Source organism: Aquimarina pacifica, from assembly GCF_000520955.1.
GTDB classification, from domain to species: domain Bacteria; phylum Bacteroidota; class Bacteroidia; order Flavobacteriales; family Flavobacteriaceae; genus Aquimarina; species Aquimarina pacifica.
Genome location: NZ_JACC01000026.1, coordinates 1 through 57,671 on the forward strand (window position 1 = coordinate 1; position 57,671 = coordinate 57,671).

A 57,671-nucleotide genomic window follows, 5' to 3' on the forward strand; every position below is an offset into this window, starting at 1 on the left:
AGAAAAGTCTTACGGAGAAGTAATTTCTTCAAAAACAACAGAGATTACGATAGAAAAAAAAATACCTATTCTATCAAGAGAGCAAATATTAAGTGAAAAGAGGAAACGAAAATTAGGTAGTTTGAGGCTTGGCAAAATTGTAATGAAGAAGGGATTCCCTAATTATGATCTATACCAAACTAACTGTTTAGGGCATCATACTATAATCAGTGAAAACCTAAAAAATGCTTTATTAGAAGAAGGTCTTACTGGATTTGAGTTAAAACCTTTTCCTAAGTTTAGTGTAGAAGAGTAAATATGAATACTAGAAAACTGCTTTTCTGTAAGGTAGTTTTCTTTGTTTTTGTTTAAGATAAAGGATTTTATAAAAAGGTAGGTGGCACAGCTGTTGTTTATTAGCAAATCTGTAGCTTTTGATTCTCTTAATGAGTGTCTAATCCTTAAAAATTACTGAGTATTACTTTTATTTGGGATACTGATATTAAAAATACTATAACCAATACCCACACCAAACCAGACATCACCATTATGATTCCATTTATAGGTAATGTTATTATTGATATAATCGACACCAAAATAGGCCCCAAATTGAACATTTTTATATTGAATCATGGCACCACCCAAAAAGGACAATATTCCTGCATCTAGAGACCCTGTTTCTTCTATGCCATCTGCATTACTGGGATCAAGGCCAATGCTACCCAAGCCAGCGCCACCTTGCAAATTAAATCGAGCATTACCAAAGTTCCAAACCCGAAAATTTAAAGTAGTATTAAGGTTAAACTCTGTGTCAAATCGTAAGTCATTCGGACTTTGTGGTCGTGCTTTAAAAGGTAATGTTAATATACCAATAGATAATCTGTCATTTTCATTAGTCCCGTTTAATTCTCCTATAACAGCATAGTCATTAAAATCAGAATAATCAATCTTATATATTTTATTATTATAGAGTTCACTATTATAAATAAATCCTTTTTTTTCTAGCATACGCTCCCTTTTTTTGGCACGAACAGGAGAAAAAGGAATTGCCTGCAATTCTACCTCTTTGGCAACCGTAGCATCTATACTAACTACTGTAAATAATACATTTGCTTTTAGATAAGACTCATCATTCGTCCCATTTGCTTCGGTAAATTGATGAACTTTTTTAACCTTAATGGGTTTTGTGAATTTTACAATATCTCCTATTTCGGGAGTTTTAGAATATATAGATAAATTAAAAAGTAGGATACTAGCAACCAATAACTTCTTCATAGAATAGAAATGTTTCTTTTGAATGAAGAAAGCTACTACATTAGTAAATAATTTTATTATGGCTTTCCGTAATGACTCATTTTTTGATTATTGAAACTCAATTGGGGCATTTCTAATACTGTTTTAATGAGAAAAAATAAGATTGACTACTTCATTTATCTACACAAAATTTGAAAAAATTGTGTTTTAGATTATTTTGAATTACTTAAATACCACAAGCAGTTTACTTTAAAATAATAGAATCTGCTTTTTTATTTAACGCATTATTAGTAATAATGGTTAAATTAATGTTAAAATTAATAGGATTTTGTTATTTCACGGAGTTCTCAAACTTCAGTACTACATTTTGAAAGTAAGAATCCGAGTACTATAGACGTTTTTTGTGTTTGTATCAATAGTTATTTTTGTGAAGAAAAATAGATGGAAAAAATCGCATAACCCAAATTAAATCTACCAGTTAGATTATTTTTAAAGGTATGCTGTCGTACCGACTCTTCTCCAAAAAAAAAATACCCATGATTTTTTAGAAAGTACTCCTTAACCGTCATGTATCGAAGAAAATAAAAAAGTATATACGATGGTTTTGCAGTAATTAAATTGAGAATTAGTCTCAAAAAAATGTAAGAATTTTACGCATAATGTTTTTCCTACAATTTTACTATTATGCTTTACGGCGCTTTTTTTTGTAATTTAGCCATGCAATGTTGTTTGTTAGATATTAACCCCCCGAAATAATATATATAATGAAATTTCTTAAAACCCCCTTAATCATTGTAACCTTTCTTTTATGTAATGCCATGCATTCTCAAGAAATTGTAGATCATTCTGCTTGGGATCAAATTTTAATTCTTAACGTTAGTGATAATGGTATGGTCGATTATGAAGGAGTTACAACAGATGTCGTAGTCTTCTATCAATATTTTAGATATCTTCAAAATATTGCTCCTCAGGATTTTTGGAGTAAAGAAGAAAAATTGGCTTATTGGCTTAATGTCTATAATGCTACTGCAATGAAAATGATTATCGATGAATTTCCGATAACATCCATCAATCAAGTAGAAAATCCCTGGAAGAAAAAAGTTTTCAAATCCCAAGGTGTACGATATAGTCTTGATGATATAGAACATAGTATTCTACGAAAATTTGGAGATCCAAGAATTCATTTCTTACTTAATTGCGGATCCATTTCTTCTCCGAGATTATGGAACAAAGCCTACACAAGTGCAAATATTAATGAAGCCTTACATGAGCGTACTCGAGAATTTATTAATGATCCACAGAGAAACCAAATCAATTCTAGTATTGTAAAAGTTTCTGAATTATTCAAATGGTATGAGGATGATTTTGTAAGTAATAATATCAGCGTCGTTGACTTTATTAATCAATATTCTAGAGTTAAAATAACCAAAATCCCCAAAAAGGGATACATTACATATGATTGGAGTCTTAATCAAAAGGATAAAGAAACCCATATCACCAGTAATAATTAGTGTAAATACATTGCACACTACATCGATAAAAAGATAGTGTATATTTTCCTTCCATTTTTTTAGTAAAGAAGAATATAGCATCGGTTTGATTTGCTAATATGCAGATGAGGACGACATAAGCTAAATCCAAAAAAAGATGCGAAAAATTATGTCATACTTTCAGAAAATAGGAATGTAGAAAATGATAGAGAAATCAATAACCAATACTTAAATATAACCAAATCTGATCCGTATTTTGTGCATTGAGGGAATCATACGATTTCAGAAACTCTTAAGCCTTACTACCAAATGTGTTTTAATTTCAACCAGATCCGTAAAGCCTCATAAAATTGTCCAGTTGTCATTAAAACAAGGAGTTTTTATAACCAAAATAAACTCAATGCATAGATCGGGTCTACTTGATGCAAATCAAAACTTTTAAAACCAAAAACCTAGTGAATATGATAAACCTAATCAATCCACAAAAAATGATTTGGATACTATGCTTAGTTTCCATTTCTTCTATATCTGCACAAACCATTATTAATGGCTTTTTTCCGAAACCTAAAGAATTTACGATAGCAACGTCTTATTCTTATAAGAGTTATGACACCTTTTATATGGGTACTACTTTGTCAGAAAGTAATCCTATGGATATGGGCGAGATTTCTTCTTCGGTAGCTAGTATTTATGGGGCATATGGTGTAGTTGATTGGTTGTCGACAGTGGTTACCTTACCCTATATTTCTGTTCAAAATGAAAATGGAGTTTTAGATCCCGTATCAGGAACAAATCAGGTAGATGGGGTTCAGGATTTAAGTGTATTTCTGAAAGCTAAGATCATGAAAAAGAAGTTCGACAATAATTCAAAATTATCTATAGGAGGAGCGACTGGACTTACCGTACCTGTTGGGGGATATGAAGCAGGAGGAATACTTTCACTTGGGAATGGAGCCACAGCCTTTGATAATTGTGGGTTTATGCAGTATACTACAGCCTTTAATTTGTTTGTAGAAGTACAAGCAGCATATAGTTTGAGAAATAACGCTGATTTTGATATCCCGAATGCTGCGATGTATAGTGCGAAGCTTGGGTATTATAATAAATGGTTTTATGCGCATGCCAAATTGGGTGTTCAGAATTCATTAGATGGATTTGATATCGGTTCTCAAGAATTTGTGGATGCAGGGGGTCCCGCTGCTTTGCCGAATACCGAAGTAGATTACACGAATTTTTACTTCGATGTGTATGTTCCTGTATATAAAAATGAGTCTAATAGTTTTGGGATTTCCTCTGGGTATGCATCAAATATAGAGGGTAGGAATTATGATAAAGCTTCTGGGGTTTCTGTAGGACTTGTATATAAAATCAAATAAGCCCTAAAAACCCTTGAATAAGGTTTTTTTATTAAAAAGGGAAACAAAATTCAAAAGTGTAAAGAGTATTAGCCAACAATTTGTAATTTAATAAACCAATACTAAAATGACATGTACTTACATAAAAAAAGAGTATTTTCTTATTCTGATTTTAGCCCTGTTTTCTTGTGAACAAGATGAATATATTGCATTAGATGATGATATCAATGCAAGTAAGGAGAATTTTTTAAAAGCACAACCTGATCTTATCGGTTTAGATAAGAATCTTATGGATGACCTCGAGTCTGTCTCTGATGGCATTGGTGCTCCTTACTTTACGTTACCTGAGAGTGATGATTATTCTAATATACCACAAGATCCCTTGAATCAGATTACTCCAGAAAAAGTGGCATTAGGAAAACTCCTTTTTCATGAGACATCAACAGGAGGAAATCCTACTACGGGCTCCAACTTATTTACATATTCTTGTGCTTCTTGTCATCATGCGGCAGCTGGATTTAGTTCTGGCCTCAGACAAGGTATCGGAGAAGGAGGAGTAGGGTTTGGTATTAGCGGAGAAGGAAGATCTTTTGATACCAGTATTGCAGTAGCTGATACAGATATACAACCTATACGTTCACCAACCATATTAAATGTCGCTTATCAGGATGTCATGCTTTGGAATGGGCAGTTCGGAGGAACAGGAACAAATGTAGGAACAGAGGCAAACTGGGAGAATATTCCTGAGAATTTCTTAGGATTTGAAGGAGTAGAGATTCAAGCAATAAAAGGACAAGATGTACATAGATTGCTTATTGATGAAAGCTTTATAACAACTTTTGATTATAAAGATATGTTTGATAGCGCTTTTCCTAATGATCCAGAAACAGAAAGATATACTAAAAGAAATGCAGCATTGGCTATTGCTGCTTATGAAAGAACAGTGTTACCCAGCCAATCACCTTGGCAACGTTGGTTAAAAGGAGAGTATGATATACTTACTAAAGAGGAAAAAAGAGGAGCCATGGTGTTTTTTGGAAAAGGGCGATGTTATGAATGCCATACGGGACCAGCTTTAAATGATAAAAACTTTTATGCTTTTGGGATGGGAGACTTTGATAATTCTAGTGACTCATTTGTATTAGATGCTGCAGGATTTGATGCAGTCAAAAAAGGAAGAGGAGGATTTACCCAAAATGCCGAGGATAATTATAAATTTAAAACACCTACATTATATAATCTTGTGGATAACGGTTTTTATGGTCATGGAGGGACATTTACATCCGTAAAAGAAGTAATTGAATATAAGAATGACGGCACAGTTCAAAGTGCCGAGGTTCCATCGGAGAATTTGGCTCCACAATTTGTAGAAGACCTAAAGCTAACAAAAAATGAAATAGATAATGTAACCTTGTTTATCGAGACTTCGTTACGAGACCCTAATCTAACAAGATATATTCCTGATGTAGTAAATTCCGGAAATTGCTTTCCAAATAACGACCCAATGACCAAAATAGATCTATCATGTGATTAATTTACAGTTAAACCACTTCTTAAAACCACTTCACAATCAAAGCCTCGATAAGCAATAGTTTATCGAGGCTTTTTCATCCTCTGTTTCTGCTAAAGTGTTTTCAAAAAAGGGAATATTATATAAGGTTAACCGTAGTTAAAAAAAGGATATAATGACTTACTTAATAATACCATTTTATTTTTCGATGTATTGACCGTAACTACCAGAAGTAATAGTTACTGAATTTATTGGTTTTTGGGTAAGGACATATACCCAACAAGGTAGTATGGTTTTGCTTGATAAAACAGGGATTACGATTCTCTTATATTCGTTATTCACCTCTGAGTCCGTAATGCCCTCGTAAGTATCTAATTTCTCAAGAACCATTTCTTGATTCGAACCAAGATGATAAATTTCTCCATGAACGGCATACTTACTTTTGGGGTCAAAAATAACTCCCGGATAGTATCCTAAATCAAATAGGTATCCATGAAAACTACCTTTGCCGATATAATCGCATCGCGCACGTAATAGCTGGCTGTGTACATTGTTAAAATTTGACATTAGCGTACCATAGACAAAAAGATGATTTTCGGATAAAGTATTCATTTGAGATATATGATTTTTGTGTCTTTTAAATTTTGTAAGTTGTACATGTATTCAAAATACAATTCTAAAAATAAGAATCCTTTACTAACTATTGAGACGTCGCATAAAAACATATCTTAAGTCACACCCAAAACGATGTATTTTTTTCGGGATTTTACTAGTATGGTATTATTTTTTATTACCTAACCCCTTGTTCAGTGACCCAACAGCCACGGTAATCGAGACTAAAAAAGGAGAATTATTGGGTGCCAAAATTGCTGCCGACGGACAATGGCGTTTTCCTGAAACAGATTCGGTACCGCAGAAGTTTATTCATACTATTATTGCTTTTGAGGACCAGCAATTCTATCGTCATTTTGGTTTCAATCCTTTAGCAATGGCTAAGGCAATGATTCAAAATATAAAAGCCGGTAAAGTGATTCGGGGTGGTAGTACGATTACGCAACAAGTGATTCGGTTAGCTCGAAAGGGACAAAAAAGGACCTATTTTGAGAAGATAAAAGAGTTGTTATTAGCTACGCGACTTGAGTTTGGAGCATCAAAAGAAGAAATATTAAAATTGTATGCTTCTTATGCTCCTTTTGGCGGTAATGTTGTTGGGATTGATATGGCCGCCTGGCGTTACTTTGGTCTTCCGGCATATCAATTATCATGGGCCGAAAGTGCAACACTTGCAGTATTACCCAACGCTCCTTCCTTAATCTATCCAGGGAAAAACCAAACCATTTTATTGAAAAAAAGAAATCGATTGCTTCAAACACTTTTAGAACAACAAACAATAGATTCTTTGACATATCAATTGGCAATTACGGAACCGTTACCTCACAAACCGTACTTCTTGCCGCAAACGAGCCCACATTTATTAGAACGTCTTGCAGAAGAATATCCGGGTCAAAGAATACAAACTACTATTGATCCACACTTACAGAAACAAGTCAATGGTATTGTGAAGCAACATTATGAGAGCTTGAAGCAAAACGAGGTACACAATATGGCGGTTATGGTTATGGATGTGGCCACGCGAGAAGTAAGAAGCTATGTTGGTAATACTCCTACAGATAGGGCACATCAGAAAGATGTTGATATTATTCGGGCAGCACGCAGTACGGGTAGTACATTAAAACCCATATTATATGCAGCAATGATGGACAAAGGTGAGTTATTACCAGAACAATTGGTTTCTGATATCCCCACAGTTATTGCTGGGTATAGTCCTAAGAATTTTGATGAAGGATATAGCGGTGCTGTTCCGGCAAATAGGGCGCTGGCTCGATCCCTTAATATTCCCGCAGTTCGGCTGTTGCAGCAATACGGATTACAGCGGTTTAGGGATGAAATGAATGCATTAAGAATTGATGACATTAGATACGGTGCAGATCATTATGGGCTATCATTAATCGTAGGAGGGGCAGAGGCAAATCTTTGGGATTTATGCAAGACTTATGCGGGTTTTGCTAGTATATTGCGTCATTATGAAGAAACATCAAGCGAGTATTTTTCTGAAGAATTTGTAACACCTATTATGGTTGCGGACCAAAAGGTTGATTTTGGAATAAAGAAACAACAGAAGCCACTTTATGGAGCCGGAAGTATCTGGCTTACATTCGAGGCAATGAAAAAAGTAAATCGTCCTCAAGGAGATGAAGCTTGGGAATTCTACGATTCTTCAAAAGAAATTGCATGGAAAACAGGAACAAGTTTCGGAAATCGTGATGCTTGGGCAATTGGGGTAAGCCAGAAACATGTTGTTGGGGTTTGGATCGGTAATGCCGACGGAGAAGGACGTCCAGAACTTACAGGTCTAAATGCTGCCGCACCAGTGCTTTTTGATGTTTTTAATCTGTTACCAGATTCAAAGTGGTTTCCTGCACCATATGATGATTTAATCGAGGTGAATGTATGTGCCCAAAGTGGTTTTCTAGCAGCAAAAAACTGCCCAGTTAAACCAATGTATGTACCAATGGCTGGGGCAAGAAACACAGCTTGTTTTTATCATATACCCGTTCATTTGGATTCAGAAAAACAATTTAGAGTCAATTCTTCGTGCGAGGCAGTTACAGATATTATTCATGAATCATGGTTTGTTCTTCCGCCACTGCAGGCATATTTTTATAAGACGAATAATGCAAGTTATAGAACCTTACCACCATATCGTTCTGATTGTGTTGTCGAAACACAGAAACAGATGGATTTTATATTTCCGAAGGCAAACAGTAGCGTCTATCTTCCTACGGGATTTGATGGTAAGGTTAATGAGGTGATCCTTAAGATTGCCCATATTCATCCCGATACAAAGGTGTTTTGGTATGTAGATGATGTATATGTCGGAATGACCAAACAGTTTCATGAAATGCCTGTGCTACCCGAACCAGGAAAACATATAATTACTGTTATTGATGAAAAAGGAAATGAACTCAGAAGGAATATTGAAATAAAAGAATAATTCCTGAGCTAATTACAATTTTCCTGTAAATATATCCCCTGGTTTTAGCATAATTGTTTCATTAGTAGATTCTCCATTTAGTTTTAAAGTGCCTTTTCTTAAGCCAATTATTGTAGCTTCTACTTTGCTCGTGTGAATCGATTGTAATGTAAGTTCGCCTGATGAGTTTTTTACATACACATCGATAGCATTAGAAAATTTGATGTGTACGTTTTCTAGTGAAATCTCTTCAACATCAAAAAATACAGATGACGAATTATTGGATAAAGAAACTGCATGGTCTCCTTTACTATCCCAAGGAGAAGCATTCGTTGACCAGCCTTTAATTTTTGGGTTTTCTTTATCTTCATTGATGCGAATAGAATAACCAGGAAAAGGATAAAGTACTGTGATAAAACTAAAGTTTTTGGAGGCATTTTTAGAAACAACAGACCATTCTTTTCCGCGTGCTCCTGAGGAAGAGACCTCGTCGATTTTGCGAAGTTGGTATATGTCAAAACCACTACCGTCTGAAAAAGAAGAGCGCAGTAGATTAGGACCATTTTCATGAGTATAATGACCTTGCCAAACTTGTTTATAAGTATGAAGTTGCTCTCCAGAAAAATTGTCTTTTACAATCCAAAAATCATTTTCGAGATTAATTACTTGTCGAGTATAAGATACACCTATGTTACTAAAGCCATCATGGCTTCCTATAAAAAGGTCCAGGTCTTTGTTTGATTTCCAGGTAATTGTTTCGGGTTTAGGGAATATTTTAAACTTTCCGAAACCACTACCTCCCTTATTACCTTTGTATTTTTTTCCTTGTAATTCATTGTCTACTAGCGCAACATTCTTAACCATAGAATTTTTGAATAATTCTAGATCTTTTAGTGAATATCGGACTTGATAATTTGGTAAAACAACATTCTTGTTTGCCATTGCTTGTATACCCAACATGTCTCCATGTTGATGGTCAGGCTTTTTATCATCTAAGCCAGCAGAAATCATCATCATTTTATCTCTAGATTTCCAACCTTCTCGCATAACATAGTATCCCGTTGTGGGAAAAGCGAGGGAGGTAAAAGTAGGTCTCTTTTTTTTGATATTTTGCAATAGATCTAATTGTCTCTGATTAAGAAACCAATATGTTGTAGCATCTACATAGTTGTTCGCAAAATATCCCGTCACCTCATCTTCAAAAAGCAAATAGCCTAAAGTCAATGCACCTGATATATTATTTTTTTCTGCCCAAGGGAAATCCGTGTCATCAGATAATACAGGTGCAGTAGTATCAGGATATGCAATTTTGGTCAAAGTTGTGAATAGAGATTTTAGTTTATTCGTCCAAAATTCGTCTACGGAGATGTTACTAATTTTGGCTAATTGGTAGACAAAGTAATAATTGTTAATATCACTCATATGATAGTGTACCGTGCGTTCGAACTGAAATCCATCATCATTAATTTCTTTTTCTAGGTGTTCTTTTAGCAATTGCATTGCATGTGTATACCATTGATCTGTATCAACAAAGTCTCTTAAAAGAATAGAAATCATCGCTAGTGCTGATAGTCCCCGGGTTTGGTGATTTCCTGACTTAAACTTTGCATTTGTTTTATGCAAGTGAGCACCATGTTGTAGTAGTGTGGCTATAGTTGTGAGTTGTTCTGTATCAGAATATTCTTTTTGGGATAAAAACATCGCATGAATTCTGAACCAGTTTAATACTCTATAGCCAGATCTAAATGCCTCATAAACACCATTGCCATCCTCAATTTTTTCATAGGCTTGTTGAGTCAAACTTGTATTAAGAGATTGCATTTGGTCTGTGAAATAATTCAGGAAAGTAGTATCACTGTTCTTATAATGGTACTCAAAAGCAACATCTATCATCTTATGTTGCCTTGCCAAATGTCTCAAAGCATAGGCATTAACAGGTTTTCCGTTAAGATAATTAAAAGGAAGTTTCCAAGTAGTGCTCCCTTCGAACTTACCCATATGATCTTTTGCTCTGCTCTCATGAGTTTTTTGTCTGCTAGGATAGGTCTTTGTATAGTTTTCAAATCGTTGATCAAACGTTTTCCAGTTATAAAAATAGCGATCTGCGAATTGATCTCTAAGATAAGAAGCAAGCTCTTTTTGAGAAATAGTATTGGTTGATCCTAGTTCCTTCTTGATATTATCTTTCAGAAAATACACTAACGAGTCAGGTGTAATAACTCGATCTGTTTTGATGGTTTGAGAAAACAAAGTACAAGTGCATAGAGATAGCAGTATAGCAAGCTTTGAATGATTGATCATTAGAGTATTTTTTTTAAAATATAATAGGTTTGTATTGGATTAAATTTATCTGAGTGGAAACCCTTTTGCAGCCCACCAGGGATGCATTTCGATAATTAATCGCCCAGATTTTACCATAGGATCACTATTGGCAAGACTATCAGCTATTTTTTGAGTAGGAGTGTTATAAATTGTAATCCCTCTAATGTCTCCGTCATCACCAAAAGGCCCTGAGATATCAGCATGCCCTTCTTTATACATTTTACCCAGATGTTCGAGATGCAATTTTTGTAAGCTGTCAACTTCTATTTTATTTTCTGAACGGTTAGGACCACGTTTTAAAAAGGCAATAAAATATTGTTGCATAATAACTGTGTCTCCACTTTCCTCATCGACATAGTCAAAAATCTTAAATCCGTCTTGTATCAGCTTATTTTTTATAGATGCAATAGATGGTTTTGTTGGGGCTACTATTGATGTAGATTTTTCTTCTTTTACAATCTCAGGATTCTCAGGTTTTTGTTCTTTGCATGAAGAAAGCAAAACGAAAAAGAGTAAAAAACCGACTGCGAACTTGTGTAAGGTGCTTGTAGTGAGCATGATAAAGTTTTTTTTAAAATAAAATCACCTTCAAATGTACTTGATTTGAAGGTGATTTTTGTAATTCCTTTTCTTATTTATTTCATAATATTACTTGACACTATATACTACTCCAAAACCAAAACCTGATTCCTTGCTAAAATTTCGTCCATCTAATGTTACTCCATAGCTGGCAGAAAGACCTAGACTCTTTTTGTAAACCGGAACATAGAAATTAAAAGATAAGTTTGTAAAATCAACCTCAGTTTCAGGTAAAATTGCCGCTGCACCAGCTTCTGCAAATTCTGGAGTTCCTATGTCTAATCCCGAAGTTGAGTCCTGAATATCAAGTTTGGTATGTGCGTAGAAGTACTTATGAAGATACCCTATTTTGGCACTATAAGCAATTGCATTAGGGATATCAAAATCACTACTATTTCGTACGCTATATCCTAATTGTAACTCAGTAAATATCTTGAAGTTTGTGGTGTATTGAAAGATCGCGGCTCCGTTAAACGTAGTGGCTTGGTTTCCTAATGAAAGTACTCCTGCACCTTCATAATCTCCTACAGGAAATGTAATTCCTGTTGCTCCACCCAATGAGATTTTTGATGAGTTTTCGAATTTTGTCTCAAAGACACGGGCTTTAAAAAAAACTCCTAAATCCTGAATACCATCTACTTGGTCTACTTGCTGTACAGGATCAAGTACTCCGTCCGAACTCTTTACACTGATATAAGGCAATGTTACCGTAGTTGACAACCAATCAGAGATGGCATATTGTGTGTATAAAGATATAATAGATGATGATATATCTCCCAGACCTGCAGGGTTTCCATCAGATAATGTGGATCCCATGTAGAATTTCTCGAAGTTCTTGTACGTATAACTCGTAGCTATAGTAAAGTCACTTTTTTTAGGATAAAAACCATTGACTGGCATTTGTCCTAAGACAGTTAGAAAAGGAAATGCCAATATGGCAATCGTAAGGAATGATTTTTTTGATTTGTGCAACATAACAATTTTTTTTAGTTAAATTAATTAAGTGCGATTAGACGAGGTTTGAATGCCTACCTTACGATTATATTAGTTAAGAACTTCTTTTTTTATTAATCGGGATAAATGCCTTAAAAACATTACTTTTTTACCATAAAGCATAGGGCTTTTTGCTAAGTTGAGAGTTGTAGTATTTTGTTTCTCCTGTGATTTCTTCCCCAAGCCAATTTGGTTTTATGAATTGTTCATCTTCATTGTTTAATTCTATCTCAGCAATGATTAAGCCCTTATTTTCTCCAGAAAATACATCAATTTCTATAATATGATTACCAGAAGGAACTTCATATCTTGTTTTTTCGATCATTCCTTTTTCGCATAATAGCAGTAATTGTTCTGCATCTGAGGAATCAATTTCCTTTTCCCATTCAAAACGAGAGGTGCCAGATGTATTGCTAATTCCTTTTATAGTAATAAAAGCCTGTGCTCCTTTAATTCGTATGCGTACTGTTCTTGAGGGATCAGTGTTAAGGAATCCTTGTGTAATTCTATAACTTGTTCTTGCCTCTTTCTTAAAAGTGTCGGATAATACCAAAAATTTACGTTCTATTTCGATCACAATAGTTTTATTACTTTTTATAGATTAAAGTATTCATAAGAAGAGTGTAAATATATTATAATTTGAATCACCAAATATCTATTATTTTTGTGCTGTGGAAGCGATAGGTGCTCATAGAAAAATAATACATGTTGATATGGATGCTTTTTATGCCTCTGTAGAACAAATGGATGCTCCAGAATTAAGGGGGAAACCTGTTGCTGTGGGTGGAGGAGGAAAGCGCGGTGTAGTAAGTGCAGCAAGCTATGAAGCGCGTGTTTTTGGTGTGCGTTCTGCAATGCCCGGTTTTACAGCTAGAAAATTATGTCCTGAGCTTATTTTTGCAAAACCGCGTTTTGATAGATATAAAGAGATTTCATCTCAAATAAGAAAAATATTTCTTGATTATACTGATTTGGTAGAACCTTTGTCGCTAGATGAAGCGTATCTCGATGTTACAGATAATAAAAAAGGAAATCCAAGTGCCACATTAATAGCAAGTCAAATAAGACAACGTATTTTTGATGAGGTAGGTTTGACAGCATCAGCAGGGATATCGATTAATAAATTTGTAGCCAAAGTAGCAAGTGATTATAATAAACCAAATGGGCAAAAAACGGTAAATCCAGAAGAAGTTTTAGGTTTTCTTGAAGATCTTGATGTAAAAAAGTTTTATGGTGTGGGAAAAGTGACTCGGGCCAAAATGTACCAAATGGGAATATATACAGGTAAAGATCTAAAATCAAAAACAGAAGAATTTCTTATTCAGCATTTTGGGAAATCAGGTAAACATTACTATCAAATTGTAAGAGGAATACATCTAAGTGAAGTAAAACCAAATAGAGAACGAAAGTCTCTTGCTGCAGAAAGAACATTTAGTGAAAATATAGCCTCAGAAGTATATATGCTTGAGCGCCTAGAAAGTATCGCTAATGAATTGCAAAAGAGATTAAAAACAAGTAAAGTTGCAGGCAGGACTGTTACACTAAAAATAAAGTATAGTGATTTTACGCTTCAGACACGTAGTAAGACGTTGCCATATTTTGTAAATGATGCATCCATTTTATTAGAGACATCAAGAGAATTGCTCTATCAGGAGAAAATGAAGAACTCGGTTCGACTTTTGGGGATTTCGTTATCAAACCTAAATACTAAAAGTAAGGAGAAGAAAGCGCTTAAAAAAGAAATCGAAATTATACAGTTACGCTTCGATTTCTGACCTACTATTTTTATTTATTGACGTTTTTTGGGTAAGAATTTCTAAAATTTTGAAGGTGTTTATTCTCATTTACCTATAATTTTGGCAACAAAATACCGTTTTTACGAGTTTATACGTATTTTTAGTACGTATAAGTACGTACTAACAATCGTTTGATAAAGTTTAGAATTAATACTCTAAGTAGTCTAAAACTAAAATATCAATAAAAAAAAGGGGCTTTTTGTTTAAAAAAATATAATTAATTCAATCGGTTTCGCTTCAATGATTAAACAAAGTTAATAGCTTATTTTAAAATCATTATAAATACTGCAATAACAAAGTAAAATGTTGTTAAAAAGGCAAGTGAGCCTTACTTTTGTACCTCAAATTTTTAATTTTTTTAAATAATGGGTGGATTGATACAATCTTCAATAGCTAGAAAGGTTGCTATGGCACTTTCGGGACTTTTTTTAGTCTTTTTCTTATTACAGCACTTTACCATTAATCTTACTTCAGTTTTTAGCGCAGACGTTTTCAATGAGTTGTCTCATTTTATGGGAACAAATCCTCTTGTTCAGTTTGCACTACAGCCAGTTTTAATTTTTGGAGTACTTTTTCATTTTATAATGGGTTTTGTGTTAGAGCTTAAAAATAAAAAGGCAAGAGCAGTTAAATACGCAAAGTATAGTGGAGGAGCAAATTCTTCTTGGATGTCCAGAAATATGATTTATTCTGGATTAGTAATACTTGCATTTTTAGGATTGCATTTTTATGATTTTTGGATTCCGGAAATGGTACATAAATATGTAGCCTTTGCACCAGAAGATCCAACAAGGTACTATCCAGAACTATTACATAGATTTGAGAGTCCAGTACGTACGGGATTATACGTAGTTTCGTTTGTGTTTTTGGCATTACACTTATGGCATGGTTTTGCATCTTCTTTTCAGTCTGTTGGTTTTAACAACAAATACTCAGTAAGTGCGACTAAATTTGCAAAAGCATTTTCAATAGTAATTCCTTTAGGATTCATTATTGTTGCTATAGTACTTCATTTAACTCATTAAAAACACCACTACTATGTCAATTTTAGATTCTAAAATACCTGAAGGTCCACTGGCAGATAAGTGGACAAAACATAAAAATACAATTAACCTAGTTAATCCGGCAAACAAACGAAATATTGATGTGATCGTTGTAGGTACTGGATTGGCAGGAGGAAGTGCAGCTGCAACATTGGCTGAACTTGGATATAACGTAAAAACATTCTGCTATCAAGATTCTCCTCGACGTGCACATTCTATTGCAGCACAAGGAGGGATTAATGCGGCAAAAAATTATCAAGGAGATGGTGATTCTAATTACCGTTTATTCTATGATACAATAAAAGGAGGAGATTACCGATCGAGAGAAGCAAATGTGCATCGATTGGCAGAAGTTTCAGGAAATATTATCGATCAATGTGTCGCACAAGGAGTTCCTTTTGCGCGTGAATATGGTGGATTATTAGATAATCGTTCTTTTGGTGGTGTATTAGTATCTAGAACATTTTATGCCAAAGGACAAACAGGACAACAATTATTACTTGGAGCGTATTCTGCAATGAATCGCCAAATCAATAGAGGTAAAATACAACCTTTTAACCGTCACGAAATGTTAGATTTAGTGAAGGTTGATGGTAAGGCTAGAGGAATTATTGCTCGTAACCTTGTTACAGGCGAAATAGAAAGACATTCTGCTCATGCTGTAGTTTTGGCAACAGGAGGATATGGTAATGTATTCTTTTTGAGTACCAATGCGATGGGAAGTAATGTGATGGCAGCTTGGAGAGCACACCGACGAGGAGCTTTCTTTGCAAACCCTTGTTATACGCAAATTCACCCAACATGTATCCCTGTTTCTGGTGATCATCAGTCTAAACTAACGTTAATGTCTGAATCATTGCGTAACGACGGACGTATTTGGGTGCCAAAAAGAATTGAAGATGCTCAGGCAATACGAGAAGGGAAATTAAAGCCAACTCAATTATCAGAAGACGAAAGAGATTATTACTTAGAACGTCGTTATCCTGCTTTTGGTAACCTGGTACCTCGTGATGTTGCATCGAGAGCTGCAAAAGAACGTTGTGATGAAGGTTTTGGAGTAAATAAAACAGGAGAAGCAGTATATCTAGATTTTGCTTCGGCGATACAGCGTTACGGAAAAGAAAAGGCGCTAACATCAGGTGTAGAAAACCCATCAGCAGAAGAAATTACTAAGCTAGGAGAAAAGGTAATCGAAGACAAATACGGGAACCTATTTCAGATGTACGAAAAAATCGTTGATGAGGACCCTTATAAGACACCTATGATGATTTACCCAGCTGTACATTACACAATGGGAGGTCTTTGGGTAGATTATAATTTACAGACGACGATACCAGGATGTTATGCTGCAGGAGAAGCAAATTTCTCGGATCATGGAGCAAACAGATTAGGAGCTTCGGCATTAATGCAAGGATTAGCAGATGGATATTTTGTACTACCCTATACGATTGGGGATTATTTATCTCAAGATATTCGAACAGGAAAAATACCAACTGATACTGCTGAGTTTGATGAGGCAGAGAAGCATGTTACAGAACGCATATCAAAACTAATGGGAGGTTCTGGAGAACATTCTGTAGATTATTACCATAAGAAATTAGGTAAGATTATGTGGAACAAATGTGGAATGTCTCGTAATGAAAAAGGATTAAAAGAAGCGATCGATGAAATTGCAGCGTTACGCGAAGATTTCTGGAAAAATGTAAAAGTACCAGGAACAGCAAATAGTATGAATCCTGAATTAGAGAAAGCAGGAAGAGTAGCAGATTTCCTTGAGTTAGGAGAATTGTTTGCAAAAGATGCACTAGATCGTAGAGAATCTTGTGGAGGACATTTTAGAGAAGAGTCTGTAGAGCAGGATGGTGAACAAAAAGGAGAAGCACTAAGAGATGATAAAAACTTCAAATATGTTTCTGCATGGGAGTATAAAGGAGAGCCAAAAGATGCTGAGTTACATAAAGAAGAATTAGTCTTCGAAAATATTGAATTAAAAACACGTTCTTATAAATAAAAAGCTATGAATCTTACACTAAAAATATGGCGTCAAAAAGATGCTAATTCAAAAGGAGCGATAGTAGACTATCAAGTGCAAGGAATTGAGGGAGACATGTCTTTTTTAGAAATGTTAGACGTGTTAAATGAACAGCTCATTACAAAAGGTGAAGAGCCTGTAGTATTTGATCATGACTGTAGAGAAGGAATTTGTGGTGCATGTTCGTTACAGATTAATGGTGAGCCACATGGTCCTGATCGTTTGGTGACCACTTGTCAACTACATATGCGTAAATTTAATGATGGTGATACTATATATATAGAACCATTTAGAGCAAAAGCATTTCCAGTTGTAAAGGATTTGATGGTAGACCGAAGTGCATTTGATAGAATTCAACATGCAGGAGGATATATTTCTGTAAATACTTCTGGTAATACTATTGATGCAAATGCAATCCCTGTAAATAAGCAAGATGCAGATGATGCTTTTTCTGCAGCAACTTGTATCGGTTGTGGTGCTTGTGTAGCTGCATGTAAAAATGCCTCTGCTATGTTATTTACATCAGCAAAAGTATCTCAGTTTGCATTATTACCTCAAGGTCAAGTTGAGGCTACTGATCGTGTATTAGCCATGGTAAATCAAATGGATGAAGAAGGATTTGGTAACTGTACTAACACAGGTGCTTGTGAAATAGAATGTCCTAAAGGAATTTCTCTTGAAAATATTGCACGTATGAATCGTGAATATGTAAAAGCAAGTATGAAAGGATAAAACAGAATAATACAACCTAAAAAGCCCCAAATTCATAGAATTTGGGGCTTTTTTAATTTGTCGAACTACTTAATCACACACTCTTACGTAATCCTGGAAATTTATTCGTCTAGTATTTCCATTATTGTCGAAAAAATCTATGTAGCCATTTATAAAACGGTTACTTTCTATAGGTGTTCCGGCAGGAGGATTTTGAATATAGCCAATATTCTGATCACAATTATCCTGTATGTTTAAATAAAATCTTGTTATCGTCGAGTAATCTGTAAGTCCAGGAGGATTGCCTCCAACACCGCCAATACATAGCGTAGAGTTAGAGAAATTTATACCTCCATTCCGTAAATAAGACTCATACCACTGAGGCGCTTGACTATTTGCACTAATTGTCGGAGCTTCTGTGTCAGAAATACAACTAGAATAGCTTACTCTGCGCCATGTAGACCAAGATCCTGATCCAACTTTCATCCATGCATATGAATATTCTCCAGGATTCCATAAAGGTAGCGCCATATGCAGATCTCGATTATCATCTATAATGTAAATAAAATCTGAACTCTCGCTATATTGCCTAAAAGTAAATATGGTACTATTATCCCAAGAGTTTCTTTCATAAACAATCTTAGAGACGCTTTCATCTAATACAAATAGAGATTCTCCAAAGTTTTGATTGTTCCATACCTTGGTTATTTTTGGTGGAATAAGAATAGCTTTATTAGTAGGTTTAGAGACGGCTGCAATTTCGGGTACCTCTAGATCTTCAGGGGTTACTTCTGACTGTAATTGAACTTGATCATCCTCTATAGAACAGGAATTAAAAAAACCTATTATTAGAGTGAACGTAATGACTTTGATAATTTTTTTCATTCATTTTTAAATTAAATATTAATATTTGTTTATGATTTATTTCTTCGTTTTTGAAATTAAAAAGTATCTTTTGAGGTTGTTAAAATGATATTACGCCATAAGTAATACCTTCTACTCTTTGACATAAGGTTGTCATTCAAAACAAAAATATATCGTATGTGACTTGGGGGTTGTTTTCGGGGAAATTTCTTCTTAACAAAGGAAGATAGTATCTAGTTCTTATAACACCCCTTTTACAGTGATTTTTTAAGGAAGAATGTTTTTTATTAAAGTGTCATCGACTTGTTTTTCTTAAAAAAACAGCGATTTTAAAGGCTGGTGTCTAGGTATTTGTACGGTGAGGTAAGGAGTTTTTCTATGAATGTGTACTATTAGAAGGAATAGTCGATGTTGAGAATAAAATCAGAAAGTACACAAGAGTTATAGCGTTAGAGAGAATATAGGTTATTTGTAAAAGTATATCCTAGATGGTTTTCTATTTTTTCTGAAAGAATCAGTTTTCCCTGAGAAGGAGTTTCGAAATCATACTCAGGAATTGGTAGTTTCATTTGATTACAAATAGAACTGTAATATTTACTTTTTTCTGGATGTTCAGGGTAAGATGCATTAAAAACTTCATTCCAGCTATTCGTTTCTAGGATTTTCTTGATAATACCAATACAATCCATAAGGTGAATAAGGTTGACAGGTGCTTTTGGGTTTTTTATATTTTTTCTTTTAGAAAGCATGGTTGCAGGGTGCCTACGCGCATCAAAAAGTCCTGCAAAACGAAGTATTGTGGTTGTAAAATGCGGGTTTTTTAGTAATAATTGTTCCGTTTCTATAAGTTGTTTGCCTGCATTTGATATTGCATTTGGAGTCGTTTCTTTTGTAATCAAAGGAAAATCTAAGGAATCCGAAAAAACAGAAGTAGAACTAACGAAAAGGACATTTTCTACCTTTGATTTTTCGATTTCGGGAATCAGACTTTTGATTTTACCAACAAAATTACTTTGAGGATTTCTGCGCAACCCCGGTGGTATATTAATGATAAGAGAACTGCTATCATCTAGGAAAGACTTGATGTCACCTACGGGGCCATCTTCTTTAAGATCAATATTAAAAGCTGTAATGCCTTCTTTTTTTAAAGCTTCGCGCTTGTTTTCTGATGTAGTCGATCCATGAATCGAGTATGATTCGTTTATAAGTGCCTTGGCAAGAGGAAACCCTAACCATCCTGTGCCCAGAATACTAATTTTATTATTCATTAATTTCTTGTGTTTTATTCGGATCATCAAGCGTTTCTAGAATTGTATCTGTTTCTCTTTCCTGATACTCTGGAACAATAAATTTTTTCTTAAGGATAATAGCATCATTAATGATAAAAGGTTTGGGCATCATATAATCACTTCTTGATGGTATTGAGAAAACATCGTTTTGAAGTAGATCATATGAAGATTCATAGATTGTAAACTCAGGGAGTGAGTCTTTATGAAATTGCATTCGAAGCTCTAAGGGTTCATTTTTTGTGACATGATAAGTCAGTAGATTTTGGCTCCATCTTTTTGTAAACGCATTATATGTATTCCCATCTGAATAGTTGAAATCTAAAGCAGTCTTATTATTAGCATATAGAGAGTCAAAATTAAATAGGGTTTTAGTATAAAGTTCAATTCTATCGATATTGCGTTGAGGAGCAATACAAAGATCAAAATGACGTATGTTATTAATGATAGTGTCCCTGCCAATATCTAATTTGGGACGTGTAATATTTTTTAGAGGGGCCGTATTAGCGTACTTGAATGTTTTTTTGTATTTACTTTGAAAAGTGTTGGCATTATAGGTTTCGGCGATATTTTTATCAGGAACAATATAATTTTTACTCCAGATATCTAATGTTTGGTCATAGCTTGCCCATACTGCTTTGTTTTGGTCTGTGTCTAAAATATATACCAAACTATTAGGCTTTGGTCGTTCTTCTGTAAAATCTGATTTTAAATGCGCAAGAATAAGGAAAACTAGACTTAAAAACAGACTTAGGTTTCCTACTATATTTTTTCTTTTATAGAATCCAAATACAGGGAGTAACATACCGTATAGAAGTGTGGATAGTATAGCCGAAACAAAAAGAATTTTGAGTCCTAAGGCAACGGGAAAACTCATAATAAAAGGCGAAATTATAAAAATGCCTGGTAGTCCGAGGAATACCATTAGATATGGGTTAGGTTTCTTTTGTCTGATTAATATGAATAAAGAAACTAAACCAAAAAACACAATAATAACAAAATAACTAGCACCTTTTAAATATAGAGCAGTCAATGAACAAATAATCAACCATATAAATATGGGAGCAATGAATAAGCTAGGTTGATTTTTTATTTTGCCAAAACGGGCATATACTTTAAAAAATATCCCCAAAGACAAGAGTATAAAAACTGAGATATATAAATACCCATTGTATGTAAATCCGTGTTGTATCTCGCTGTAGTGAGGATATATAACAGATAGTAATTTCCATCCTCCAAAAGTGAGTCCTCCTGAAAGGACCAAACAAAGGAGAAAAGCACCAAGTCCTAATAGCACTTCTTTAAAATCTATTCGATAGGCAAATTTCCCGTAAAAAAATAATCCAATAAATAGAATTACAGCAATTATAAGAAGTCCAAATATCCAACTGAAGGGGTATGTGATAAATTTAAAAATCGGGATGTTAAAATAAATGTAATCTATATCTGATTTGAGGTTGCTAAGATCGATTTCAGAAAAGTATGAGAGCAAGGGAACTATATAATTTCCTTGATGTTGTAAGGTATTTAAATCTAAATTTTGCCAAGTATCATTTGATGTATGATAATCAAAATGATCATCTATAAAAGCAAAATTAAACCCTTCTATATCTCCTTCTTCTCTAAAGACAGTCAAATCAGTATTATTGGGCATCATTTTATAAATACTATATGCCAAAGAATTACTTACAGGGTATTTTACTCCTGCTTTAGAGAATTCTTTAATCATTTTCCCATTCTTACTATTTGTTTCAAGAAGCATATAAGAATTTCCGCCACTTCCTCTTGCTTCAAAATTAATCGCCAGTCCAACATTTTTGGACCATGGATGATCTTTTATAAATAAATGAGCTCCATTAAGTCCAAGTTCTTCTCCATCAGTAATGCAGATTATGATATCATTTTTAGGAGTTTTATTGGTTCCGATATAGGCTCGAACACCTTCCAGAATTGTTGCCACTCCGCTACCTGCATCACTAGCTCCAAATGATGAATGGGGTGAGCTGTCATAATGGGTCATAAGTACCAGTGATTTGGTGTTATCGCTTCCTTTTATTTTTGCAAGTATATTTTGAGTGTTACAAATGGTTCCTGATTTAGAAACAGAGACGCCTTTTTGAATTTCTGGATGAAGTCCTAATTTTTTGAGTTCATTGATAATGTAGAGTTGCACTTTTTCGTGCCCCGGACTGCCTAAATAATGACTTTCTTCTGAGATTTTTTTTACATGTTCTAAAGCACGAAGCGTCGAAAACTCATGTTTACTTGTACTAAGATCTGTTATTCGCTGCGATTTACTACTGTATACACTATAAGCTAAGGCAAGAATAAGAAGCAATAATGTTAAAAAAGAAGAGAGTTTACGCATGTTTGTATTTTGGTTTAGGTTAAAGGTAAGAAATAACCTATAATTATGTGGCCTCAATTAGAACAAGCCTTATGGATATCGTAATTTGAAGAAGAAAAGACTACATTTTTCCTATTTTATCTCTTCTTTAACTCTTAAAACATTAGAGGAGATTTGAATAAGTCATTGTAAATCATTATATTTAAGATTCACTAAATCACTAAGCATATGGGAATAATCAGTTTTCAAGGAGCTCGTACGAAGACGAAAAAGTACGATGAGACTCCGATAAAAGTTTCAGATTACATGACAAAAGACCTGATTACGTTCCATCCGAATCAACCAGTAATGGAAGTCATCGAGACGTTAATTAAGCATAGAATATCGGGAGGACCTGTTGTCGATCACAATAATAAATTATTAGGTGTGATTTCTGAAGGAGATTGTATTAAACAATTAAATGAGAGTCGATATTATAATATGCCAATTGATGACGCTAAAGTAGAAAATTTTATGGCCAAAAATGTAGATACCATTGATGGTAATCTTAATATTTTTGATGCAGCTACAAAATTTTTACAGACCAAAAGGAGACGTTTTCCGATAATTGAAGATGGTAAGTTGGTAGGACAAATTAGTCAAAAAGACGTTATGAAAGCAGCTCTAAAACTTAATAGCCAGAATTGGAGAGATAAATAATAGAGAATATACTCTAAAAGGTATTAACGAAGGTAGGATGTGAAACATCTTACCTTTTTTTATTGTGCTTTAGGGGTATCAGTAATTACAAGTTTATGAGACTTACTCCCAGATATAAACAGATCTTTTGAGGAGTAACGATCTAATTTGTGCATAGACGGTTTCAAGGAACAAACTCCTGCCACCACCATTTTATTACCTGCTTCTATTATAGATTCTTTATATCGAAATATTTTATTACTCTTCAAAAATCCAGCACTTTTCTTACCATGGATTGTAAGGGATTTTTCTATAAATAGAGGAAGATTATCCCAAGTGCCTGTTTTTTTTACAACATTTTTTACAAGATAGAGTAAACTATTGTTTGCGTCAGAAGGAAAAACGATAAATGCCTTTCCTTGAGGAGAGTCAATGATAAAGTCTAGGAGCTTTTCTTCGAGCATTATCGTTCGCCAGCTGTTGTTTTTATACTTTCTCTTTTCTTCTACTTTAATTTGGTAGCCAATGCATTCTCTTTTGCCTATAGGAGATATAATGGGTTCTGTAGTTGTTTGTAAGGTGCCAATAACTTTTATGTATTCATTTTCTTTGGCAAGGGCAGTTTTTTTAATTGTAGTTTTTTTAAGTTTTCGAAGAACCTTATTTTTTTTATTTGCATAAACTGACCAAAGACCTAGAATTATCATAACAAATACTAGTATAAGAATAGGGAGTCCTGAAATGGCTGTTAGTTCTGGTAAAATGACTAGTACTGGCATGTGAAGAGTTATTAGGAGCACTAACTGTTTCTTTTTACTAGGGCATAAAACTCATTTTCTAAAGGTAAATAGCCTTGATCGTAAACAAAATAGTATGTATTTCCTGTTTTAGTTACATATATACTGGTGAAATGTTGAAAATCAAAACCTTTTGCAATAAGTTTTGTCTTCGTAGTTTTGGTTTTTTCTTTTGGATTTAGCTCTTCTAAAATGCGATAATTTTTGCGCAAAAGATTGTTAATGTTTCTAATGAGATTTTTGCTGTCTTTATTGAGTTGATTGTTATGTGAGTTTCGACAGTAATCACTACAGAATTTTTTATCTGCTCGTCCAATTATTTTATCACCACAAATGGGACAATTTTTTTGCATGCTTATAGCTTTTTGTAATTAAAAGTTGTTATTGTACTTGTTTCATCATCATTATTAATATTTATATATACGTTCATTTCTGAGGGGCTAACTTTTTCAAACGTAAATTCATCAAAATAGATGATGTTTTTTTCAATTTTTACAAGTCTGAAGTCAATAGTTTTTTCTTTTTCTTCCCATCCCTTAAAATCACCATCAAAGTGTTTTAATTGTAGTAGTAACGTACTGTCTTTTTGAGTAATTCCTCCGATTTCATAGAATTTTACTTTATTGTCTATTACTAGCTTAAACGAAAACATCATCGAATCACCCAAGGGATCGCTCCATATCTCTTCGATTATTCCGCCAAAAGCCTCACCTCGCCAATACCCACTGATCCAGGACACGTCTTGCAAAGTTGCTTTTGGAGAAACGGTATCTTCTTCAAATTTTATAATTTTGGATACGTTTTTTTGCCCAACAACGGAAGATGTGATCACGAATAGTAAAAGAAAACTTACCTCTTTTAGTTTCATAACTAATTTACTTATGGTTAATAAATTATATGGGAAGGTACAATAATTATCCAATTACAAACGATTAAGTGCTGAATATTAATATAGTGTGTTTTTTATAGAAGTAATCTAGAGTCTAGTTAAAAATAAATGTCCTGGGCAATTCTAAAAGTATTTGCATGTGCCTCAACAATAGTTTTGATATCAGGAGAATAACCACCGCCCATAGAGCACATTACTGGTATTTCTAAATCTTTACAGGTTTCTAATACAAATAGATCTCTCTGGGCACATCCTTGAATACTGCATCCTAACTTTCCTAATTTATCCGTAGCCAGAATATCAACTCCAGATAAATAATATATAAAATCTGGTTTTTGATTTTTAATTAGTTTAGGAAGTGTTGTTTTAAGTATTTCTAAATATTTATTGTCCTCTGTATTATCTGCTAATTCGATATCCAGATCTGATTTCTCTTTTTTAAATGGATAGTTATTCGCTCCGTGTATTGAGAACGTAAATACTAAAGGATCATTTTTGAAGATTTCTGCGGTTCCATTACCTTGATGTACATCTAGGTCAACAATAAGTATTTTTTTTGCCAAGTTTTGTTGCAAGAGATATCTGGCGCCTATGGCTTGATCGTTTAGTAAACAAAATGCCTCTCCGTGATCTGTATAAGCATGATGTGTGCCTCCTGCGATATTCATTGCAATCCCATTTTCTAAAGCATATTTAGATGCAGTTATAGTTCCGTCTGTAATAATAACCTCTCGATCAACAAGTGCTTTTGATAAAGGAAATCCTATTTTTCGAGCGGCTTTGGGAGCTAATGAAACATGAATCAATTCATCATAGTATTCTTGAGTATGTATTGCCAGTATAGGTGCTGCATCTGGTATTTTAGGAAGAAAAAAATTTTCTTCTATACACGTCCCTTCATGTTTTAGTTGTTGGGGTAGCAAGTCGTATTTAATCATCGGAAAACGATGACCTTTTGGTAACGGATGGGCATATATCGGGTGATATGCAATTTTAAGCATTGGCAGTTTTATTAATCTGTGCCAATATTATAAATTTTATGATTAGTAACCATAAGGATATTACTAGGAATATAAAATATGTTTAGTATTACCATTGTGTAAGAATTGAATGGCCTTGCATATCACAAAATAGTATCTAATTTTTACATTAAGTAGTATGTACCAGACTATATTCTATAGATTAAACCAAAATTATAATGTAAGTAATTGGTGCTTGTGGGGTTATCATCAACCGATAATTTGCCCAAAACTTGACCGTTTAACCTAAGGCTCTCTGATATATAAAAGTTAATTCCTGCACCAAGATTTACGTTTGTAGCACTTGATCTATCATAGAAACTACTACCGAATCCCATGGCAAGGTATCCCTCAAAAATAGATCTATGTTTATCAACATGATTATTAGTAATATAATATTTGAGTAATCCATCTAATGCAAAAAAATTAATGTCTTCGGTAAGTACATTATTATCAAAAGTTTTTCCTGCAGAGAACTTATTAAAGCTGGTCGAAACTTCGAACCCAAAATCATCCTCGAAACGTTTTTCTAAAGACATCCTTAGAGGATTACTAAAGGTGTAATTTTCTTTTAGATTAAACATCCCTTTTAGGAGTTCTCCAGAGTCGTAAACCACATTGACACCTAGCCCAACTATCCAAGGGTTTGGGTTATGTTGTTTTCTCTGAGAATTAACTGAGAATACAACAAGTAACGAAAAGAACAGAAAATAGGGGTAATTGTATTTCATCATGAATTTTACGTGTTAAACGTTAAATTATCACAAATAGTATTAACGATATGTTGATTAGTATTAAATAGGTTTTAAGTTATAAAGACACATGTATCTCTTTATAAGGGTTTTATGTATTAGGGTTTAATCTTTTGACAATTGTGTTTTTAGAACTAATTATTATTCAAATTTACGAATAAAATATTTTTTTAAATAGCATTCTTAGGACCCAAAAAGATAAAACCATTAAGATCATAAATAGTTTCTGCTTTTATGATCTTAATGGTTTCTGAAAAGCTCTTAATTTTTTCAAACACATATTTCTGACACTTTGCGATTAATATGCTCAATAATTTGATTAAAGAGGCAGCGTGCATATGTGGTTTCAATCATTGACTTACTTTGGTATTAACTAACTACCGCTCCCGGGTTTACTCCATCTTCATCAGGGTTTAGGAAAACTAATTTTCCTTCCGGAGTTTCTGTCATTAGAATCATACCTTCACTTTCTACGCCTCTTAGTTTTCTAGGAGCAAGATTAACGAGTACAGATACTTTTTTACCGATCACCTCTTCTGGTGTGAAGTGTTCGGCAATTCCGGATACGATTGTTCTTTCATTGATACCTGTATCAACTTTGAGTACCAACAACTTTTTTGCTTTGGGCATTTTTTCTGCTTCAATAATTGTCCCAATGCGAATATCTAGTTTTGTAAAATCTTCAAAAGTAGCAGTGTCTTTTTGAGGTTCTACAACTTTATTTTCTGCTTCGTTGGCTTTTTTGGTAGCTTCTAGTTTATCTAATTGTTGTTGGATCTGCTGATCTTCGATTTTAGAAAATAACAATGTTCCTTTTTTAATCTGATGATTAGAGGGAAGCAATACTTCTTTAGTGGCAATTTCATTCCAGTTGGTTTTTAACTGGTCAGAATCGATTGCCAATATATTTTTTAATTTTTGAGAAGTAAAGGGTAAAAATGGTTCTGAAAGCGTTGCTAGTGCAGAAGCGATCTGAAGTGCTACGTACATAATAGTTTTAGTGCGCTGTTCATCTGTTTTTATTAATTTCCAGGGTTCTTCATCTGCCAAGTATTTATTACCCAATCTAGCCACATTAAGGAGTTCTTGACTTGCTTCTCTAAATCTATATCGTTCTATAGAGCTAGAAATTACGGCTGGGTACGCCTTAAGTTCTGTAAGAACTTGCGTATCTACTTCAGAAAATGTGTTTGGAGTGGGGATAATACCATCATAATATTTGTTGGTAAGCACTACAACACGATTAATGAAATTACCAAAAATGGCGACTAACTCATTGTTGTTACGTGCCTGAAAATCTTTCCAAGTAAAATCATTGTCTTTGGTTTCTGGGGCATTTGCTGTAAGAGCGTATCTAAGTACATCTTGCTGATCCGGAAATTCTTCTAGATATTCATGCAGCCATACTGCCCAGTTTTTTGAGGTAGAAAGTTTATTGCCTTCAAGATTAAGAAACTCATTGGCAGGTACATTTTCTGGTAGTACATAACTTCCTTCTGCTTTGAGCATACTAGGGAAGATGATACAGTGAAATACAATATTATCCTTACCAATAAAGTGGATCAATTTTGTTTTGGGATCTTTCCAATATGGTTCCCAGTCTTTTCCCTCTCTTTCTGCCCATTCTTTGGTAGATGAGATATATCCTATCGGAGCATCGAACCAAACATAAAGTACTTTTCCTTCTGCACCTTCTACAGGAACAGGAATTCCCCAGTCCAAATCTCTTGTTACTGCACGTGGACGAAGCCCATCGTCTACCCAAGATTTTATTTGACCATATACATTGGTTTTCCAATCTTTTTTATGACCAACCAATACCCATTCTCTTAAGAAATCTTCATATTTGTCTAGTGGTAAATACCAGTGTTTTGTTTGTTTGAGTGTTGGTTCTGCTCCAGAAATAGTAGATTTTGGATTGATAAGTTCTGTTGCACTTAGTGAGCTTCCGCATTTTTCGCATTGATCACCATAGGCTTCTTCGTGACCACATTTAGGACAGGTGCCAATTACAAAACGATCTGCCAGAAATTGTTGTGCTTCTGGATCATAAAGTTGTTCTGATGTTTCTTCAATAAAAGCACCATCATCATAAAGTTTTTTGAAAAAATCAGAAGCTGTTTCATGATGTATGGGAGCAGAGGTTCTTGAGTAGTTATCAAAAGAAATTCCAAAATCACTAAATGATTTTTTAATGATAGAATGATACTTATCTATGATTACCTGCGGAGAAACCCCTTCTTTTTTGGCACGCATCGGGATGGCAGCACCATGCTCATCGCTGCCGCAAATAAAAGCAACATCATTGCCAGTTATCCTAAGGTAACGAGAATAAATATCTGCAGGGACATATACTCCTGCAAGGTGTCCTATATGTATAGGTCCGTTTGTATATGGTAAAGCTGCTGTAATGGTATATCTTTCTGGTGCACTCATAATCTAAATAAAAATAAGGCACAAAGGTACTAATACCATTTTAACTTTTAAATGTCACATGAAGTAATTTACAGCTTGTCGAATTATTATTGGGGAGAAATAAGATAGTGCTTAATTTCTCCCCAGTATCTAGTGTTTTTTGTTTAATACTACTTTTTAGGATTAAGAAATCAGAATAGAACGGCTATAGTTACCACCGTTGGTTTCTATAAGATATACATAAGGCCCTGTGCTTAATCTTGTATTGGCTGATTCTTTGACATTGATTATAAGCTCATCACCTTCCATAAGCATTTCATTACTTAGTGTTGCTACTTTCTGGCCGATAACATTATATAAAGAAACATTAATATGTCTGGTTTCTGGAGTAGCGATATTAATAAGCGTTTGGCTATCACTGTAACTTACTATGTGTGTAACTCCTGATCCATCAAGTGGAATATTAGAATTTGTTCCTGAACAGTTAAATCCTAAGTCCAAAGATTCAAAATCAGCTCCTAGTAGCACTCTCCCTACAGTGCCTTCATCGATACACAACCAATCTTTTAGAACAGTTGCATACACTTGTCTAAAATCTGTTCCATAAGTTACATTGCCTCCTCTAGTCAAGTTAGTCAAATCAGGGTGTTCACCGGCAAAACCATTTCCATCGAGTGCAGGTCCAAAAAATAGGGTTGGTGCTGCAGTACCATGATCTGTTCCTAAAGAGCCATTTTCTGTAAATCGTCTTCCGAATTCTGATGTTGTCATGGTCAGTACTTTATCATCCCAACCTGCTGCTGCAAGATCATTATAAAATGTACTTATACCTTCTGATAACGAGTTAAGAAGTTCTTGATGTCTCTGTATTTGGTTATTATGTGTATCAAATCCTCCTAAGGTTACTAAGTATACTTTGGTGCCTAAATTTCCTTTGATAAGTCTAGCAATGATGCGTAATTGTCTGGCAAAACCATCATCATCAAGGTATTCTGCAAAATCAGTAGATTGATTATAAGCACTACTAATTACATCTGCATAGGTAAAGGTCGTGTTGGTAACCTCTCTTATATGACGCACTTGCTCGTCATAGGTGCAATCCCCTAATGTTTCTGTGCCATATGAAGTACCGTTTAAAGCGTATTGTTCTAATCTTTCTGGACTTGATACTGCAAAAGAAAAGTCATTTTCGGGTCCTCTAAAAATTAGATTTCCGATACTCCCTATTTGTATTGACGGAGGGCTTGCAGGAGGATTAAAAATGTAATCAGGATATATTTCCTGAAAATAACGTCCCATAAAACCACTTCTTTCATCAGGCTCATCTAAACTAGTGTTTGCATAGATATCAGATCCTCTAAAATGAGACAAAGAGGAATCTTCATAGCCTACCCCGTGTACCACTCGCATTTGACCATCACCCCATAGATTTTCTAATTTATTCATGGGTTTTGGCATCGCAAAATCATCATCAAGGGTTATAAATTCACTTGGTGGTATTTTTATAAGAGGTCGAGCGTTGGCATAGATATCATAGTCATATACAGGAATAATGGTATTAAACCCATCATTACCTCCTTGTAGTCTTACCAATACTAAAATGTTATCGTTTTCGGCTTGACTAAGGGCAATAGAGAGGGGAGAAGGCCGTGATGCTGTTAAGGCAGTATTGCCAAGCATCATAGATCCCCCGCCAACAAGCCCTAAAGCCTGAAGGAAAGATCTTCGGTTCCATTTTTTATGATCTTCGGTATTACAACCGTCTTTATTCGTTTTTATATTTTTATTCTGAGAGTGATGAGTATCGCACATGACAATTTTATTTAAGTTGGAATTCAGGGATTTCTGCAATATAATTAAGTAAGGCAGCAAATTGATCTGGCAGTTCTGGATATCCTACGGTCCAGGTGCCATCTTCAAAATAATTTTCTGGGATACCGTCTATTTTAAAGACGCCCACTGCTTCGTTAAAAATTATAGCATCATCAATTCCTCTGGGGAAGAAATAATTAAGAATTGTAGCAACAACATGTTCTACGTCTGTTTCAGTAATGGCAAGATTCCCATCGGCTAGTTCGCCAATAGGCATTCCGATCACAAAATCACCAAACTGAGTTTGATTCTGATTATAGGCTTGACTCATTAAATATCGAATGCTCTCCCAACGACCTAATAATAGATCTGGACTGATCCAATCATGATTTCCTTGCCATCCTTCTACATCGATAGGGTTTAGCATTTCTTGTCCCAGCATTTCTGTACTTCCAAAAATAGAATCAACAACATCCAGATTTGCAGGTAATTCAAAACCGGTTTCATTATAGTAGCAAATCATAAGGTCACAAGGACTTTTTACGATTGAACCAATAGCCTCTTGATCAAAAAAGTGTTCACTTTTAAAAAGTTGGCGAAGTACTTCAGCAATATTATACCCTGTACTAATAAATGTTTGCGCCATTTCTGCAACAATAACATCACTACAAGTAGGGCTTACGAAGTACGTATATAGTTTGCCACAAATAAAAGTAGCAACCTGAGTTTCTCTTTGTTCGAATAGAATTCTGATCACATCATCATATCCCCAATTTCCTACTTCTCCAAAAATATCTTTATTTTCATTACTAAAACGACTTGCGTTAAAGAGAATATCTCCCCATGAAATATCATTCGTGTCTACATATCCGGTGAGTGCTTTAGCTGTTTCTTGGATGTCATCTTCAGTATAGTTATTATCTACCCCAAGAGTAAAAAGCTCATATAATTCTCGAGCATAGTTTTCATTGGGTCGGTCATTTATGTTTTCGTCTCCATTAAGATAAACGAGCATTGCATTGCATATACCAACATCATAAACAAAATCTCTAAAATTACCTAGCGCATGTAGCTGCAGAAGATTATAGTATTGATATTGATATGCAGGGCTTCTATATTCCTCATCTTCTGTTACGAAATGATTGCTCCAGAATAAGGTAAGTCGATCTCTGACCTTGTTTTGTATTAAGTCATTAATCATTTGCGCTTTGCCTTCACCTAGATAATAACCAATGCTATTATCTTCATTGAGCATTTCTGCAGCTTCAAATTGATCTCTGTTCCAGAATGCCCATATAGGTTCTGCTGTTGTATTAAGAGCAATAGCATCATCTATTAGTGTATCTACCAGAGCTCCTGGTGTTTGAGAGAGTGCGCTTAGAACTTCTGGTTTTGAAGCTCCAAAGGCAATTCTTCGATACAAATGATGAATTTTGGTAACATTCCAAGGGTTCGTTGCAGAGGGTACATATTCTGCTAACGTGGCAAGATTACACGAAGTATCTGACGACATCATAGACAATAGGGTTTAGAAGTAGCTGTTTTAGGGACGAAATATTGTACAATATACTAGTTTCTAACGAAAGTATTTGTTAATTAGTATCTCAAAATCGAAAATTTATGATATGCTAACGCCTGAATTTATTAGAAAAGGTGATAAAATAGGGATTGTTTCTACCGCGAGAAAGATCATCCCAAAAGAGATAACTGAAGCAATAGAATTATTAAAAACATGGGGCTTAGAGCCTGTATTAGGAGCCACTATTGGCAAAGAGTATAATCAATTTGCAGGTTCTGATCAGGAACGCGCAGGTGATTTTCAGTCAATGCTTGATAATGACGAAATTCGGGCTATTTGGTGTGCTCGTGGTGGTTATGGGACAGTCCGAATTATCGATAAAATTGATTTTTCAAAATTTTGTAGAAACCCCAAATGGATTATCGGATACTCGGATATCACAGTTTTACATGCGCACATTCATAATTTTGGAGTGCAGTCCCTACATGCCGCAATGCCTATTGATATTCATAAAGGTACCGATGCTTCAAGAAATTCATTAAGAGATGTTCTTTTTGGTAAAAAGTTGATTTACGAGATCTCGAGTAAAAAAAAGAATAGGTTGGGTGCTGCAAAAGGACAATTGATAGGAGGTAATTTATCAATCTTATATTCGTTATGCGGATCAGAGTCCTCTATAGATACTTCGGGTAAAATTTTATGTATCGAAGATTTAGATGAATATTTGTATCATATAGATCGTATGTTACAAAATCTTAAGCGGAATGGATATTTTGAGAATTTGGCTGGTTTAATCGTAGGCGGAATGACCAAAATGCATGATAATAATATTCCTTTTGGTAAAAACGCAAAAAAAATTATTCTTGACATCACCAAGGAATATCGTTTTCCTGTAGCATTTAATTTCCCGATGGGACATATTGAAGATAACAGAGCATTAGTTTTTGGAGCAGAAGCTTCGTTAGAAGTGTTAAAGGATAACGTAAAATTTACATATATTTAGTTATGGCAGAGCATAATTCGCTAGGTAAAAAAGGAGAACAGATGGCGATAGATCTTTTGTTGAAAAAAGGATATGATATTTTGGAAAAAAATTATCGATATTTGAAAAATGAAATAGATATTATTGCTCAAAAAGGAGGTGTGCTCGTAGCTGTAGAGGTTAAAACAAGAAGTACTATAGAATTCGGGAATCCTCAGGATTTTGTGAAACCAAAGCAAATACAATCATTGGTAAAAGTAATAGACTATTATGTAAACGAACAAAATCTAGATGTAGAAGTACGTTTTGATATTGTTGCAATTATAAAAAATAAAACCGGAACCCGTATTGAACATCTCGAGGATGCTTTTTATCATTTTTAACCACCATTTCTATTTTTCTAAATCTATTAGAAATTGATTTGTTATAAAAGTTTATCATGTTTTCTTTTGAGCTATTAGATATCATATTGTTTGCAGGTATAAGTCAGGGTGTTTTTTTAGGAACTACCTTATTGACAGTAACGAATCGAAATACAGCTGCCAATAAAATATTATCGATCGTTCTATTTATCGCAACGCTCATGTTAATTGGAAGAATGATCTACTTTAGATTTCCGAATACCTTACTTCGGCAAATTGCAAATTTTGCAGACACGGTTATTTTTCTCTTTGGTCCTCTAGTATATTTGTATTTCAGGAGACTTACTTTTAAAGAGCCTCAAGAATATAAATTACCATTGAGACATTATATCCTGGCCCTGATTCCTATTTTGTTTTTTTCTTGGAATTTACTCTATACACCAAAAGAGTTTAGGGATGTTCTTCGTGACTATAATATAAGTCTAGGTCTTGTATATGCTATAATTGGTGGACTGGGGATTGTGTCTAATTTTTATTACTGGTTCAAGTCCTTTCTATTGGTAAGATTATATCAAAAAGAGGAGAAAAATAATATCTCATATTCTCAATATGTAACCTATTTTTTATATGCTTTCTTAACCGCAGTATTTTTAATGCTCATTTTGTGGCTAACCAGTTTTGTGAATTTTAATTTTTTTGGAAAAATAGTACCATTTATATCCTATGACATGGTTTGGGTGTCGATTCCGGTTTTTGTATATGTAGTAGGCTATTACAGTCTTAAACAGCCGGAGATTTTTAGGGTACCCTTAAAAAAGATACCTAAGACCAAGAAAGTAATTGTAAAAAACAGATTAGAGGGAGACGCATTACTTCGATTAAAGGAAAACCTAAGAAGCCTTATGGATCAGGAAAAAGTATATTTGGATAATGAACTAACCCTAAGAGGTCTTTCAGAAAAACTACAAACATCTCCTAATAACGTATCATGGCTGCTTAACAATGTATATCACTCTACTTTTCATGATTATATTAATCAATTTAGGGTTCAGGAGTTTATACAAAAAGTAGAAAAAGGAGAGCATCATGCCCATACATTATTAGGATTATCACTAGACTCTGGTTTTAATTCTAAATCAACTTTTAATAAGGCTTTTAAAACACATATGAATGATACGCCTACGAGCTATATCAAAAAAATGAGCCTGAATTAAACTCGTTTTGCGTCAAAGAAAATAGATGCTACTACTTTTGTGTTGACTTTTTAAAGCAAAAGCCTTAAAAAACTGAATTCTTACTCTGCAGAAGGATAACTATTTTCTCTACTACTGTAGTCCGCACTATAATCACATATTGTCTTTATCAACCCAATTAGTTAACCCCACATTATATTAGAAAATCTACTACAGCCTAAAACGACTTCAGATACTATCGCTTTGCTGCATTTTTATTGTAACCCTAGCGATACTATGGTAAAACTAAGAAAACACTAGTGTATATCGTATTTACTGGTTTCATAACGAAGTTCTAATGCATAACGGGTTAACCAAAAAATATAAAAGCACAAGTCCTATTGTGTACATTCGGTCGATTGACGTGAGGGTTCAGACTATTTTTGAGTAAACTTTTAAATCATAAACGAATGAAAAATTTTATTTCAATTTTCGCAACTAAAGTAGTTGTTTTAATAGGTATAACTTCTGCTGTACTAGGTTCATGTCATGGGGATCCGGTATTCTCAGATCTTGAGGTGACCACTTTATCTTCTGATATTCCAGGAGTTGGTTTTGATGCTGTAACACATGACACAGCAGGGAACATTTATATGTCAGAATTTGGTGAATTTGCAGGTGGTAATGGAAACGGGACACGTATTTTTAAGATAGATAAATTTGGAGCTCAAAGTGTATTTATCGAAAATCTAGAAGGCCCTTTGGGAAATGCTATTGATAACCATGGTAATTTTTATGTAGTACATTCTAATGACGGAGGTGGATCGGGTGAAGTATTAAAAATAGCAGCTGATGGTACAAGAACTGTATTAGCTACTGTAGAGGGATTTCCTGCAGGATTAACAATTGATAAGAAGGGCAATCTTTATGTTTCTAATTTTGTTACTCCTACAGTTCATAAGATTACTCCTTCAGGAGAATTTAGTCTCTATGCCGAGGACGAATCACTTGCTGGTGGTGTTGGCATCGATATCGATAAAAAAGGGAATGTAATTGTAGGGAACTATGTTACTGCGGATATTTTATCTATTGATAAAAAAGGAGAGGTTTCTCTAATTGCTAATATTCCTGATATTGTTGTCGGAGGTGGCGGAATAGGATATATTATCGTTGCGGGAAACTCAATTTTTGCTACAGGCATTTCTACACATAAGATTTTTAGAGTGTCAATGAGTGGCGAAGTAATCCATTTTGCAGGAAGTGGAGAATCAGGAGAAGTAGATGGCCCATTATTAGAGGCAACTTTTCGAAGGCCAAATGGAATCACGGCATATAACCGAACATTATTTATTGGGGGATATGGTGCAACTAGTTTGCGAAAAATTCAATTTTAAGAACTTTTTGAGTATGGATTGTTAGTCAGATCAATACTGTCGCATTTAGTCTTACTTATTAAGAAATCTTTAGGTTAGGGTAAAAGAGAAATTTAATAATTCATAAGAAGAAATACGACCAAAAGACCGGGACCTAGTCTCGGTTTTTTTAATAATTATAGCTTCCCCATTTTTTTTGTGCATAAAACGGATTTAAAATGTATGATTGTACCCAAAAAGACGTATAATTTCATAAATCAACGTAGTTTTGATACTTAATTTTAAGCGAAATACATGAATGATTTTGGAATCATCGATTTGATTTTAGTTTTAGGAATCAGCCAAGGTTTTTTTTTAGCAATTACATTACAACTAGTAAGAAACAAAAATATATCTGCTAATAAAATTTTATCCATAATTCTGATTATGGCTGCTTTTATGCTTTTTGGTCGGGTGGTTTTTTTTAGATATTCGGGTATTTTGTTACATAAAATAGCAGGGTATGCAGATGCCGTTATTTTTGTATTTGGTCCTTTGGTGTATATGTATGTTAGGAGGTTAACTTTTAAAGAATCACCAGCGTATAAATTATCGTTATACCATTACATTCCTCTTGTACTTATTTTAACATTTTGTACATGGACTTTATTTTATACCAAAAAGGAGTTGATGTATTTTGCCAAAACAGGAGTAGTGCCATTAGTACAAATTTTTAATATCATAGTATATGGTGCATTGATATCCAATTTTTTATATTGTTTTAAGTCATATCGATTAGTAAACATTTTTAAAAAAGAAGAAAAAAATAATCTATCCTACTCACAAAGTGTGATTCCGTTTTTATACACATTTTTAGGTGCGATTACTCTTTTTTTGTTGTTATGGACAATCAGTTTTATGAGTCGTTATTTTAAGATATATAACTTGTATTTTTTTGATTACGATTATGTATGGATTTCTATACCCATTTTTGTGTATGTGGTTGGTTTTTATAGTTTACGACAACCAGAAATTTTTAGAGTCCCCTTAAAAATAACGGCCAAAAAAAAAAAGAATAAAAATCGTCTTCAAGGAGAAATGCTCAAGCAATTACAAGACGATTTAGAATATCTTATGGTCACAGAAAAAGTATACCTAGATAATACACTTACGTTACAAGGTCTTTCAGAAAAATTAGGGTTTTCTACCAATGACGTCTCCTGGCTGCTTAATAATATTCATCAATGTACTTTTTATGATTATATCAATCAATACAGAGTACAGGCATTTATAGAAAAGATTGAAAGAGGCGAACACAATGCTCATACTTTGTTGGCACTCTCTCTAGATTCTGGATTTAACTCTAAGTCTACTTTTAATAAGGCTTTTAAAACCTTAATGAATGACACACCTACCGAATACATCAAAAAATTGACAGTAATATAGATCATTTTATTTTTGGGCGTCCTGGCGGGCTTTCTGTTTCAATTCCTCGTACTTCGTTCCTCAGACTCCGGGATTTTCACGGCAATCCCTGACGCGATTTTTTTGTACTCTCAGATTTCATAATACTATTTTAACCCGTTTTATGCCAAAGTTTTGGGTTGTAATACGGTTTTTAAAATCTTATATCAGTTAATTCAAAGTGTTACAGGTGTTATTATAGCAATTACAGGTTAGAATATGCCAGAGCACGTACTCGCATTCTTCGTAATATTTCTATAAAAAAGAATCACAATGACGAACAAAAGAAAGTGATTTCATCTTTTTTTAGTGCATTTTGATTTAGCCTAGGTGTGCTAACTAAATTTTCAAATTTAACTATGCGGTATAAGGTTTTTGATTTTGCACCGAAATCGTACCCATTATTTACAGTGACGCTGTTTTTTAATTGGCATATGTACGTCTGTATACAAACCGTCGATTTTGAGAGGTATACCGCATACATTTGGTTAAAACTTAAAATTAATAAACATGAAAACTTTTTTTACTAGTGTCAAAACCAAAGTGGTTTTATTCTTGATGACTTTTGCTCTTCTCGTAGTATCTGTATCCTGTCATGGAGACCCTGTTTATACAGATCCAGAAGTAAAAACCTTGGTATCAGATTTTGATGCTAATGAAGGGGTCTCTGTAGATCGTCAGGGCAATATTTATGCATCTAATTTTGGACAATTTGATGGCGCCACAGCAACAGGATCAGGAACTACCCTATTAAAGGCAACCCGCAGGGGAGAAGTTGTAACATATGCCACAGAATTAGGAGGGCCTGTAGGCAATGCTATTGATTCTAAAGGAAATGTGTATGTCGTTAATTTTAATACCAAAGAAATAATCAAGATAACACAAGATGGAAGCAAAACAGTTTTTGCAACAATCGAGGGGTATCCTACGGGTGTGGCTATAGACAAATTTGATAATGTCTATGTATCCAACATTGGATCATATGCGCTACATAAAGTAACGCCAGAAGGAGAGGTGACAGAGTTTGCCAATGACACTACGCTGGGAGGAGGCGTCGGGATGGATTTTGATAGCAAAGGAAATTTGATCGTAGCCAATCAGATCACCGGAGAAATAGTGTCTATTGACCCAGAAGGAACGATCTCTTTGATTGTTCAGGTTCCGGATTTGGGAGAACCAGGCCTAAGAATTGGACATTGCACCATTATAAATGATATTATTTATGGCACAGGAATGTCAGTACATAAGATTTTTAGTGTTACCCTAGATGGAGAAGTAAATTTTATAGCAGGAACAGGAGAAGCGGGATTTGCCGATGGGCCATTGTTAGAAGCTTCTTTTGATACCCCTAACGGAATTGCTGCGGATAAACGTAAGAAAATATTATATATCACAGAATATGGGAATACAACCTTAAGAAAAATTAAACTGTACTAGGGCTACATGTACGTTTGGTTGGGGTTATTTAGTCCTAGTAGATCCTTTTATAGTATTAGATAGTCAAATAACACCCTATAATGAATACAGATATGGTCCATTTACCTCTGTTTCTACCCCCTACAGAGGTTTTTAATTTGAATTGTAGTGACGTTATGTTGAAATCAGGATGCGACCCATCTGTAATTTATATGTAAGGTTTGTTATCATGTTCTAGTATGTAGCTGGGTCAAAAAGAGAGTGTTTGGAATATCAAATGCTCTCTTTTACTTTTTTAAATATGCGTTAGGGATAGGAATGAAAATCCCACAGCCCGACTATAGGAGGTGCGAGGAATTGTAATGTATAGCCCGCCCGAACGCCCAAAAACATTAGTAATACCTATATAATTGGATTGGTATTACTCTTGTTTTTCGACATTGGTCTTTATTTTGAAAGGTTGAAATGCTTGCAGTGCATCATCTATAGAAGCAACTTTTTCAAAAGTTAATAATAACCGCAGACCTGATCGCGTATTTTTTTCTTTCATTTTACAAACTCCGGGATTTTTCTGCACAAATTGAAGTACACTAGTAAATGCAGGACTTTGATAAAAACCAGATTGCTGGTCACTGATAAAATAACCCACCAGTTTTTTTTGCTTCATAATTATTTTTTCGAGCCCTATTCCTGTAGCAATCCATTTGATACGAACAGAATTTAATAAATCTATTGCTTGATCGGGTAATTCTCCAAAACGATCTACAAGACGTTTCTCATAATCGAGTAGTTCTTTTTCGGTTTTAATCGAATTCAGTTCGGTATACAGGTTAAGTCTTTCGGTAATATTATTGATATAATCATCAGGAAACAATAACTCAAAATCAGTATCTATTTGGGTGTCTTTGAGGTATACTTTTTCCTCTTTATCTTTTTCGTATAATTCTGAAAACTCATTTTCCTTAAGTTCTTCGATTGCTTCGGTTAATATTTTTTGGTAGGTATCAAAGCCAATTTCGTTAATGAATCCACTTTGCTCACCTCCTAGAATGTCCCCAGCACCTCGAATTTCGAGATCTTTCATAGCGATATTAAAACCGCTTCCTAGTTCTGAGAATTGTTCTAATGCTGTGATTCTTTTTCTAGCATCTTCGGTCATAGCAGAATAAGGAGGCGTAATAAAGTAACAGAATGCCTTTTTATTACTTCTTCCTACACGCCCTCGCATTTGGTGTAGGTCGGATAGTCCGAAATTATTAGCATTGTTTATAAAGATTGTATTTGCATTTGGGACATCTAATCCACTTTCTATAATGGTTGTAGAAATTAGGACATCGAATTCTCCGTTCATAAAAGAGAGCATGAGACTTTCTAATTTTTTTCCTTCCATTTGTCCATGACCGATTCCTATTTTGGCATCTGGGACAACACGTTGTACCATTCCTGCTACTTCTTTGATATTTTCGATTCGATTATGAATAAAAAATACTTGACCGCCTCGTTGTATCTCATAACTTACTGCATCGCGAATACTTTCTTCACTAAATCGTATTACATTGGTCTCGATTGGATATCGGTTAGGCGGAGGTGTTGTTATTGTCGATAAATCTCGAGCTGCCATCAAACTAAATTGTAATGTCCTTGGTATCGGAGTAGCGGTTAGAGTAAGTGTATCAACATTTTCTTTGATCGTTTTGAGTTTATCTTTTACGGATACTCCAAATTTTTGTTCCTCATCGATCACTAATAATCCCAGATCTTTAAATTTTACATTCTTATTAACTAGTTGATGCGTACCAATGATGATATCTACTTTTCCTGCAGCTAGATCTTCTAGGGTTTCCCTTTTTTGTTTTGCTGTTCGAAAACGATTCACATAGTCTACTACAACAGGGAAATCTTTAAGTCGTTCACGAAATGTTTTGGCATGTTGAAATGCCAAAATTGTCGTAGGGACCAAAATAGCGACTTGTTTGCCATTATCTACTGCCTTAAAAGCAGCCCGAATCGCTACTTCGGTTTTTCCGAACCCTACATCTCCACAAATAAGGCGATCCATAGGACGTTCACTCTCCATATCCGCCTTGACATCGGCGGTTGCAGTACTCTGATCGGGCGTGTCTTCGTAAATGAAAGATGCCTCTAACTCATGCTGCAGGTAGCTATCAGGGTTATACTGAAATCCTTTTTGTAATTTGCGTTTTGCATATAGCTGAATCAAATTAAATGCAATATGCTTTACACGGGCTTTGGTCTTTTGTTTTAATGTTTTCCAAGCTTTAGAACCTAATTTGTAGATTTGAGGAGGTTTGCCGTCTTTACCATTAAATTTTGAGATTTTATGTAGTGAATGTATACTTAGATATAACACATCACGTTCACCATAAATTAATTTAATAGCTTCTTGTTTTTTGCCTTCTACATCAATTTTTTGGAGCCCTCCGAATTTTCCTATACCATGGTCAATATGTGTAACATAATCACCAACTTCTAGATTGGTTAATTCTTTGAGTGTAATGGCTTGTTTTTTGGCGTAGCCATTCTTAAGTGTAAATTTATGGTAGCGTTCGAATATCTGGTGATCGGTATAGCAAACAATATGGCGGTTATGATCAATAAATCCCTGAAAAGCCGAAAAAACTACCGTTTCGTATTGTTGTACATTGAGGTCTGCATCGTCAAAAATATCATGAAAACGTTTGGCTTGCTGCTCACTAACACAAAAAATATAGTTTTTATATCCTTCTTCATGATTCTCATTGAGGTTCTCAATTAGTAAATCGAATTGTTTATTAAAGGAAGGCTGTGGTTTGATATCAAATTTTATCGAATAGTCGGCCTTGGTAAAAGGCTGGTGATCGATTTCTACTAATGTAAAATCTAGTAATTGTTTTTTTAGTAACGTAGCGGTTGTAAAAAGCTCTTCGGGCGAACTGTGTTTTATGTTTTCTGAGAGCGTTTTAAAAGCTTCATGTGCTTTTTCAATATTTTTATCAATTCGAGCCGAAAGTCGCTCTATATCTTTGGTAAAAATAACAGTTTGTGCGCTGATATATTTTAAGAAGCTTTCTCGAGTTTCTTGTATAGCTTTGTTTTCTACATTAGGAATAATAGAAATTTTGGTAATTTGATCTGTAGATAATTGTGTTTCGACATCAAAGGTTCTAATACTATCTACTTCATCACCAAAAAACTCAATTCTATAAGGGGTGTCATTACTAAAAGAGAATACATCGACGATTCCGCCCCGAACAGAAAACTCACCGGGTTCTGTTACAAAATCTACACGCTGAAACTGATATTCGAATAAGACTTCGTTTATAAAATCCAGCGATAATGTATCATTAATACCAATTTTTAAGGTGTTTTTTTCAAGTTCTTTGCGCGTAACTACTTTTTCGAATAATGCATCGGGATAGGTAATAATCAATGCCGGCTTTTTACGCGAATTAAGACGATTGAGAACTTCGGCTCTTAGAAGCACATTGGCATTGTCGGTTTCTTCGATTTGATAGGGGCGGCGATAACTGCCTGGATAAAAAAGTACATTTTTATCTCCCAAAAGCTGCTCAAGATCATTGAGGTAATATGCGGCTTCTTCTTTATCATTAAAAATACATAGAAAAGGCTTGTTGGCTTGACTAAAACTATTTTCGATTGCAAAGGATAATGAAGATCCTATAAGTCCTTGTAGATGTGTTTTTGTTTTGGATTGGGCAATAGCCTTCTGCAGTTTCTGCAGTTGCGGAGACTGTAAAAAGGTTTGCGAGATTGTAGATATACTCACGTAGCAAATTTTGTGACAAATATATGTTGTTTTGTTTAGAAATGAGAAGGTGAGAGATATGATTTTTGGCGAGAAAAATGCAAGTATAGATTTTTTTTTAATTATTCATGGTAACATTTCTATAGCTCGAGACACTTACTAATAAACACTCTAAGTTTTTTATTTGTTTATAAGATTTTAGAGTAACGTTCTTATCAATATTGCAATATGAAAAAGATCAAAAAAAAACGAATAATATGATATGCTTTTTATTTATTATTAATTGATAATTAAGTTGTTATTGGGATTTGTGAAGAGGTTAGATATGGTGTCCGAAACTGGGGTAAGGTATAGCTAGGAGTACTATTGTCAATCTTAAAATAGAGTTCGTGATGCTTTTTTTGATTCTCTTATGCTGGTATGCATCAGTGTGTTTTTAAGATTTTGAGTATAAAAATTATCATAAAGTGTGATTTTTTTTGACAGTTTCAAAAAATGAAACAACTCTATAGTAGTATTGCAGTATAAAAACAAATTATACCCAAAGATATCATGATATCCAAACTGGGGTAGGACTAAAGTAGGATCATTATGATGGATCTTAAAAGTATAGTTTGTTATGTGTTTTTTTGATTCTTAAAGATTCTCCCATGCTATGGTGTGGGAGAACTTTAAAACCCACTTTATATAATAGATTTTCTATTGAATAAACTGGGGTAAAATTTAGAAGATGAAATTTTTTAAAAATTGTCTAAAGCAATATAGTTTTAAAACTAAAACAACTGTATAGGTATTATGGCAATTATAAAGGAAACAATTATTGACGAAAATTGTTTGTAAGACTATTCAAACTGGGGTAGGACTAAGGTAGAATAGTTAACAAGCAATACGAAGTTGGTTTTTGTGGTATTTTTTTAGTTTTTAAGAATTCTCCTGCATTATGATGTGGGAGAATTTTAAGAAAGAGTAACATTATAAATGATAAAAGAAACACTATAAACAGGAAAAACTTGATGTATGACCCAAACTGGGGTAGGACTAAGGTATGGTCATCATTGAGTTAAAAAAAAGTTGGTTTTCCACACTTTTTTATTCCAATAGATCCTTCTGTATTTTGATGCAGAAGGGTCTTTTATAGTATCAAAACAGGAGCCGTATAGATGTACAAGTAGTTTGCAGTGAGTTTTTTAAGGCAAATTAAGTTTTTATTAACTATTTGGTTTTAACTCAAAGGTTTTGCCATAAAACGCTTATATTTGCGCCTTCTTTTTTGTGCCCCAAATAAGATATTTATAACAATAAATCAATGAATAAAACAGTATACAGTAACAGTAATGGTGTCGTTATACTCTATGACATTTCTTCTCTATGGTGGACTTTTAAATTAAAGTTGCCTGCTTGCCTGAGTTTTAAAAATATAAATAATGAAAAAGGGATTCGGACTTTAATCACCCTTTTTTTGACGAAATAAAAGAAATAAATAACCCCAACTTTTTAATAAAATTAACAAAACATGAAAAAACTAGCATTTCCCATTGCCCTAATAGCGTTAATAGTATCAATCGCCTCTTTTTTCTTTCTACAATCCTCTTCGGATCTGGTATATGTAGATGTTAATAAACTATTAGATGGTTATAAAAGAACTAAGGTAGTGAAAGCAGAATTTGATAAAAAAGCAAAAACCATGAAATCTAATGTGGATAGTTTATTATCAGATTGGCAGAAAGAACTTAAGATATATGAAAAAGAACGTAGTTCGATGAGCAAAAAAGAATTAGAGCTCAAGCAAGAGTTGTTAGGGAGTAAGCAACAACAAATTAATAATTATCAGCAAGCGGTACAAAAGCAATTACAGGAAGAAGATAAAAAAGTGACGCAGACTGTGATTAATGATATTAATGATTTTGTAAAAGAATACGGAAAGAAAAATGGGCATAAAGTAATTTTTGGAGCTACAGGAAGCGGAACCATTATGTATGGAGAAGAATCAGCAGATTTAACGGATCAAGTACTCGAAGAATTAAACGCTGAGTTCGAGGGGAAGTAGGACAGAATACAGAACTTCTGGCTTCTGTCATCGGACTTTTAACAAAAAAGAGAGACTTGAAAAAAACAATACTAATACTGATAGGATTTTTGCTTCTGACAGCATGTTCATCAAAAAATTTTGACACCACAGAAGCGCTATGGGAATATATTAAAGCTCCTGAGAACGAATATATACATGCCAAAACTATTAATGGTGTAGCGTTTTCATTGGTATATAAACCCACAGATCTTTTGGTAGCACAAGAACTAGGGAATACTAAAAATACATCTCTAGTAGATAGCTTGCGCAATAAATACAGCCAATACCTATATTTTAATCTCTCAATGTCTAAAAATAACCAGGAGTTATTGAGCAATGTGGCAGGAGACAAACAACAATTTGGTGCTATGGTCAATCAATTGGCGTTTGGGATGGAACAAAAAGCCCATTTCTATACGCCTAAGAAAGATACCATAACAATGGCTGATTATATCTACCCGAGAATGTACGGAATGAGCGGAGCAACAACGATGCTTTTGGTATATCCAAGAGAAAAGAAGGTAACAAATGCCGAGTATGTGACATTTACAATAGAAGACTTAGGATTTTATACAGGAGAAGTAAAGTTTAAGATCCCAACAAATATATTTGAGAATGAACCAATGTTAAGGTTTAAGTAGAGATTAAGTCGGAAAACGGGATGTTACAACGAAGCGAAGTTTCGTTGTAAACGCCTCTGACTCGGGTCAAAAAAAAAGGAACTCCTGACTTCGGTGCCCGTAGTTCTGACAAAAAAGAAAACAATAATAAAGTAATAGTATAAAAATTAGAATACATATGAGCCTAAGAAGAATACTAGAGACACTAAGGAAAACATATCGAGAAAGACAGACTTCGACACCAAATAAAGGGCTGAGGACATCGAATCTCGTGCATACAACAAAACCCTCTCATCGAGCAATTGCGGTATTTTTTATACTTACGTTTTTGCAAACGTTGATCCCATATAATCAACTATGGGCGAATAATAATGGACCCAATGCACCAGAAGCAGCAGCTTTTGAGCCCGTCGATGCTACGGATATGGTCAATTTATTAACAGGAGATTTTTCATATGTTTTGCCCTTACTTAATGTACCCTCTCCAGAAGGTGGGTATCCGTTGGCGTTGTCATATCATGGGGGTATAGCGCATAATCAGGAAGCTAGTTGGGTAGGATTAGGGTGGAATTTAAATCCAGGCTCAATCAACCGAAACATAAACGGTTTTCCAGACGATTGGGGGAAAACAAATTATGAAGAATTCTTTTATGATGCTGGCTGGACAGAAGATGAATATAATTTTAGTGTAGGTGTAGATGTTCATGGTTTCAATATAGGGTTGGGAGCCTCTTGGGGTTCTCACCGTTCTACTGGTGGTTTTGTTTCACTAGGGTACGGATATAAAGGAATAGGAATTAACACAAAAATAGGTAGTGGTGGAAGTAGTATAGGAGTAGGATACAAAGGATTCACGGCTAATGCCGGCAATAATGGTGCATCATTTGGATATAGTGGATATGGATTCAATGGAAGCATGGATAGTAATGGTGTCGGTGTTGGGTATGGTTTGAATACTGGTGGTGGGAGTTCTTTAGGAGTTGGATTAAACTACAATTATTCTTCAGGACTATCTGGTAATATAAGCGCATCATTATCAGGGTTAAGAACGAATGCGTCTATAGGAATTTCATTTTCAAGTCAAGGGGCATCAGTCTATGGAGGAGTTAATGGACCAGGAATATCTACAGCTAATTATGGAGTTTCTAACGGCGACGCTACTTATAATATAGATGCATTCCAGGCAGCAATCCCTATCTATATGTTTTATATAGGTTTTGGTCATAGAAGAGTTGAATATTCGTTGTTCAAAAAAAATAATCTTACTGTTTCTGGTTCCGTATACCCATATCATGCATTAGAAACAGAATCAGCATCAAGTTATCAAATCAAAGAAAATAATTTTATGGATGTTCATGAGTTTCTTCCTTTTTCTAACCAAAGCATGAGTTTAGACTATTTGGTAGACCAAAATTACGGGATGGACAAAAACAACATGGCGCTGTTGGCATATGACAAGTATACAGTAACATCACAAGGATTATCTGGTAGCATTGCTCCAGTAAGTTATGAAGAACTTAATTTGATAGACAGAGGAAATACGGATGGAGCAGCTGATGAGCAACTTAAGGGGTATATTGGTGAGAATTTTAGTAGTGCAGATGGAATTTATGACTTAGGATATCGTACCAATTTTTATTTTCAGAATGAATTGAGTTCTTTTTTAAGAACGGATCGAACCAATATTCAGAAAAATCCAAATTACACAACTTCAGGAGGTTTTCAATTACTTAATGGATTTACAACTTCTAATTCTGGTGCTTTTAACGAAAATATGACTAATGGCAATAGAAAACGAACAGGTAATTTTATCGAAACCTTTACGAATAATCAGATACGTGATAATCAAAATACCACAGGTTTTATAGAAGCTAAACATATTAATAGGTCACAAGAAACAGATATCTTTTTAGATGAAGGTATCGGGGCGTTTAGAATTACTGCATTAGACGGCAAAACATATCATTATTCTTTACCTGTATACAATTATGAGTTGTTTTATAAGAATTTTAAAGATGAAACCGATGAGAACAAAAACTTCTTTGAAATTAAAAAAACAAAACCATATGCTACTCATTGGTTATTAACGGCCATTACAGGACCTGATTATGTAGATGTTAATTCAAACGGTGCAGTTGATGAGAGTGATTATGGGTATTGGGTAGAGTTCGATTACGGAAAGTGGACCGACGGATATATCTGGAAAGGACCAGTAGATGGATATGATGAACATACTAATGCCAAAGATTCTAGTGACAAAACGTATTCTTACTACTGGGGGAGAAAACAAATTTATTACTTAGATGCTGTAAAGACTAGAACGCATACCGCTCTTTTTGTGAAAAATTTGAGATATGATAATAAATCTACGGAGTTAGATATTTATGAAAAAAAATATACAGGCGGGACGTTTAATGTAGGCGAATATAGCGAAACGGTAAAATCAAATGAAGACATATTCAGAAGGCCTATTATGGGGTATCCTAATGATATTGTTTATAAAGAAGATGGGTCTACTTATAAACTTCCTGAATATGGAACAGCTAATTCGAGTTATATTGAGACATTTAGAGGTAATAAAATATCAGCTAAATATATCGATGCTCCAGAAAACCAAGTTCTGAAGCTTGACAAAATCTTGTTGTTAAAAAATCAGCCATTTGATATAAGTAAGGATAGGAGTAGTATTGTCACTACAAAAACAGGGTACTCAATTTATAATACGGGGTATTCTAATTTAAATTCCTGTAGTTATGATCCTGTTAAAAACGAATCAAAATCTTGCTATACTAATGATTTATTTCCGTATCCAAGCGGCGTGTATATGAATGACCCCACAAATATTACAAGCTTTAAAGTGCATCAGGATTATAATATACTAGATGAGCGTGATATCGAAGGGTTAAATCTAGAAGAAAATGCAAGCCAGGTAATAGCATTTAATTACGACTATTCTTTAGCAACGCAATCTCCAAATTCTGATGCTCCCAAAGTACCAGGTTTTGATTCTGATTGGGATACTTCTAAAGGAAGGTTAACATTAAAATCGGTATATTTCAAAGGAAAGAGTGAGGTTGCTGTAGTACCACCGTATCGATTTGAATATGCTAATTCATCCCTTCAGTATAATAAGGGTAACCAGGACGAATGGGGGTACCATAAAACATATCCAGAAGCATGGAGTCTTAATAAAATAACAACTCCAACAGGAGGTCAAATTATCGTAAACCATGATACGGATTCGTATTACTCAGAAGCAGCATATACCGAGACAAAATCATATGATAATATTGCAATTACTAAAAATTCTTCCAGTAATACATTTACCATAAGTTTTCTTAATACTTCTGATGACCTGAATAATTATTTCAATACGAATACAATTACGAACTTTACTATTTCTAGAAGAGATTCTTTCGATGCTTTAAATACGTTTACCAATACATATAAAGTAAAAGCAACAAGTATTAATAATAGTAGCAAAAGTATAGTTTTTGAGATTGATGAAACATTATCTTCTCCTTATAGCCTATTTAGATATGAAGCAATGACTAATGTTTCAGGGGTAAGTTGTACACTTCCATCCGCCAATACCTCTGATCCTGTTCATTGTTATTCTGCTCCTACCATAAAAAGTACCAAAGGTCCTGTATTGGATTTTACGACTTCAAACACAAATGGACGTGAAGGTGGAGGGATACGTGTTGCTAGTATCGAGGTTAGCGGAAATGATACTTCTGTAAAAACAGTGTATGATTATACTAATCTTGATAACAACAAAATATCAGGAATCACATCTTATGCTCCATCAGAAGAACAAAAAGGAATTCCTTATGTAAGTGAATTGCCTGCGCCATTGGTTACATATGGTAGTGTGACAATGAAAAATTACGATAATAATGACAAGCTGTTGGGGAGTACTGCATATGAGTTCGATGTACTAAAACCTTATGAAGAATCCCCAAATTATTTGTTCTGTCTCGGGGATTTCTTTAAAGTAGAACAACAACAAAATGCAACCTTTATCAATGGAGAGGTACAAGCTAATAAATATATTATATATAATAAATTAGAGAATATTGGTAGAGTAAAATCAGTAGTGTCTTACAATAATGTAGGGCAATTACTAAATAAAACGATATCAAATTATAAGCAAGATTTAGATAGTGATGGGCAAATAGGTGTTTCTCAACAATCGCACAAAACACTTAAAAAGATTCAGAGAAATGATGTTGCAAGCTATATGATTAGTTCTTCAAGCAAGGTAGAGTATCCTAGTGTACTAGAAAGCTCAACAGCAATACAAGGAGGATTCACAAATACAACCTACTATGAAAACCGTGATATGTTAACAGGTCAGATAACCCAGACCAGATCTGTTTCCAGTGATGGTAATGAGTTCAAAACCAAAATTATTCCAGCTTATTACATTACTCCTTACGGCAGTTCGGCATATGATTATACTATGGGTGCTAAGGTAGATAATTCTACAGCCAAGAATATGTTAACTCAAACAGCTGAAACATTAACCCAAATAAAGGATGGGTCTAACTGGAAAACTGTTGGAGTAAGTATCAATACCTGGAATAATGATTGGAACTACCAAACTTATGATGGATCACAAGAAACATCTGCTTCGCACCAATCAAAAATATGGCGTAAACACAAAATATTCGCATGGAAAGGAGAGATTGATTCTAAAGGTGCATACGTTGGATTTAGTGGAGATGATGATAATTTTAATTGGACCGACCCTGAGAATCAAACCAACTCAAAATGGATCAAAACCTCCACAATTAGTCTTTATGACCATTACTCGATGCCTTTAGAAACTACGGATATTAATGGGAATAAGGCAAGTACCAAAATGGGCGATGATAATACTAAAATATTTGCCGTTGCAAATGCAGCGTATAATCAAATGTTTTATTCGGGAGCAGAAGATCTCATTACAGGAACTGATTACTTTAGTGGTGAGGTGTATAAGGGTGAAAATGCCAATATATCAGAGGTATATCATACGGGAACAAAAGGAGTTCAGGTGCCGATAAACACAAAAGCTTTTGTAGTAAAGCCAGACTCTGGTAAGTATAAAGTTTCTGTTTGGGCATATAAGGGCTTAGGATATGATTATACAGGAACAAGACTTAACGTAAATGGCGAAATTATTGAGTATGCTATTTATGAGACTATTTCTGCTGGAGATTGGGTACAACTTAATTTTTATATAAAAGATTCTGAGGTTACCACAGGTCAAGAGGTTTATGTTTATAATAATCAGGGGGTGGCCATTTATGATGATTTTAGGATGTGTCCTATAGCCTCAACTATGGCAAGTTATGTATACAATGAATGGGATGAGTTAACTTATATTATCGGGGCAAATAATCTGGCAACCAAATATGAGTATGATGATGCAGGAAGGTTGAAGACTACCTATACCGAAGTGATAGATAATGCTTCGATTACGGGAGGATTTAAAAAAGCAAGCGAAAACTTTTATAACTATCAATATCAATAAGGATGAGAAAGTACTTGAAAATAATAGTTGTTTTAGGAAGTATATTGTGCGTAAGTAACGTATCAACGGCACAAAACTGTATAGAACTGGAAACCCCAAAAATTTTTACTTTTAATAGTGATGGGGGGGAAGATGACGTAAAATTAGATAGTTATATAGATGGTGGCCCAAGCACAGATTGTTATCTTGCCAATACTGATCAAGCATATGTAGAAATTGAATATATAGGCGCAAGTACGCCAGAAGGATGGCTCAGTGCTTGGGTAAGCTATTATGAAAATGATGAACTCGGAGATACAGAGTACTATTTGACTGTAAGATGTAATTCTATAACGACACCAAATAGCAGAAGTGCTCGCCTCTTTATATATGACGGAAATGGAAACAGAGTCACTTATCGCGATGATGGGATTAGTGTATCTCAAAGTAAAGGAGATTTAGAATATTGGTATCCAGATGAAGATGGGGATGGTTTAGGGTATTCTAGTACAGTGCCGATCATGGCAACCAGCCCACCATATACTGGATGGATAACTAATGGTAATTGGAACGAAAATGGAATTATACAAGACGATCAGGGTGATTTCTGTCCATATATATATGGCGAAATAGATGGATGTCCTGAGGGTATTCCTGATTATTCGTATAATCAAAATCTAGTGGTATCCAAAAGTTATGATATACAAGGTGATTTAAAAGGGCATACGGTAGATTATTTTGATGCCCTAGCCAAGCCTAATAAAACCATGAGTAAAGATTTTAAAAACGATAAGGTATGGATGTCAGAAACTTTCTATGACTATCAAAATAGAATGGCGTTGCAAACGTTGTCCGCACCTACTCGTTTTAATAAGATTGAAGGAGATTATAAACTTTCTTATATCTCGATAACAGATTATGAAAAAGAAGATATAGAAAACCCAAAAGTAATAACAGATACTACTGAAGGTAGACTAGGATGGTATTATAATACAAGCAATACCACAGAACCCTACCAAGATGTTACCGCACGACCTTATTCTCGTATCATTTATAGTGAACTTAACCCAGGTAAAGTACTTAAAACTATTGGAGGGAATAAAATCAATGGTGAATGGAAACAAGGCTATACATTCTCTATGCCGGCAGGCCAGGAACTATCACATGCCGATGCTTTTGGGGATACAAAATACAATCCAGAGCATTATAAAATTATCAAAACCGTATCACGAGATGTTCATGGGATAGAAAGTGTAGTATTTACAGATACCGATGGAAAGACACTCGCTGCTGCTCGTAGTGGTAATGAAGAAGGAAACGTAGACAATACCAGAACATCAATAGTAAGTATCGGTGCGCAAGGGTTCGTAGATGTGCATATACCAGTGGGACGAACAGGAGTGACACTATCAGGTAATTCAGGTATTACTTTAAACATCTATAATCTAATTACAGAAACCAAAGCGTACAATGCGTCTACTTTATCTAACGGATTTTACAGAATTGCAGTGCAAGATGTAGACAATTATGTTGCAGGGCAAATTACGGTCACCTATCCAGAAAACTATTACGATTATAGTCTCAATTATTATGATGAAGCCGGACATTTACTAAGTACTCAACAACCACTAGAAAAATTAGAAAGCACTTTTAGTTATAATTCTTTGGGACAATTAGAAAGTACTACCAGTATAGATGAAGGTTCTGCCCAATTTAAATATCGAAATGATGGGCAAATCCGTTATTCTCAAAATAGTAAACAAGCCGACGCAGGTGAGTTTTCTTATACCAATTATGATGATTTAGGACGTCCCATAGAAAGTGGAGTTTTGGTAAATAGTAATTTTTCTAATGCGGATCCAGATGCAGGTTTGCCATCGGGAACTACCAAAGAAGTACATAAAACTACCTATGATTATTTAGAAAATACGAGCTTTTTGCCAGGTGACTACGAGAACCTTAAATTTTTAGCAGGTAATGTTGCAAAAACCGAAAATGATCAAACCACCACCTATTACAGCTATGATATTTATGGTCGTGTAGAATTTATGGTGCAGATAATTAGTGGTTTAGGAACCAAAACCATCGATTATGAGTATGATGATATAACGGGTCTGGTAACCAAAGTGTATTATCAAAAGGGAGAAAACACAGATCAATTTATCCATAAGTATAGATATGACGATGATGATTATAGTTTAATCAAAGTAGAAACCTCTAACGATGATACGACGTTTACAGAGCATGCTAGCTATACCTATTATGAGACCGGAGCTCTAAAACGAGTGAATATTGCAGAAGGCTTGCAAGGGATAGACTATGTCTACAATCTCAACGGTGCACTAAAAAGTATCAATCATCCAAGTTTATCCAGTGATCATGATCCAGGAGGAGATACTAATGACTTGTTTGGGATGATTATTGATTATCATGACTACGATTTTAATCGCCCATTAACCAATATCAAGAGTGCTGATTATGGTATTAACCAATATAATGGAAATATCAAAGGGATCCGTTGGAACTCTGATTATAATCCTCTAGAAACAGGTAAAGAACACACCTATAATTATGTATATAATCGTAATAATTACCTAAAATCTGCGGAGTACGGTAATTTTACAGGAGATTATACCAGTGTCCCTACAATTATCGAAGGAGTAGACGCATCCGGAAGCGCAGAAGATGATGATGCAACCTATAGTGGTACAGTATCTGCTGGCAACAGTCTTAGTAAAACTGTAAATAATTCGATTTCTCTAAAACCAGGATTTCATGGTCAATCAGGATGTAATGTTTCTCTAAAAATTGATGGCGGTAATGATACCGAAGCAGTACACGATATCAATGCAGGTACTTATACACCAAATATTGATGGGGATTACAAAGTAGATAATCTTACTTATGATGCCAATGGTAACATACAATCGCTGGATCGTAACAAACATACAGACGAGAATGGTAATACTATGGACCAGCTGTCGTATGTTTATAAAAACGATAAACCCAATCAATTATTACGAGTAGATGACGCGGTTACTACAGCAACCAATGCCGATGATATCAAGGATCAGGATGGGGAGAACTATGTCTATAATGAGATAGGGCAGTTAATACATAACCATGAAGAAAATATTTCTTATTTTTATAATGCCAGTGGATTGGTGACCGAGGTACATAAAGATAATGTGCCGTTGGTGAAGTTCTTTTACAACGATAAAAACCATAGAGTACGCAAAGAGTCGTATAACCCAGAGAATGGAAGCCTCACTTATACAGAGCATTATGTACGTGACGCTGCAGGAACAGCGATGGCGATTTATAGAGATGGGGCATTGGTAGAAAATACTATTTACGGAGCTAGCAGACTAGGTGTACGCAAAGCAGATGACACCCATCTGTACCAATTAACAGATCATTTGGGCAATGTACGAGCAGTAGTAGGGAGAGATCAAGAAACAGGTATTGCCATAGCACTAAGTGCTACCGATTATTACCCTTTCGGGATGCCAATGCCTGGACGTGATCTTAAAGGAGATTATAGGTATGCCTACCAAGGACAAGAGAAAGACCCAGAGACCGGGAAGGAAGCGTTTGAGTTACGTTTATGGGATAGTAGAATTGGACGGTGGTTGACTACGGATCCGTATGGACAGTTTAGTTCACCTTATCTGGGAATGGGAAATAACCCTATGAATGGGATTGATCCTGATGGAGGATTCTTTGGAGGATATAAATTAGCAGGAAATGGTGATATAACGAGAATTAGTGATGAAGGTGATGATATAGGAGTTGATTATCTATATAATGAAGATTTATCGAGTAAAGTTATGCTATCAGATCAGCTTATATTGAGTACATTAACATTTAGTGTTGGAATGGGATCGTATAATGGAGAAAGTAAAAATTTTAGAGCTACCTTTACGTCAAATTTCAAAGATGCAAGTACATTTTTTAGTTTTGCTTCTGATAACTCAAATGTAGAATGGGGCTTTCATGGTAATAGCAATAGTGGAAATGAATACTACTTCTTGGGGTCTTTTGGGGTTACTGACTTAAGCCCTAATCCTGCTAATTCTTCAATGTGGTTTAATTGGAATTCGGCTGACACTTCTTTTAAGATTCATTCTCACCCAAATACTGATTACCCAGACCCAACGGGAGATTGGGGTATTGGTGATATGAATTCGAGTTGGATGCAAAGAAAGATCTTTGGTAAAGTTAAATATTCACCAACTGTTATGGGGGATATGGGAAGCGTTGTCAATCGATATTATAAATCTCAAGAAACAGGTCAAAAAATGCATAGAAGTTTTCATTATTTTCCTAATGGAGGGCTTTACGAATACACACCTTGGTCGAGTAGAGTTTTTATTTCGAAAGGTATATACAGGAATAGATTATGATTTTGTTATGAACAAAAAACTATATTATTTTTTAACTTTATTATTAACTATATTTTTAGCATTTATTTCTTGCTCCAATGAACCTTGTAATAAATTTATTGATTCTTCTTTAATTAAATGTGTGAAAAAAATTGTCAAAGCTAAAAAAAATGGATCTCTAAATGACTCAAATATTATCAAAGTTGTATTTTCAAAAGGTAATAATAATAAAATATATGTCACGATCAGAGATGATATTAGTTATTCAGAGAAAGCTAATAATTTTGTGTTAGATGGCTATTTATTAATGGACGATAATCTAATTGGTTTTTATAATCTTGAAATATATAAAAAGTATTTAGGTAAATGTCTAACTAAATTAGATGTCCCTGTAAAATATAATTATGAGAATTTTGATTCAGTTTCTGTAAATTGGTGGGCTTTTGAAATTATGGAAGATGAGTCATTAGTATTAATCAGAAAAGGAGGTAATAAAAACCTTCAAGTAAGATTTTAAGTAATACCCAGCTCCCCTGCTGCCGCTAGTGCAATGTCATTAAGTTAAGGGTGTATTTTGTTGATTTTTATGTTTTTGAAATTGTGTAGAACTCGTTTTTTTGGTAAATTAGAGTATTAACCAATTGTTTATTACCCCAGCTCCCGCTAGCGTCTCGCTAGTGGCGGTACAGATTGGCAAATAACAGTAAGAAATAGTAAAACAGTCACGATCTTGTAAAATAGGTTGTGGCTGTTTTTTGTTTATAAAGTTTTAAGCTTAGCTGCTTTAAGTAGGTTACCCCCCGCTCCCGCTAGCGTCTCCCCAGCTCCCGCTAGCGTCTCGCTAGTGGCGCCAAAGATTGTGTCTCGTCCTAAAAAAGTTTACATATTTTAGGACAAGACAGTAAGCGTAAGAAAAACAAGACAGCTATGATTTCATAACTTTTGGCTGTTTTGTTGTATGTTGGTTTAGTTTTGTGTGGCAGCGTAAGATACACTAGCGGCAGCGTTACTATAAAGCAACGTAATAAATCCTATTCATACCAGTAGTGTCAAGGATTGGCAGATTGTTAGAAAGCAATAGGTCTAAGACATAGAAAAAAAGGTACAATTAGAAAAATAGATAAAAACAAGCCAGTTTCATTATTTGAAATTGGCTTGTTGTAGTTTTGTAGGATGAGTAGAAATTATAAGTTTCATAATAAGAGTGGATTGTACTTTGTAAGTTTTGCGACAGTATATTGGCTGGATGTATTTGTAAGAGAGAGGTACCTATCCATATTAGCAAATAGTATTGATTATTGTAGAGAACATAAAGGTATGGAGGTCTATGCCTATTGTTTTATGCCAAGTCAGGTTCATTTAATTTTCAGGTCAGAGAATGAAGATCCTTCGGGTTTATTAAGAGATTTTAAAGGATATACCTCAAAGAAATTGATAAAATCAATAGCTGAAAACCTACAAGAAAGCCGAAAAGAATGGCTTTTTTGGATGATGGATAAGGCTGGTAAAAAGAATGTTACGGTAACTCACAGACAATTCTGGCAACAGCATAATAAGCCAATAGAACTTTGGACAGATACTGTGATTCAGCAAAAAATAGAGTATATTCATAACAATCCGGTACAATCTGGTTTTGTTACAGACCCTATAGATTGGAAATACAGTAGTGCTAGAAATTATCAAGACGATCATACTGTTTTAGAAATCGATAGTGATAGTTATTTATTCGGATTAGCAAAAGCAGGTACGCCACTAGCGAGACGCTAGCGGTAGCGTGGGGATTGGAAATACAGTAGTGCTAGAAATTATCAAGACGATCATACTGTTTTAGACATCGATAGTGATGGTTATTTATTCGGATTGACAAAAGCAGGTACGCCACTAGTGATACGCTAGCGGTAGCGTGGGCAATTATAAGATTTTTCTATTTAAGAATTGTAAAACAAGAAAAAGTATTATTTATTGATATCTGGAAAACTTTTGATTTTAAAAGCAGAGATGCTTTTGAAAATGACATGACTAATTCTTATGTAGGTATTACTTTTACAATTTTTATTATTCTTGTGGTAATATTATTTTTTAATTGAGATCAAGAAAGGTTTTACTAT

At 34.5% G+C, this 57,671-nt stretch carries 41 protein-coding genes; 22 read left to right on the forward strand and 19 right to left on the reverse strand.

Going from position 1 to position 57,671, the window contains the following annotated elements; translation table 11 throughout:
• A partial coding sequence (locus tag DZ60_RS25175) for a hypothetical protein (RefSeq protein WP_034229693.1) occupies nucleotides 1–295 on the forward strand: 295 nt, incomplete at its 5' end.
• A 152-nt stretch (nucleotides 296–447) separates the two neighbouring features.
• Here the strand turns inward: DZ60_RS25175 and DZ60_RS0113490 are convergent.
• Nucleotides 448–1,254 carry a hypothetical protein gene (locus DZ60_RS0113490; protein WP_025742593.1) on the reverse strand — a complete coding sequence of 269 codons (807 nt, stop codon included), beginning with the start codon at nucleotides 1,252–1,254 and terminating at the stop codon, nucleotides 448–450.
• 743 nt (nucleotides 1,255–1,997) lie between these two features.
• Between DZ60_RS0113490 and DZ60_RS0113500 the strand changes: the two genes are divergently transcribed.
• From DZ60_RS0113500 to DZ60_RS0113510, 3 genes are all read left to right on the forward strand, one after another.
• Nucleotides 1,998–2,744: a DUF547 domain-containing protein gene (locus tag DZ60_RS0113500; protein WP_025742594.1), complete on the forward strand. Its 747-nt coding sequence runs from the start codon at nucleotides 1,998–2,000 to the stop codon at nucleotides 2,742–2,744.
• A 440-nt stretch (nucleotides 2,745–3,184) separates the two neighbouring features.
• Nucleotides 3,185–4,099, forward strand: a complete 915-nt coding sequence (locus DZ60_RS0113505; RefSeq protein WP_051477656.1) for a hypothetical protein — start codon at nucleotides 3,185–3,187, stop codon at nucleotides 4,097–4,099.
• A 106-nt stretch (nucleotides 4,100–4,205) separates the two neighbouring features.
• On the forward strand, nucleotides 4,206–5,612 hold the full coding sequence (locus DZ60_RS0113510; protein WP_162831962.1) for a cytochrome-c peroxidase: 1,407 nt from the start codon (nucleotides 4,206–4,208) through the stop codon (nucleotides 5,610–5,612).
• Nucleotides 5,613–5,786: 174 nt separating this feature from the next.
• Here DZ60_RS0113510 and DZ60_RS0113515 read toward each other — a convergent pair whose 3' ends face one another.
• Nucleotides 5,787–6,200, reverse strand: a complete 414-nt coding sequence (locus tag DZ60_RS0113515) for a gamma-glutamylcyclotransferase family protein (RefSeq protein ID WP_025742597.1) — start codon at nucleotides 6,198–6,200, stop codon at nucleotides 5,787–5,789.
• Between the two features lie 190 nt (nucleotides 6,201–6,390).
• Here DZ60_RS0113515 and pbpC point away from each other — a divergent pair, with 190 nt between their 5' ends.
• Nucleotides 6,391–8,643, forward strand: a complete 2,253-nt coding sequence (gene pbpC, locus DZ60_RS0113520) for a penicillin-binding protein 1C (protein ID WP_241448745.1) — start codon at nucleotides 6,391–6,393, stop codon at nucleotides 8,641–8,643.
• Nucleotides 8,644–8,655: 12 nt separating this feature from the next.
• Here the strand turns inward: pbpC and DZ60_RS0113525 are convergent, their stop codons facing one another.
• From DZ60_RS0113525 to DZ60_RS0113540, 4 genes are all read right to left on the reverse strand, one after another.
• Nucleotides 8,656–10,923: a heparinase II/III family protein gene (locus DZ60_RS0113525; RefSeq protein ID WP_025742599.1), complete on the reverse strand. Its 2,268-nt coding sequence runs from the start codon at nucleotides 10,921–10,923 to the stop codon at nucleotides 8,656–8,658.
• Nucleotides 10,924–10,968: 45 nt separating this feature from the next.
• Complete coding sequence (locus DZ60_RS0113530) at nucleotides 10,969–11,502, reverse strand: YciI family protein (RefSeq protein WP_025742600.1); 534 nt, start codon at nucleotides 11,500–11,502, stop codon at nucleotides 10,969–10,971.
• A gap of 90 nt (nucleotides 11,503–11,592) precedes the next feature.
• Nucleotides 11,593–12,498 (reverse strand): transporter, encoded by a 906-nt coding sequence (locus DZ60_RS0113535; RefSeq protein ID WP_025742601.1) that lies wholly within the window; start codon nucleotides 12,496–12,498, stop codon nucleotides 11,593–11,595.
• Nucleotides 12,499–12,625: 127 nt separating this feature from the next.
• The gene (locus DZ60_RS0113540) at nucleotides 12,626–13,093 is read right to left on the reverse strand and encodes a CYTH domain-containing protein (RefSeq protein WP_025742602.1); all 468 of its coding nucleotides are present in this window, start codon (nucleotides 13,091–13,093) and stop codon (nucleotides 12,626–12,628) included.
• Nucleotides 13,094–13,187: 94 nt separating this feature from the next.
• Here DZ60_RS0113540 and dinB point away from each other — a divergent pair, with 94 nt between their 5' ends.
• The 4 genes from dinB (at nucleotide 13,188) to DZ60_RS0113560 (ending at nucleotide 18,119) form a co-directional block, all read left to right on the forward strand.
• Nucleotides 13,188–14,291 (forward strand): DNA polymerase IV, encoded by a 1,104-nt coding sequence (gene dinB, locus DZ60_RS0113545; protein WP_025742603.1) that lies wholly within the window; start codon nucleotides 13,188–13,190, stop codon nucleotides 14,289–14,291.
• A gap of 386 nt (nucleotides 14,292–14,677) precedes the next feature.
• Nucleotides 14,678–15,337: a succinate dehydrogenase cytochrome b subunit gene (locus DZ60_RS0113550; protein WP_025742604.1), complete on the forward strand. Its 660-nt coding sequence runs from the start codon at nucleotides 14,678–14,680 to the stop codon at nucleotides 15,335–15,337.
• 13 nt (nucleotides 15,338–15,350) lie between these two features.
• The gene (locus DZ60_RS0113555) at nucleotides 15,351–17,366 is read left to right on the forward strand and encodes a fumarate reductase/succinate dehydrogenase flavoprotein subunit (protein WP_025742605.1); all 2,016 of its coding nucleotides are present in this window, start codon (nucleotides 15,351–15,353) and stop codon (nucleotides 17,364–17,366) included.
• 6 nt (nucleotides 17,367–17,372) lie between these two features.
• Nucleotides 17,373–18,119: a succinate dehydrogenase/fumarate reductase iron-sulfur subunit gene (locus DZ60_RS0113560; RefSeq protein WP_025742606.1), complete on the forward strand. Its 747-nt coding sequence runs from the start codon at nucleotides 17,373–17,375 to the stop codon at nucleotides 18,117–18,119.
• Nucleotides 18,120–18,188: 69 nt separating this feature from the next.
• On the opposite strand, the gene DZ60_RS0113565 is transcribed toward DZ60_RS0113560, so the two are convergent.
• From DZ60_RS0113565 to DZ60_RS0113575, 3 genes are all read right to left on the reverse strand, one after another.
• On the reverse strand, nucleotides 18,189–18,983 hold the full coding sequence (locus tag DZ60_RS0113565; protein ID WP_025742607.1) for a hypothetical protein: 795 nt from the start codon (nucleotides 18,981–18,983) through the stop codon (nucleotides 18,189–18,191).
• A 428-nt stretch (nucleotides 18,984–19,411) separates the two neighbouring features.
• Nucleotides 19,412–20,230 carry an NAD-dependent epimerase/dehydratase family protein gene (locus tag DZ60_RS0113570; RefSeq protein WP_025742608.1) on the reverse strand — a complete coding sequence of 273 codons (819 nt, stop codon included), beginning with the start codon at nucleotides 20,228–20,230 and terminating at the stop codon, nucleotides 19,412–19,414.
• Nucleotides 20,223–22,616, reverse strand: a complete 2,394-nt coding sequence (locus DZ60_RS0113575) for a M28 family peptidase (RefSeq protein WP_025742609.1) — start codon at nucleotides 22,614–22,616, stop codon at nucleotides 20,223–20,225. Before DZ60_RS0113575 ends, DZ60_RS0113570 begins: the two co-directional genes overlap by 8 nt.
• Before the next feature lie 207 nt (nucleotides 22,617–22,823).
• Here DZ60_RS0113575 and DZ60_RS0113580 point away from each other — a divergent pair, with 207 nt between their 5' ends.
• The gene (locus DZ60_RS0113580) at nucleotides 22,824–23,294 is read left to right on the forward strand and encodes a CBS domain-containing protein (RefSeq protein ID WP_025742610.1); all 471 of its coding nucleotides are present in this window, start codon (nucleotides 22,824–22,826) and stop codon (nucleotides 23,292–23,294) included.
• Between the two features lie 59 nt (nucleotides 23,295–23,353).
• On the opposite strand, the gene DZ60_RS0113585 is transcribed toward DZ60_RS0113580, so the two are convergent.
• The 9 genes from DZ60_RS0113585 to DZ60_RS0113625 all read right to left on the reverse strand — a co-directional run bounded on the left by DZ60_RS0113585 (nucleotide 23,354) and on the right by DZ60_RS0113625 (nucleotide 32,473).
• A complete protein-coding gene (locus tag DZ60_RS0113585; protein ID WP_025742611.1) occupies nucleotides 23,354–24,052 on the reverse strand; it encodes a hypothetical protein in 699 nt (232 codons plus the stop codon).
• Between the two features lie 20 nt (nucleotides 24,053–24,072).
• Nucleotides 24,073–24,423: a hypothetical protein gene (locus DZ60_RS0113590; RefSeq protein ID WP_025742612.1), complete on the reverse strand. Its 351-nt coding sequence runs from the start codon at nucleotides 24,421–24,423 to the stop codon at nucleotides 24,073–24,075.
• Between the two features lie 2 nt (nucleotides 24,424–24,425).
• Nucleotides 24,426–24,938, reverse strand: a complete 513-nt coding sequence (locus DZ60_RS0113595) for a DUF6265 family protein (protein WP_025742613.1) — start codon at nucleotides 24,936–24,938, stop codon at nucleotides 24,426–24,428.
• Nucleotides 24,939–25,057: 119 nt separating this feature from the next.
• A complete protein-coding gene (locus DZ60_RS0113600) occupies nucleotides 25,058–25,960 on the reverse strand; it encodes a histone deacetylase family protein (protein ID WP_025742614.1) in 903 nt (300 codons plus the stop codon).
• A 167-nt stretch (nucleotides 25,961–26,127) separates the two neighbouring features.
• Nucleotides 26,128–26,712, reverse strand: a complete 585-nt coding sequence (locus DZ60_RS0113605; protein ID WP_152537434.1) for an outer membrane beta-barrel protein — start codon at nucleotides 26,710–26,712, stop codon at nucleotides 26,128–26,130.
• A gap of 188 nt (nucleotides 26,713–26,900) precedes the next feature.
• Nucleotides 26,901–27,080: a hypothetical protein gene (locus DZ60_RS25180; protein WP_161634406.1), complete on the reverse strand. Its 180-nt coding sequence runs from the start codon at nucleotides 27,078–27,080 to the stop codon at nucleotides 26,901–26,903.
• A 19-nt stretch (nucleotides 27,081–27,099) separates the two neighbouring features.
• A complete protein-coding gene (gene metG / locus DZ60_RS0113615; RefSeq protein WP_025742616.1) occupies nucleotides 27,100–29,166 on the reverse strand; it encodes a methionine--tRNA ligase in 2,067 nt (688 codons plus the stop codon).
• 162 nt (nucleotides 29,167–29,328) lie between these two features.
• On the reverse strand, nucleotides 29,329–30,957 hold the full coding sequence (locus tag DZ60_RS0113620) for a DUF1501 domain-containing protein (protein ID WP_025742617.1): 1,629 nt from the start codon (nucleotides 30,955–30,957) through the stop codon (nucleotides 29,329–29,331).
• A gap of 7 nt (nucleotides 30,958–30,964) precedes the next feature.
• On the reverse strand, nucleotides 30,965–32,473 hold the full coding sequence (locus tag DZ60_RS0113625) for a DUF1800 domain-containing protein (RefSeq protein WP_081740497.1): 1,509 nt from the start codon (nucleotides 32,471–32,473) through the stop codon (nucleotides 30,965–30,967).
• A 109-nt stretch (nucleotides 32,474–32,582) separates the two neighbouring features.
• Between DZ60_RS0113625 and DZ60_RS0113630 the strand changes: the two genes are divergently transcribed.
• The 6 genes from DZ60_RS0113630 (at nucleotide 32,583) to DZ60_RS0113655 (ending at nucleotide 39,245) form a co-directional block, all read left to right on the forward strand.
• Entirely contained in the window at nucleotides 32,583–33,479 is an 897-nt protein-coding gene (locus tag DZ60_RS0113630; protein WP_025742619.1) for a S66 peptidase family protein, read from the forward strand.
• Nucleotides 33,480–33,481: 2 nt separating this feature from the next.
• On the forward strand, nucleotides 33,482–33,841 hold the full coding sequence (locus DZ60_RS0113635; protein WP_025742620.1) for a YraN family protein: 360 nt from the start codon (nucleotides 33,482–33,484) through the stop codon (nucleotides 33,839–33,841).
• A 56-nt stretch (nucleotides 33,842–33,897) separates the two neighbouring features.
• Entirely contained in the window at nucleotides 33,898–35,034 is a 1,137-nt protein-coding gene (locus DZ60_RS0113640; RefSeq protein WP_025742621.1) for a helix-turn-helix domain-containing protein, read from the forward strand.
• A 428-nt stretch (nucleotides 35,035–35,462) separates the two neighbouring features.
• Nucleotides 35,463–36,386, forward strand: coding sequence for a hypothetical protein (locus tag DZ60_RS0113645; protein WP_025742622.1), 924 nt, complete (start codon nucleotides 35,463–35,465; stop codon nucleotides 36,384–36,386).
• A 273-nt stretch (nucleotides 36,387–36,659) separates the two neighbouring features.
• Nucleotides 36,660–37,790: a helix-turn-helix domain-containing protein gene (locus tag DZ60_RS0113650; protein ID WP_025742623.1), complete on the forward strand. Its 1,131-nt coding sequence runs from the start codon at nucleotides 36,660–36,662 to the stop codon at nucleotides 37,788–37,790.
• A gap of 528 nt (nucleotides 37,791–38,318) precedes the next feature.
• Nucleotides 38,319–39,245: an NHL repeat-containing protein gene (locus tag DZ60_RS0113655; RefSeq protein WP_025742624.1), complete on the forward strand. Its 927-nt coding sequence runs from the start codon at nucleotides 38,319–38,321 to the stop codon at nucleotides 39,243–39,245.
• A gap of 400 nt (nucleotides 39,246–39,645) precedes the next feature.
• Here the strand turns inward: DZ60_RS0113655 and mfd are convergent, their stop codons facing one another.
• A complete protein-coding gene (gene mfd, locus DZ60_RS0113660) occupies nucleotides 39,646–43,011 on the reverse strand; it encodes a transcription-repair coupling factor (protein WP_025742625.1) in 3,366 nt (1,121 codons plus the stop codon).
• A 1,492-nt stretch (nucleotides 43,012–44,503) separates the two neighbouring features.
• Here mfd and DZ60_RS0113665 point away from each other — a divergent pair.
• The 6 genes from DZ60_RS0113665 to DZ60_RS0113690 all read left to right on the forward strand — a co-directional run bounded on the left by DZ60_RS0113665 (nucleotide 44,504) and on the right by DZ60_RS0113690 (nucleotide 57,330).
• Complete coding sequence (locus DZ60_RS0113665; RefSeq protein WP_025742626.1) at nucleotides 44,504–45,037, forward strand: OmpH family outer membrane protein; 534 nt, start codon at nucleotides 44,504–44,506, stop codon at nucleotides 45,035–45,037.
• Nucleotides 45,038–45,093: 56 nt separating this feature from the next.
• Nucleotides 45,094–45,699 carry a hypothetical protein gene (locus DZ60_RS0113670; RefSeq protein WP_025742627.1) on the forward strand — a complete coding sequence of 202 codons (606 nt, stop codon included), beginning with the start codon at nucleotides 45,094–45,096 and terminating at the stop codon, nucleotides 45,697–45,699.
• Between the two features lie 157 nt (nucleotides 45,700–45,856).
• On the forward strand, nucleotides 45,857–51,199 hold the full coding sequence (locus DZ60_RS24315; RefSeq protein ID WP_025742628.1) for a hypothetical protein: 5,343 nt from the start codon (nucleotides 45,857–45,859) through the stop codon (nucleotides 51,197–51,199).
• 2 nt (nucleotides 51,200–51,201) lie between these two features.
• Entirely contained in the window at nucleotides 51,202–55,584 is a 4,383-nt protein-coding gene (locus DZ60_RS0113680; protein WP_025742629.1) for an RHS repeat domain-containing protein, read from the forward strand.
• 7 nt (nucleotides 55,585–55,591) lie between these two features.
• Nucleotides 55,592–56,080: a hypothetical protein gene (locus tag DZ60_RS0113685; RefSeq protein ID WP_034229706.1), complete on the forward strand. Its 489-nt coding sequence runs from the start codon at nucleotides 55,592–55,594 to the stop codon at nucleotides 56,078–56,080.
• Between the two features lie 656 nt (nucleotides 56,081–56,736).
• Entirely contained in the window at nucleotides 56,737–57,330 is a 594-nt protein-coding gene (locus tag DZ60_RS0113690; RefSeq protein ID WP_025742631.1) for an REP-associated tyrosine transposase, read from the forward strand.
• Nucleotides 57,331–57,671: the final 341 nt, after the last annotated feature.

Excerpts from the sequence above, each read along its gene's own strand:
- DZ60_RS0113585 (WP_025742611.1), bottom strand. The coding sequence starts at position 24,052 with ATGCCAGTACTAGTCATTTTACCAGAACTAACAGCCATTTCAGGACTC.
- DZ60_RS0113525 (WP_025742599.1), bottom strand. The coding sequence starts at position 10,923 with ATGATCAATCATTCAAAGCTTGCTATACTGCTATCTCTATGCACTTGT.
- DZ60_RS0113605 (WP_152537434.1), bottom strand. The coding sequence starts at position 26,712 with ATGATGAAATACAATTACCCCTATTTTCTGTTCTTTTCGTTACTTGTT.
- DZ60_RS0113550 (WP_025742604.1), top strand. The coding sequence starts at position 14,678 with ATGGGTGGATTGATACAATCTTCAATAGCTAGAAAGGTTGCTATGGCA.
- DZ60_RS0113505 (WP_051477656.1), top strand. The coding sequence starts at position 3,185 with ATGATAAACCTAATCAATCCACAAAAAATGATTTGGATACTATGCTTA.
- DZ60_RS0113575 (WP_025742609.1), bottom strand. The coding sequence starts at position 22,616 with ATGCGTAAACTCTCTTCTTTTTTAACATTATTGCTTCTTATTCTTGCC.
- DZ60_RS0113630 (WP_025742619.1), top strand. The coding sequence starts at position 32,583 with ATGCTAACGCCTGAATTTATTAGAAAAGGTGATAAAATAGGGATTGTT.
- DZ60_RS0113600 (WP_025742614.1), bottom strand. The coding sequence starts at position 25,960 with ATGCTTAAAATTGCATATCACCCGATATATGCCCATCCGTTACCAAAA.
- metG (WP_025742616.1), bottom strand. The coding sequence starts at position 29,166 with ATGAGTGCACCAGAAAGATATACCATTACAGCAGCTTTACCATATACA.
- DZ60_RS0113645 (WP_025742622.1), top strand. The coding sequence starts at position 35,463 with ATGAAAAATTTTATTTCAATTTTCGCAACTAAAGTAGTTGTTTTAATA.
- DZ60_RS0113620 (WP_025742617.1), bottom strand. The coding sequence starts at position 30,957 with ATGTGCGATACTCATCACTCTCAGAATAAAAATATAAAAACGAATAAA.
- DZ60_RS0113680 (WP_025742629.1), top strand. The coding sequence starts at position 51,202 with ATGAGAAAGTACTTGAAAATAATAGTTGTTTTAGGAAGTATATTGTGC.
- DZ60_RS0113510 (WP_162831962.1), top strand. The coding sequence starts at position 4,206 with ATGACATGTACTTACATAAAAAAAGAGTATTTTCTTATTCTGATTTTA.
- DZ60_RS0113595 (WP_025742613.1), bottom strand. The coding sequence starts at position 24,938 with ATGAAACTAAAAGAGGTAAGTTTTCTTTTACTATTCGTGATCACATCT.
- DZ60_RS0113690 (WP_025742631.1), top strand. The coding sequence starts at position 56,737 with ATGAGTAGAAATTATAAGTTTCATAATAAGAGTGGATTGTACTTTGTA.
- DZ60_RS0113570 (WP_025742608.1), bottom strand. The coding sequence starts at position 20,230 with ATGAATAATAAAATTAGTATTCTGGGCACAGGATGGTTAGGGTTTCCT.
- DZ60_RS0113515 (WP_025742597.1), bottom strand. The coding sequence starts at position 6,200 with ATGAATACTTTATCCGAAAATCATCTTTTTGTCTATGGTACGCTAATG.
- DZ60_RS0113590 (WP_025742612.1), bottom strand. The coding sequence starts at position 24,423 with ATGCAAAAAAATTGTCCCATTTGTGGTGATAAAATAATTGGACGAGCA.
- DZ60_RS0113500 (WP_025742594.1), top strand. The coding sequence starts at position 1,998 with ATGAAATTTCTTAAAACCCCCTTAATCATTGTAACCTTTCTTTTATGT.
- DZ60_RS0113530 (WP_025742600.1), bottom strand. The coding sequence starts at position 11,502 with ATGCTCACTACAAGCACCTTACACAAGTTCGCAGTCGGTTTTTTACTC.
- DZ60_RS0113655 (WP_025742624.1), top strand. The coding sequence starts at position 38,319 with ATGAAAACTTTTTTTACTAGTGTCAAAACCAAAGTGGTTTTATTCTTG.
- DZ60_RS0113565 (WP_025742607.1), bottom strand. The coding sequence starts at position 18,983 with ATGAAAAAAATTATCAAAGTCATTACGTTCACTCTAATAATAGGTTTT.
- DZ60_RS0113625 (WP_081740497.1), bottom strand. The coding sequence starts at position 32,473 with ATGATGTCGTCAGATACTTCGTGTAATCTTGCCACGTTAGCAGAATAT.
- DZ60_RS0113635 (WP_025742620.1), top strand. The coding sequence starts at position 33,482 with ATGGCAGAGCATAATTCGCTAGGTAAAAAAGGAGAACAGATGGCGATA.
- DZ60_RS0113665 (WP_025742626.1), top strand. The coding sequence starts at position 44,504 with ATGAAAAAACTAGCATTTCCCATTGCCCTAATAGCGTTAATAGTATCA.
- DZ60_RS0113490 (WP_025742593.1), bottom strand. The coding sequence starts at position 1,254 with ATGAAGAAGTTATTGGTTGCTAGTATCCTACTTTTTAATTTATCTATA.
- DZ60_RS0113560 (WP_025742606.1), top strand. The coding sequence starts at position 17,373 with ATGAATCTTACACTAAAAATATGGCGTCAAAAAGATGCTAATTCAAAA.
- DZ60_RS0113685 (WP_034229706.1), top strand. The coding sequence starts at position 55,592 with ATGAACAAAAAACTATATTATTTTTTAACTTTATTATTAACTATATTT.
- DZ60_RS0113640 (WP_025742621.1), top strand. The coding sequence starts at position 33,898 with ATGTTTTCTTTTGAGCTATTAGATATCATATTGTTTGCAGGTATAAGT.
- DZ60_RS0113580 (WP_025742610.1), top strand. The coding sequence starts at position 22,824 with ATGGGAATAATCAGTTTTCAAGGAGCTCGTACGAAGACGAAAAAGTAC.
- DZ60_RS0113650 (WP_025742623.1), top strand. The coding sequence starts at position 36,660 with ATGAATGATTTTGGAATCATCGATTTGATTTTAGTTTTAGGAATCAGC.
- DZ60_RS0113535 (WP_025742601.1), bottom strand. The coding sequence starts at position 12,498 with ATGTTGCACAAATCAAAAAAATCATTCCTTACGATTGCCATATTGGCA.
- DZ60_RS0113555 (WP_025742605.1), top strand. The coding sequence starts at position 15,351 with ATGTCAATTTTAGATTCTAAAATACCTGAAGGTCCACTGGCAGATAAG.
- DZ60_RS24315 (WP_025742628.1), top strand. The coding sequence starts at position 45,857 with ATGAGCCTAAGAAGAATACTAGAGACACTAAGGAAAACATATCGAGAA.